At 64.4% G+C, this 56,137-nt stretch carries 52 protein-coding genes and 1 tRNA gene (2 of these 53 cut by a window edge); 25 read left to right on the top strand and 28 right to left on the bottom strand.

Annotated features, from left to right (window positions below):
* The 4 genes from AC3G7M_RS16990 to AC3G7M_RS16975 all read left to right on the top strand — a co-directional run.
* Positions 1-2,337, top strand: partial view of a glycosyltransferase gene (locus AC3G7M_RS16990; protein WP_489213310.1) — the 3' portion only. 1,431 nt of this gene lie to the left of the window's left edge; only the last 2,337 of its 3,768 coding nucleotides appear in the window; its start codon lies off the left edge, out of view; the stop codon is at positions 2,335-2,337.
* A 33-nt stretch (positions 2,338-2,370) separates the two neighbouring features.
* Positions 2,371-3,570, top strand: a complete 1,200-nt coding sequence (locus tag AC3G7M_RS16985) for a low temperature requirement protein A (protein ID WP_489213309.1) — start codon at positions 2,371-2,373, stop codon at positions 3,568-3,570.
* Between the two features lie 78 nt (positions 3,571-3,648).
* Positions 3,649-4,371 carry a glucosamine-6-phosphate deaminase gene (locus AC3G7M_RS16980; RefSeq protein ID WP_489213308.1) on the top strand — a complete coding sequence of 241 codons (723 nt, stop codon included), beginning with the start codon at positions 3,649-3,651 and terminating at the stop codon, positions 4,369-4,371.
* Complete coding sequence (locus tag AC3G7M_RS16975) at positions 4,368-4,823, top strand: hypothetical protein (RefSeq protein WP_489213307.1); 456 nt, start codon at positions 4,368-4,370, stop codon at positions 4,821-4,823. Before AC3G7M_RS16980 ends, AC3G7M_RS16975 begins: the two co-directional genes overlap by 4 nt.
* A 16-nt stretch (positions 4,824-4,839) precedes the next feature.
* On the opposite strand, the gene AC3G7M_RS16970 is transcribed toward AC3G7M_RS16975, so the two are convergent.
* Positions 4,840-5,286, bottom strand: coding sequence for a hypothetical protein (locus tag AC3G7M_RS16970; RefSeq protein ID WP_489213306.1), 447 nt, complete (start codon positions 5,284-5,286; stop codon positions 4,840-4,842).
* Positions 5,287-5,416: 130 nt separating this feature from the next.
* Between AC3G7M_RS16970 and AC3G7M_RS16965 the strand changes: the two genes are divergently transcribed.
* The gene (locus tag AC3G7M_RS16965; protein ID WP_489213305.1) at positions 5,417-7,174 is read left to right on the top strand and encodes a GGDEF domain-containing protein; all 1,758 of its coding nucleotides are present in this window, start codon (positions 5,417-5,419) and stop codon (positions 7,172-7,174) included.
* A gap of 12 nt (positions 7,175-7,186) precedes the next feature.
* Here AC3G7M_RS16965 and AC3G7M_RS16960 read toward each other — a convergent pair whose 3' ends face one another.
* From AC3G7M_RS16960 to AC3G7M_RS16945, 4 genes are read right to left on the bottom strand one after another with little or no spacing between them, the layout of a single operon-like run.
* Entirely contained in the window at positions 7,187-8,395 is a 1,209-nt protein-coding gene (locus AC3G7M_RS16960; protein WP_489213304.1) for a histidine phosphatase family protein, read from the bottom strand.
* Between the two features lie 41 nt (positions 8,396-8,436).
* Positions 8,437-9,855 carry a (R)-1-hydroxy-2-aminoethylphosphonate ammonia-lyase gene (gene pbfA / locus AC3G7M_RS16955; protein WP_489213303.1) on the bottom strand — a complete coding sequence of 473 codons (1,419 nt, stop codon included), beginning with the start codon at positions 9,853-9,855 and terminating at the stop codon, positions 8,437-8,439.
* Positions 9,842-10,648: a phosphonoacetaldehyde hydrolase gene (gene phnX, locus AC3G7M_RS16950; RefSeq protein WP_489213302.1), complete on the bottom strand. Its 807-nt coding sequence runs from the start codon at positions 10,646-10,648 to the stop codon at positions 9,842-9,844. The genes pbfA and phnX overlap by 14 nt, the downstream gene beginning before the upstream one ends.
* A complete protein-coding gene (locus tag AC3G7M_RS16945; RefSeq protein ID WP_489213301.1) occupies positions 10,645-11,763 on the bottom strand; it encodes a TIGR03364 family FAD-dependent oxidoreductase in 1,119 nt (372 codons plus the stop codon). Before AC3G7M_RS16945 ends, phnX begins: the two co-directional genes overlap by 4 nt.
* A gap of 204 nt (positions 11,764-11,967) precedes the next feature.
* Between AC3G7M_RS16945 and AC3G7M_RS16940 the strand changes: the two genes are divergently transcribed.
* A complete protein-coding gene (locus AC3G7M_RS16940; protein WP_489213300.1) occupies positions 11,968-12,321 on the top strand; it encodes a hypothetical protein in 354 nt (117 codons plus the stop codon).
* Between the two features lie 48 nt (positions 12,322-12,369).
* Here AC3G7M_RS16940 and AC3G7M_RS16935 read toward each other — a convergent pair whose 3' ends face one another.
* A complete protein-coding gene (locus AC3G7M_RS16935) occupies positions 12,370-13,593 on the bottom strand; it encodes an acyl-CoA dehydrogenase family protein (protein WP_489213299.1) in 1,224 nt (407 codons plus the stop codon).
* Positions 13,594-13,727: 134 nt separating this feature from the next.
* On the opposite strand from AC3G7M_RS16935, the gene AC3G7M_RS16930 reads away from it, so the two are divergent.
* Both AC3G7M_RS16930 and AC3G7M_RS16925 read left to right on the top strand, forming a co-directional pair.
* Positions 13,728-15,086 (top strand): LLM class flavin-dependent oxidoreductase, encoded by a 1,359-nt coding sequence (locus AC3G7M_RS16930; RefSeq protein WP_489213298.1) that lies wholly within the window; start codon positions 13,728-13,730, stop codon positions 15,084-15,086.
* 30 nt (positions 15,087-15,116) lie between these two features.
* Positions 15,117-16,460 (top strand): O-acetylhomoserine aminocarboxypropyltransferase/cysteine synthase family protein, encoded by a 1,344-nt coding sequence (locus AC3G7M_RS16925; RefSeq protein ID WP_489213297.1) that lies wholly within the window; start codon positions 15,117-15,119, stop codon positions 16,458-16,460.
* A 64-nt stretch (positions 16,461-16,524) separates the two neighbouring features.
* Here the strand turns inward: AC3G7M_RS16925 and AC3G7M_RS16920 are convergent, their stop codons facing one another.
* The 3 genes from AC3G7M_RS16920 to AC3G7M_RS16910 all read right to left on the bottom strand — a co-directional run bounded on the left by AC3G7M_RS16920 (position 16,525) and on the right by AC3G7M_RS16910 (position 18,624).
* Positions 16,525-17,268, bottom strand: coding sequence for an SOS response-associated peptidase (locus tag AC3G7M_RS16920; protein ID WP_489213296.1), 744 nt, complete (start codon positions 17,266-17,268; stop codon positions 16,525-16,527).
* A 41-nt stretch (positions 17,269-17,309) separates the two neighbouring features.
* Complete coding sequence (locus AC3G7M_RS16915) at positions 17,310-18,305, bottom strand: ferritin-like domain-containing protein (RefSeq protein ID WP_489213295.1); 996 nt, start codon at positions 18,303-18,305, stop codon at positions 17,310-17,312.
* Positions 18,306-18,537: 232 nt separating this feature from the next.
* Positions 18,538-18,624: transfer RNA gene (locus tag AC3G7M_RS16910), tRNA-Leu, on the bottom strand.
* A gap of 154 nt (positions 18,625-18,778) precedes the next feature.
* Between AC3G7M_RS16910 and AC3G7M_RS16905 the strand changes: the two genes are divergently transcribed.
* From AC3G7M_RS16905 to AC3G7M_RS16895, 3 genes are all read left to right on the top strand, one after another.
* Positions 18,779-19,720 (top strand): complex I NDUFA9 subunit family protein, encoded by a 942-nt coding sequence (locus AC3G7M_RS16905; protein ID WP_489213294.1) that lies wholly within the window; start codon positions 18,779-18,781, stop codon positions 19,718-19,720.
* A 141-nt stretch (positions 19,721-19,861) separates the two neighbouring features.
* Entirely contained in the window at positions 19,862-20,089 is a 228-nt protein-coding gene (locus tag AC3G7M_RS16900) for a YMGG-like glycine zipper-containing protein (RefSeq protein WP_489213293.1), read from the top strand.
* A 123-nt stretch (positions 20,090-20,212) separates the two neighbouring features.
* Positions 20,213-21,406, top strand: a complete 1,194-nt coding sequence (locus AC3G7M_RS16895) for a multidrug effflux MFS transporter (protein WP_489213292.1) — start codon at positions 20,213-20,215, stop codon at positions 21,404-21,406.
* Positions 21,407-21,423: 17 nt separating this feature from the next.
* Here the strand turns inward: AC3G7M_RS16895 and AC3G7M_RS16890 are convergent, their stop codons facing one another.
* Positions 21,424-22,179: an SDR family NAD(P)-dependent oxidoreductase gene (locus AC3G7M_RS16890; RefSeq protein ID WP_489213291.1), complete on the bottom strand. Its 756-nt coding sequence runs from the start codon at positions 22,177-22,179 to the stop codon at positions 21,424-21,426.
* Between the two features lie 150 nt (positions 22,180-22,329).
* Between AC3G7M_RS16890 and AC3G7M_RS16885 the strand changes: the two genes are divergently transcribed.
* Together AC3G7M_RS16885 and AC3G7M_RS16880 are read left to right on the top strand one after the other, a co-directional pair.
* Positions 22,330-23,220 carry an AraC family transcriptional regulator gene (locus tag AC3G7M_RS16885; RefSeq protein WP_489213290.1) on the top strand — a complete coding sequence of 297 codons (891 nt, stop codon included), beginning with the start codon at positions 22,330-22,332 and terminating at the stop codon, positions 23,218-23,220.
* Positions 23,221-23,230: 10 nt separating this feature from the next.
* Positions 23,231-23,635 (top strand): GFA family protein, encoded by a 405-nt coding sequence (locus AC3G7M_RS16880; RefSeq protein ID WP_489213289.1) that lies wholly within the window; start codon positions 23,231-23,233, stop codon positions 23,633-23,635.
* Positions 23,636-23,654: 19 nt separating this feature from the next.
* Here AC3G7M_RS16880 and AC3G7M_RS16875 read toward each other — a convergent pair whose 3' ends face one another.
* The 4 genes from AC3G7M_RS16875 to AC3G7M_RS16860 all read right to left on the bottom strand — a co-directional run bounded on the left by AC3G7M_RS16875 (position 23,655) and on the right by AC3G7M_RS16860 (position 28,887).
* On the bottom strand, positions 23,655-25,976 hold the full coding sequence (locus tag AC3G7M_RS16875) for an NHL repeat-containing protein (RefSeq protein WP_489213288.1): 2,322 nt from the start codon (positions 25,974-25,976) through the stop codon (positions 23,655-23,657).
* A 215-nt stretch (positions 25,977-26,191) separates the two neighbouring features.
* Positions 26,192-26,476, bottom strand: a complete 285-nt coding sequence (locus tag AC3G7M_RS16870; protein WP_489213287.1) for a hypothetical protein — start codon at positions 26,474-26,476, stop codon at positions 26,192-26,194.
* 52 nt (positions 26,477-26,528) lie between these two features.
* Complete coding sequence (gene prfC / locus AC3G7M_RS16865; RefSeq protein ID WP_489213286.1) at positions 26,529-28,070, bottom strand: peptide chain release factor 3; 1,542 nt, start codon at positions 28,068-28,070, stop codon at positions 26,529-26,531.
* Between the two features lie 82 nt (positions 28,071-28,152).
* Positions 28,153-28,887: a hypothetical protein gene (locus AC3G7M_RS16860; RefSeq protein ID WP_489213285.1), complete on the bottom strand. Its 735-nt coding sequence runs from the start codon at positions 28,885-28,887 to the stop codon at positions 28,153-28,155.
* A 117-nt stretch (positions 28,888-29,004) separates the two neighbouring features.
* Between AC3G7M_RS16860 and AC3G7M_RS16855 the strand changes: the two genes are divergently transcribed.
* Positions 29,005-29,745 (top strand): dienelactone hydrolase family protein, encoded by a 741-nt coding sequence (locus AC3G7M_RS16855; protein ID WP_489213284.1) that lies wholly within the window; start codon positions 29,005-29,007, stop codon positions 29,743-29,745.
* A complete protein-coding gene (locus AC3G7M_RS16850; protein WP_489213283.1) occupies positions 29,745-30,632 on the top strand; it encodes an MBL fold metallo-hydrolase in 888 nt (295 codons plus the stop codon). Before AC3G7M_RS16855 ends, AC3G7M_RS16850 begins: the two co-directional genes overlap by 1 nt.
* A gap of 42 nt (positions 30,633-30,674) precedes the next feature.
* Here the strand turns inward: AC3G7M_RS16850 and AC3G7M_RS16845 are convergent, their stop codons facing one another.
* The 4 genes from AC3G7M_RS16845 to AC3G7M_RS16830 form a co-directional block, all read right to left on the bottom strand.
* Positions 30,675-31,412, bottom strand: a complete 738-nt coding sequence (locus AC3G7M_RS16845) for an SDR family NAD(P)-dependent oxidoreductase (RefSeq protein WP_489213282.1) — start codon at positions 31,410-31,412, stop codon at positions 30,675-30,677.
* Positions 31,413-31,524: 112 nt separating this feature from the next.
* Positions 31,525-31,818, bottom strand: a complete 294-nt coding sequence (locus AC3G7M_RS16840; protein WP_489213281.1) for an ArsR/SmtB family transcription factor — start codon at positions 31,816-31,818, stop codon at positions 31,525-31,527.
* 54 nt (positions 31,819-31,872) lie between these two features.
* Complete coding sequence (metH, locus tag AC3G7M_RS16835) at positions 31,873-35,367, bottom strand: methionine synthase (protein ID WP_489213280.1); 3,495 nt, start codon at positions 35,365-35,367, stop codon at positions 31,873-31,875.
* Positions 35,364-36,380 (bottom strand): ArsR/SmtB family transcription factor, encoded by a 1,017-nt coding sequence (locus AC3G7M_RS16830; RefSeq protein WP_489213279.1) that lies wholly within the window; start codon positions 36,378-36,380, stop codon positions 35,364-35,366. Before AC3G7M_RS16830 ends, metH begins: the two co-directional genes overlap by 4 nt.
* Before the next feature lie 23 nt (positions 36,381-36,403).
* Here AC3G7M_RS16830 and AC3G7M_RS16825 point away from each other — a divergent pair, with 23 nt between their 5' ends.
* Together AC3G7M_RS16825 and AC3G7M_RS16820 are read left to right on the top strand one after the other, a co-directional pair.
* Entirely contained in the window at positions 36,404-36,736 is a 333-nt protein-coding gene (locus tag AC3G7M_RS16825) for a hypothetical protein (protein ID WP_489213278.1), read from the top strand.
* A gap of 268 nt (positions 36,737-37,004) precedes the next feature.
* Entirely contained in the window at positions 37,005-38,048 is a 1,044-nt protein-coding gene (locus tag AC3G7M_RS16820; protein WP_489213277.1) for a glycosyltransferase family 8 protein, read from the top strand.
* On the opposite strand, the gene AC3G7M_RS16815 is transcribed toward AC3G7M_RS16820, so the two are convergent.
* From AC3G7M_RS16815 to AC3G7M_RS16780, 8 genes are all read right to left on the bottom strand, one after another.
* The gene (locus AC3G7M_RS16815; RefSeq protein WP_489213276.1) at positions 38,029-38,625 is read right to left on the bottom strand and encodes a helix-turn-helix domain-containing protein; all 597 of its coding nucleotides are present in this window, start codon (positions 38,623-38,625) and stop codon (positions 38,029-38,031) included. The genes AC3G7M_RS16820 and AC3G7M_RS16815 overlap by 20 nt on opposite strands.
* Positions 38,618-39,556, bottom strand: a complete 939-nt coding sequence (locus AC3G7M_RS16810) for a nitrilase-related carbon-nitrogen hydrolase (RefSeq protein ID WP_489213275.1) — start codon at positions 39,554-39,556, stop codon at positions 38,618-38,620. Before AC3G7M_RS16810 ends, AC3G7M_RS16815 begins: the two co-directional genes overlap by 8 nt.
* Positions 39,557-39,558: 2 nt before the next feature.
* Complete coding sequence (locus tag AC3G7M_RS16805; protein WP_489213274.1) at positions 39,559-40,995, bottom strand: glutamine synthetase family protein; 1,437 nt, start codon at positions 40,993-40,995, stop codon at positions 39,559-39,561.
* 129 nt (positions 40,996-41,124) lie between these two features.
* Positions 41,125-42,153, bottom strand: a complete 1,029-nt coding sequence (locus AC3G7M_RS16800) for an L-idonate 5-dehydrogenase (protein WP_489213273.1) — start codon at positions 42,151-42,153, stop codon at positions 41,125-41,127.
* A 10-nt stretch (positions 42,154-42,163) separates the two neighbouring features.
* On the bottom strand, positions 42,164-43,126 hold the full coding sequence (locus AC3G7M_RS16795) for a 2-hydroxyacid dehydrogenase (RefSeq protein ID WP_489213272.1): 963 nt from the start codon (positions 43,124-43,126) through the stop codon (positions 42,164-42,166).
* Positions 43,127-43,213: 87 nt separating this feature from the next.
* A complete protein-coding gene (locus tag AC3G7M_RS16790; RefSeq protein WP_489213271.1) occupies positions 43,214-44,257 on the bottom strand; it encodes an LLM class flavin-dependent oxidoreductase in 1,044 nt (347 codons plus the stop codon).
* Positions 44,258-44,270: 13 nt separating this feature from the next.
* Positions 44,271-45,137, bottom strand: coding sequence for an N-formylglutamate amidohydrolase (locus AC3G7M_RS16785; protein WP_489213270.1), 867 nt, complete (start codon positions 45,135-45,137; stop codon positions 44,271-44,273).
* A 43-nt stretch (positions 45,138-45,180) separates the two neighbouring features.
* Complete coding sequence (locus AC3G7M_RS16780) at positions 45,181-46,149, bottom strand: pseudouridine-5'-phosphate glycosidase (protein ID WP_489213269.1); 969 nt, start codon at positions 46,147-46,149, stop codon at positions 45,181-45,183.
* A gap of 135 nt (positions 46,150-46,284) precedes the next feature.
* Here AC3G7M_RS16780 and AC3G7M_RS16775 point away from each other — a divergent pair, with 135 nt between their 5' ends.
* The 3 genes from AC3G7M_RS16775 (at position 46,285) to AC3G7M_RS16765 (ending at position 49,590) form a co-directional block, all read left to right on the top strand.
* A complete protein-coding gene (locus AC3G7M_RS16775; RefSeq protein ID WP_489213268.1) occupies positions 46,285-47,697 on the top strand; it encodes an NAD(P)H-dependent flavin oxidoreductase in 1,413 nt (470 codons plus the stop codon).
* Between the two features lie 130 nt (positions 47,698-47,827).
* Entirely contained in the window at positions 47,828-48,529 is a 702-nt protein-coding gene (locus AC3G7M_RS16770) for a M48 family metallopeptidase (RefSeq protein ID WP_489213267.1), read from the top strand.
* A 35-nt stretch (positions 48,530-48,564) separates the two neighbouring features.
* Positions 48,565-49,590 (top strand): asparaginase, encoded by a 1,026-nt coding sequence (locus AC3G7M_RS16765; RefSeq protein WP_489213266.1) that lies wholly within the window; start codon positions 48,565-48,567, stop codon positions 49,588-49,590.
* A gap of 39 nt (positions 49,591-49,629) precedes the next feature.
* On the opposite strand, the gene AC3G7M_RS16760 is transcribed toward AC3G7M_RS16765, so the two are convergent.
* Together AC3G7M_RS16760 and AC3G7M_RS16755 are read right to left on the bottom strand one after the other, a co-directional pair.
* Complete coding sequence (locus tag AC3G7M_RS16760) at positions 49,630-51,147, bottom strand: amidase (protein WP_489213265.1); 1,518 nt, start codon at positions 51,145-51,147, stop codon at positions 49,630-49,632.
* Positions 51,148-51,181: 34 nt separating this feature from the next.
* Complete coding sequence (locus tag AC3G7M_RS16755) at positions 51,182-51,496, bottom strand: cupin domain-containing protein (RefSeq protein ID WP_489213264.1); 315 nt, start codon at positions 51,494-51,496, stop codon at positions 51,182-51,184.
* 330 nt (positions 51,497-51,826) lie between these two features.
* On the opposite strand from AC3G7M_RS16755, the gene AC3G7M_RS16750 reads away from it, so the two are divergent.
* From AC3G7M_RS16750 to AC3G7M_RS16730, 5 genes are all read left to right on the top strand, one after another.
* A complete protein-coding gene (locus tag AC3G7M_RS16750) occupies positions 51,827-53,074 on the top strand; it encodes an urea ABC transporter substrate-binding protein (RefSeq protein ID WP_489213263.1) in 1,248 nt (415 codons plus the stop codon).
* Positions 53,075-53,164: 90 nt separating this feature from the next.
* On the top strand, positions 53,165-54,031 hold the full coding sequence (locus AC3G7M_RS16745; protein WP_489213262.1) for a branched-chain amino acid ABC transporter permease: 867 nt from the start codon (positions 53,165-53,167) through the stop codon (positions 54,029-54,031).
* A 10-nt stretch (positions 54,032-54,041) separates the two neighbouring features.
* Positions 54,042-55,109, top strand: coding sequence for a branched-chain amino acid ABC transporter permease (locus AC3G7M_RS16740; RefSeq protein ID WP_489213261.1), 1,068 nt, complete (start codon positions 54,042-54,044; stop codon positions 55,107-55,109).
* Positions 55,106-55,825: an ATP-binding cassette domain-containing protein gene (locus AC3G7M_RS16735; RefSeq protein ID WP_489213260.1), complete on the top strand. Its 720-nt coding sequence runs from the start codon at positions 55,106-55,108 to the stop codon at positions 55,823-55,825. The genes AC3G7M_RS16740 and AC3G7M_RS16735 overlap by 4 nt, the downstream gene beginning before the upstream one ends.
* Positions 55,826-55,952: 127 nt before the next feature.
* Positions 55,953-56,137, top strand: the 5' portion of a protein-coding gene (locus tag AC3G7M_RS16730) for an ABC transporter ATP-binding protein (protein ID WP_489213259.1). 517 nt of this gene lie beyond the right edge of the window; 185 of the gene's 702 nt are visible here — the first part of the coding sequence; its start codon is at positions 55,953-55,955; the stop codon falls past the right edge of the window.

Below are 56,137 nucleotides of genomic sequence, written 5' to 3'. Positions count from 1 at the left end.
CAGAACGACATCACCGATCCTGATCTCGCTGACCGTGCTGCGCAGGCCGCCCTGCTGGCTGATCTTCTGTCCTTGTTGCGGCCGCTGCGCATTGCCCGCGTTCATGTGCAGCAATGGATCAATCTCAAACTGGACCTGCGCGCTTTGATCCGGGCGCTGGACGTGCCCTTCGACGTCACGGTGCATGACTGGCTCGGCATCTGCCCGCGCATCAATCTGCTGCCGGTGGCGGACGGGCCGAGCTGCGGCGAGCCGGCGGCGGCCATCTGCGACCGCTGCATCCAGGCGCGGGACGATACCGCGGCCCACGACATCACCGGCTGGCGGGCCGAACATGCCTGGCTGTTTCGTCTGGCCGATCGCGTTCTATGCGCGACCGAGGACAGTATCGCGCGGCTAGCCCGCTACGGCCTCGCGTCCCGCGCCGTGCTGGCCCCGCTGGAAGCGATGCCGGCGCTGGTGCCGCCTTGTCCGCCGCCGAGACCCGCCCCCGCACCCCTGCGCGGGCGCCGATCCCAGCGGCCTTTGCGCGTTGCCGTGCTCGGCGTGCTCGCGGATCACAAGGGCGCGCGCAGCGTCATGGCCTTGGCCGAACTGGCGAACGCCGAACGCCTGGCTGTGACCCTGATCGGCAAGTCCGAGCGCGGCATTCCGCAGGCTGCCCGCGCGACGCTGAGCGAAACCGGCGCCTATGAGCCCGAGGAACTGGCGGCGCTGATCGACCGCGTCGATCCCGAGGTCATCTGGTTCCCGGCGACCTGGCCCGAGACCTGGAGCTATACGCTGACCCAGGCGATCCTGTCCGGGCGGCCGATTCTGGCCTCCGATACGGGGGCCTTTCGCCTGCGTCTGGCTGGCCATCCGCGGGCCAGGCTGATCCCGCCCGATAGCGCGCCAGACGCGGTGATGGCGGCGCTCTCAACCCTCGGCCGAACGGCAGCGGCGGCGCTGGGGCGTCAGGTGGTCCGCCGGGCTGACCCCGCGCCGACGCTACCCGGCTATTACGATAGCGCCTATCAGGCGGCGCTCGCGGCCCCGGCGCTGCGCCGGGCGAAAGCCGCCGCCCCCGTCGATCTGCGGCAGGACGGGACATTGTCTGTCGTGCTGGTGCCGGAGCGGCTGGATATCGGCGTGCTGAGCGGTTGCACCTATATTCGCGGCCTTTTGCCGCTGTCCCACCCGGCTGCCGGGCGGGAGGTGCAGGTGACGCTGGCCTCAGCCGAGGAGGCGCTCGGCCTGAAGGCCGATCTTCTGGTCGCGCAGCGCTACGCCGTTTCGGGTCAGAGTGCTGCGCGCACCCTGCTGGCCCATGCGCGCAGCACCGGCATGCCGCTGCTCTATGATCTCGACGACGATCTTGTCGGTCTGCCGGAGGACCATCCCGAAGCGGCCCGGCTGCGCCCGCGCGTCGCCGGCATCACCGCTTTGCTGGCGGGGGCCAGCCGGGTCCATGTATCGACTGCGCAACTCGCCGATCAGGTGGCGCCACTGGTGCCGGGCGGCCTTGCCGCCATCGACATCGTCCCCAACGGCCTGGATGAGGGACTTTGGTCCCTGTCCGGCGACGATGGCGCGCGCGGGCAGGCGGCAGCTTTGGCCACGGCCGGCGTGCAGGCCGGCCCGGTGCGTGTGCTTTATATGGGCACTGCGACCCATGGCGCCGATCTGGACCACATTCTGCCGGCACTCAGCCGCCTGCATGAAAGCTTCGGTGAGCGGATATCCATCGAGCTTGTCGGCATCGTCGGGCCCGGTGAACTGCCGTCCTTCATCAAGCGCGTGGATGTGCCGCGCCGGGCGGGCCTGTCCTATCCGGCCTTCGTCGCCTGGCTCACCGATCGCCAGCGCCGGGACCCTTGGTCGATCGGCCTGGCGCCGCTGGTCGATACGCCCTTCAACCGCTGCAAATCGCCGATCAAGATGCTGGATTACGCGGCGCTGGGCCTGGCGACGGTGGCGTCCGACATGGCGGCCTATAATTCAGAAGCCACCGCGCTTGCGCAGCCGCTCAGCCTGGATGGGGTTGAGGCCGGTGGCTTTCTGGCGGCTGACGAGGCGCAGTGGTTCAACGCCATAGCCCGGCTGATCCGCCGCCCGGATCTGCGTCTGGCGATGGCAGAACGGGGACGCCAGACCTTGCTGCAGGGCGGAACGCTCGCCGCCCAGGCCATGTCGCGACGGTCGGCTTTGGCGGCGATGGTGGCCCATCAGACGAGACCGTCCGCGCGGGTAGCGCGCCAGACTGTGGCGCCGAAGGCTGAACCGCATCAGGCAGAGCCCGCGCGTGCGCGCAAGTCTATTGCCAAGAAGCGTGTGCTTTCCTCTGACCGCGCCTAAGCTCGATCCGGTTCATGCGCCGGAGAATGCGTCTTGCTGCGATTTCTGACAGTGCGGCGCCTTCTGCCGCGGACGGATCTGTGCCGCGACCGGGATGATCCAGCCGGGCAGCGGGTCACCACCATCGAGCTGTTCTTCGACCTTGTCTTCGTCTTTGCCGTGACGCAGCTGTCGCACAGCCTCCTGCCGGAGCCCACGGCCGCGAAGGCCATTCACACGCTGCTGCTGTTCGGCGCGATCTGGTGGATCTGGATCGATACCAGCTGGGTCACCAATTGGCTTGATCCCGATCGGGCCCCCGTGCGCCTGATGCTGCTCGCGCTGATGCTGGGCGGGCTTGTTCTGGCGGCAAGCATTCCGGCGGCCTTCGGTGATCGCGGCCTCGTCTTCGCCATCTGTTACGCCGTCATGCAGGTCGGGCGCTCGCTTTTCATGCTGTGGGCGCTGTATGGCCGCAGCCGCACCAATTTCCGCAATTTCCTGCGCATTACCATCTGGATGACGGCCACGGCGGTTCTGTGGATCGCCGGTGGCCTGGCAGAGGAGGAGGTGCGCTTTACCCTGTGGCTGCTGGCACTGGCGCTCGACCTCGCTTCGGCCTGGGCCGGGTTCTGGGTGCCGTATCTCGGCCGCTCGATGACGGCCGACTGGGATGTTGATGGCGGGCATCTGGCGGAGCGCTGCGGCGGTTTCGTGCTCATCGCGCTGGGCGAATCGATCACCGTCACAGGTGCGACCTTCTTTGAGGCCGCCTGGTCCTCTGCCGTGCTGGGCAGCTTCCTCGCGGCCTTTCTCGGCACGGCCGCGATGTGGTGGATCTATTTCGATACCGGAGCCGAGCGTGGCAGCCGGCATATTACGGCGGCGGCCGATCCGGGGCGCATCGCCCGCGTGCTCTATACCTATGTTCACGCCATCATCATCGCCGCCGTTATTCTGGGCGCGGTCGGCGATGACATGACGCTGGCCGCGGCGACCATGCCGGCCGGCCCGGTGGCTCTGCTGGTGCTGCTGGGTGCGCCCATCCTGTTTTTAATGGGCAATGTCGCCTTCAAACAGGCGATCAGCGGACGCCTGCCGCTATCGCATCTGGTCGGTCTGGCCTTGATGATCGGGGTGTCTCTGTGGTCCTCGGGGCAGAGCCTGCTGGCCGTCAACCTGGCCACCAGCGGCGTGCTCATCGTCGTCGCGATCTGGGAAAGCACCTCCTACCGCCGGCCAGCCTCCCGCTAAAAGGGGGCGGCGCGATTTGATGAGGCGGCGCCGCATCGCTAGAAGAGGTCCGTCATCAGGCTTTTTGGATAGGTTCGCATGCAGATCGAATGGACAGCGGGACGCCAGGCCTTTGCGGCGCGTGCCGCAGCCCAGGTAGCGGCAGTTCTGGCAGAAACACCCGAGCCGGCGATCGCACTGCCCACCGGCATGACGCCGGTAGGACTCTACCGGCAGCTTCTGGCGGAGCAGGACGCGGGCCGCGTCGCGCTGGGCCACGGCCATTACTTCAATCTGGACGAATATGTGGGCGTCGGCCAAAGCGACAGCCATAGTTTCGCGGCCTTTCTGGACCGGCATTTTCTGGGCGCGGCGCAGATTCCGGCTGCGCATATCCGTCTGCTGCATGGCGACGCACCCGATATCGTGGCGGAAGCGCAAGCCCATGACGCGGCGGTCGCCGCGCGGGGCGGGTTGGACCTGGCAATCCTCGGCCTCGGCGGCAATGGCCATATTGCCTTCAATGAGCCGGGGGCCGACTGGTCGGCCGGCACGCATATCGTGCCGCTCACGGACGAGACGCGAGCCGCGAATGCAGCCTATTTTAACGACGGATTCACGGTGCCGAGCCATGGCGTGACCATGGGCATCGGCATGCTGCGGGCCGCGCGCCGCATTCTGCTGATGGTCTCGGGCACCGCCAAGGCGGAGGCCCTGGCCATTCTGCTGGACGGCAAGCCCGACCCGGCCTGGCCGGTGACGGCGCTCTGCGGCCATCCTGATCTGATCCTGGTGGCGGATGAGGCGCTCCGCCCGGCGTGAAAACGGTCCTCGCAGCCCTCGGGCTTCTTCTTGCCAGCAGCATCCCGGTACTGGCCGCCGATACAGCGCTGTGCCGGCCGGCGGAGACCGATCTTGCGCCGAAACCGCTGCCGCTCAATCTGGTCACGGCCGCGCGGACAAGCTTCGGCTATCGCGCGATGCCGGCGGATGTGGTGCGCCGGCTGACGGTCTTCCGCTGTGCTGCAGGACAGCCCTTGATGTGCAGCTTTGGCGCCAATCTGCCCTGTGGCAAGGCCAATCGGGCGCCGAGCCTGCCCGCCGTGTCCAGCTGGTGCCTGATCCATCCGCAATCAGATGTCGTGCCGGCCTACGTGACCGGCCATGACAGCCTGTTCCAATGGCATTGCGCCGGTGGCCAGGCCGTGGCGAGCCACCCCGCGGCGATCGACGCCCAGGGCTATTTCGCCAGCTACTGGAAACCGGTGCCGTAAGGGGCTGGTGCGCCGATCACTCGGCCGGCGGCGTCATCGGGCCGCAGAGCTTCGCGAGTTCCGCTTCCGCATCATAATTGTAGGGCGCCTTGGTGCCCTTGGCATAATGCGCTGTCCATTCCACGAAGAAGGGGCGCCAACCGCTCAGGGTGTTTTCCTTGGTGCGGTAGGTGACGAAACCGCAAAGCGCCGTGCTCTTGCCGATGGACTCGAACTCGCCGGCGAATTTGGCGCTGCTCGGATGGGCCACCGAACTTGCGATATAGGCCTCACCCAGATCCTGCACCTTGCCATGCGGCGGCGCGACGAGCGTGCGCGTCTTGAAGACGGCCTGATTCTCAGGCGTCACCAGGGTCATGCCGGTCTTGCCGATATAGGGCTGGGGATAAACCTGGCCGCCGCCGGCGCAGGCAGCGAGTGGTGCGGCAAGCACAGAGAGCATGGCGAGCGTGCGGCATTTCATGGCGAGTGTCCCCAATGGATCGATTGAATGCTGCATAAGGGATTGCAGCGCCTGACCCAAGCCGTCGCTTTCCCGTTTCTGTTTTGCGCTATTCGGCTATAGGTGACGTCGTCCTGAGTGAGTAAGCGCGGTGCCAGATACGGGCCAGAAGTATTTTCGTCATCTGCCGACGCCTTCCGCTGTCACCGCGGCAGGTCTTCGCTTCATGCGGCATCATCTGGCCAGTGTCATCATTGCCCTGATCGCGCTGATGGGGGCCTCCACGCTGGTGGCTTACTTCGTCAGCCGGAGCGATCAGCTCCAGCTGCGCGACTATATCTGGACGAGCCGCGACATTCGGATGATTCAATTCGCGCTGCTCGATGCGCAGAGTGGCGTGCGGGGCGTCGTTCTGTCCGGTCAGCCGAACGATTTTGCCGCCTTCATGCGCGGCATGAGCAAGCTGAACAACGCTGATCCGGCGGTTCTTCATACCATTGATCTCCACGCCTTCGACGGCGCCAAGGGCAGCAGCCCGAATGTGGTGACGGACCATATCGCCCGCTTGCGGGATGCCTGGTCGGCCGCCGTGATGCTCGGCATGGACCATCAGCAGGCCGCGGCTGAGGCCGTGCTGGACAAGGCCCAGACCGCGCAGATGATGACGCAGCTGGAATCGATTATTGGCGGCTATCTGAGCTTTCGGACTCTCAAGGTCGATAGCTATTGGGATCAGTTTGCCGCCGAGCAGCGTCTGGTTCTGTTGATCAACCTTCTGGGCGCGCTGATTGCGATCGCCGCCACCTCATACGCTTTCGCCTCCAGCCGGCGTGAGGCGCGGGGGCGCGAGACTGCGATCCGCGCGAGCCTGACGGCCCGGCATGAGGTCGAGACGCTGTTTGGCATGACCGAGATTTTGCAGAGTGCTGCGACCCGAGACGATGTCAATGCCGTGCTGCGCGCGACCGCAAGCCAACTTCTGCCCGATCTCGGCGGCACGCTGTACGTCTTCAACAATTCCCGCGACCGGCTGGATTTCGCCACCGAATGGGGCGTGCCAAGCGGCGCGCCGGTCCATATCGTGCCCGACAGCTGCTGGGCGCTGAAGCGTGGCAAGCCGCATCTGAATACCAATGATGCGGAGGCCTTGCGCTGCGCGCACAGCGATTTGGGCGTTGCAAGCTTTGAAATTCCGATCGTCGCGCGCGGCGAGGTTCATGGGCTTCTGGTTCTGCGCGGGATGCCGCTGACGGATGCCGAGACCCGCAAGCGCATCCAGCCCGTCGTGATTGCGCTGGCCGATGCCATGTCGCTCGCCCTGTCCAATATCGCGCTCAGCGAACGGCTGCGCAACCAGGCCCTGCGCGACCCTTTGACCAGTCTCTACAATCGCCGCTTCCTGGAAGAAATGCTCGAGCGGTTGACGACGGATGCCGAACGGCGCCGGGCGCCGGTCGCGGCCATCATGATGGATCTCGACCACTTCAAGAATCTCAACGACCATTACGGCCATGCGGCCGGGGATCTGGCGCTGCGCGATACCGCGAGCGCGGTTCTGGCCTGCCTGCGCCCGGCCGATATCGGCTGCCGCTATGGCGGCGAGGAACTGGCGATTCTGCTGCCCGATACCACCCTGGCGGACGCCGTGACACGGGCCGAACAGATCCGGGCCCGCATCAGCGCCACGACCGCAAGCAATATTGCCGTCACGGCATCCTTCGGCGTGGCCTCGATGCCGGAGAATTGCAGCCGCGCGAGCGAGTTGCTGCCGATGGCGGATAAGGCGCTCTACCTCGCCAAGGATCAGGGCCGCAATCGCGTGGTCGCAGCGCCGATGCGTCCGTCCGCCGAGATGCTGCAACTGACCCATGCGGGATGGAACCTGGCCGATAAGCGGGCCGGAGATTGAGGCAGCGTGGGTTCAGCCCGGATTGGGCACCAGGGCGATAAAGTGGTCGAGCGGGCAGGCGTGGGCGTCCACGCTTTGGCCGCAGCCGGGAATCGCAATGGCCGTTACGGGCGGGGGCGCGGCTGCGCTCAGAAGTGACAGCGTACGCATCTGGTCCAGTGTCTGGGCGAGGTAGCGGACGGTGACATAACGGGCGCCGCTGGCAGGGTCGCGCAGCAGGGTGAAGATGAGGCCCCCGCCGGGTGCGGGCTCATCTGGTGGGTAATTGGCAAGCTGCCAGTGCAAATCCCAAAGGCCACCGAGGGCCGCGATATTGGTATCATGCCCGACGAGGATGGTAACGGGCGGGCTATTGCCGTCGGTCAGCGCCGCCGCGATGCGGCGCGCGAGCGGGCCGCCCGCGAAGCGCGCGATGGGCAGCGGGCGCAGCGTGACCGCGAATTCTTCGACATGGAAGGCCAGGAGTTGCAGCACGAGGTCGCGGTCGGCGCGGCCCCAGGCCACGTCATCCATCGGCATGCCTTCGGCATATTCCATGCCGAACGCGATGGCCGCCGAGCGGGCGGCTGGGATCTGACCGCGAAGAGTTGGCAGCATGGCGGGCGCATGCGGCATGATCGCGTTCGGCAGGTCGAGGAAGGCGTGCGTGGCCGGTGCGAGCGTCGCCTGCATGGCGAGAAAAAGGGCGGGCCTGCGATCCATCGGCGTGTCCAGGCTGCCGCCGGCCGCGCGGATCATGGCCGCTGTGGCCGTGGCGGGATCGAAGCCTGGCCAGGGGCCGCGGCTGCTGAAGAGCGGATCGGGCGCATGGGCCGCGTGGCCGATCGGCGGTGGGCATCCCGGTGAGAGCCCAGCGGCCAAAGCGGCGCCGGTTGCTTCCGTCCGCTCGTCGGTATCCACATAGAGCGTAACGGCATGGGGCGCGAGGCAGCCGCCGGCCGGCCAGAGGCCGAAGCCCGCGAAAAGCTGTCGCTCATACATGCCGAGCAGGGTGATGGCCGCCGCGCCATGGGGGGTCAGATCACCGTCGGGCACCGGCCAGACCGGCCAGGGCTGCGGCGCAAGCGCGAGCGGCATCGGTGGCGATTCGATCGGCGGCCGAATGCCGTGCCGCATGACGACGACGATGCGGTCGACCACCAGACGATGATCGGCGGTGGCCAGTGCGACGGGCTGCGGGAGCAGCAGTGCGGCGAGCACAAAAAAGATTCGAATACGCATCGGGTAACGCTAAGCGCAAACGGCCGCCTGAGCCAGGGTGGCTAGGCGGGTTCTTCAGCAGCGATGCAGTCCTCCAGAATATCCAGAGCCTGCATCATCTGATGCTCGGTTGTGATCAGCGGCGGCGTCAAGGTCAGCACATTGCCCATGGTCGTCTTGAAGCTGAGGCCACGATCCATCGCGCGATAGAGGATGGCTTCGGCGGCATCGCTTGCGGCGGTCTTGGCCGCGCGGTCGGTGACGAGTTCAACACCCAGCAGCAGGCCGCGCCCGCGGACATCGCCGATGAGGGGGTGGCGATCCTTCATGCTGTGAAGGCGATCAAGCGCGAGCGCGCCGACGCGGCGGGCATTCTCCACCAGATCCTCGTCCTCGATGATCTGCAGGGTCGTCAGCGCGGCGCGGGCTGTCACCGGATTCTTTTCATGGGTGTAATGGCCGAAGGCATAGGCGCCCGCGACGTCGAGACCGGCACGGCAGAGCACGGCCGCGATGGGCAGAATGCCGCCACCCAAAGCCTTGCCGAGGACCAGGATATCGGGTGTCACGCCATCATGATCGCAGGCGAACATGCGGCCGGTCTTGCCAAGTCCCGTCGGGATTTCATCGAAGATCAGCAGCGTGCCATGGGCGCGGCAGGCGTCCTGCACCGCGCGCCAATAGCCGGGCGGTGGCAGATAGGGCACGGCGCGGGCGGGCTCGGCGATAACGGCGGCGACATCGCCTTCGCGTTCCAGCACGTAGCGCAGATAGTTGGCACAGGCCATGTGGCAGAGGTCGAGGTCCGGCACGCCGTTCGGCGCCGGATGACCGTAAGGGCAGCGATAGCAGGCAAAGGGGGCCACATGTTCGGTGCCTGGCAGCAGCGGTCCGATGGGGCCGGAGCGGAACATCGCCTCACCACCCACGCTCGCGGCAGCAAAGCCCGCGCCATGAAAGGCGTCCCAGAAGGAGATGGTCTTGAAGCGGCCGGTGGCGGCGCGCGCGACTTTCAGCGCGACCTCCACCGCATCCGAGCCACCGGTGGTGAACAACACCTTTGACAGGTCACCCGGCGCGATGGCGGCGAGCTTTTCGGCGAGGGCGACAGCGGGTTCGCAGGTAAAGCGGCGCGGCGCGAAGGGCAGGGAGTCCATCTGTGCGGCGATCGCCGCCTTCAGCCGCGGGTGGCCGTAACCGATATGATGGACGTTGTTGCCGTGGAAATCCATGAAGCGGCGGCCGGCGACATCCTCAATCCAGATGCCGTCCGCCCGCGCGATGGCATTGAGGCACGGGGAGGAGACCGATTGATGCAGAAAGGCGCGCGCGTCGCGCGCTATGAGGTCGCGGCTCGCCCCCTGGATATTGCGCGCGGCCCAGTCACGCCGCCGCGGTGAGTGGTTGACGTCGCCTTCACCGGCACGCACCTCACCGGGAGAGACCGTGACCGTCACGCTGCCAGGCTCAAGGCGTCTCACCCCGCGCCATGCGCAGTTCGATCTCATCGAGCACGTGAAGAAGGTCGGCGATACTGTCGATAACGAAATGGGCGCCGACGCCGAGCAGCGTTTCCTCGGCACCTGCGCGAAGCGACGCCTGCTCCTCTGGCGGGGTTGCCTGCCATTCCTCCTGGCTGAGGCCGACGCAATTGCCGGAAATGCTAACGCCGACCGTCCAGGTGCCGGCGGCGAGGCCTTCCAGAATGCCGGGCTCGGTGTCGTCGATCTTGACGACGGCGGCGGGCGGATAGACTCCGAGATCGGCAAAGCAGCGATACATCATGAGCGGGGTAGGGCGGCCGTCTGCCAAGTCTCCGGCACAGACGAGATTGTCTGGCGCATAGCCCTGCGCCGCCGCCAGCGGCAGCACGCGTTCCATGATCGGGCGGACATAGCCGGTGGTGGAGCCGAGCCTCAGGCCCCGCGATCGCACAGCCTCGGCCATCGCGGCGGCCCCCGGAATGAGGGTGCAGAAGTCGCTCACGACCTCGGTATTCAAAGGCACGAAGACAGCATAGAGCGCGTCGATCTCAGCCTCGCCGGGCGGCGCGCCATGCACCTCCGCCCAGCGCGCCGCAATCGCCGGATCGGCCATCAGCGCCGCGATATGGGCGCGTTTCGGCAGGCCCATGGGCTTGCGCGCTTCCGCGACTGTCACCGCCACGTCGAAGCGCTGATAGGCTTCGACGAAAGCGCCCATCGGCGCCCGTGAGCCGAAATCGATAACCGTGCCGGCCCAGTCGAAGATCGCGGCTTTGAGACGATAGGTCATGCGCAGAGTTCCTGAATGACCTCTTCGCCGATGGCGAAGGCGGTGGAGGCGCCGGTGCCGCTGGTGACGACGGTCAGCCGCACGTCATCCATCGGCGTGTCGAGCAGGGCAAGGCGGTCGGGGGCCGAGGCATAGGTGCCGATCCAGCGCTCGGTGATATCATAGGCGACATCGGGGAAGACGGCGTGGAATTCATCCAGAACCAGCTCGTCGAGCGCGGCATCGGCGAAGGGGTCCATGGTGTCGCCGTAGACATGGGTATCACCGACCACCAGGCTGCCATCGGCCGATTGCACGGCGATGAGATGGACGCCACCGGCCAGATGCGCGGGCTGCTCCTGCTTCAATCGTGCCAGGAGCGGTGCAGCCTCAGGCAGTTCCGAATAGCCGAGATAGCGGACGAGCGAGAGGTCGGTCATCACCGCGCAGCCGAGCGGCAGCGGCGCGCGGGGTTTAAGGCGCATCATCTGGAGCTTGGACCGCGTGACCTGGAATGCCGCCAACCGGTCGGCGAAGAGCGTTGCTAGATCATCGCCTGGGCAGACGGCGATTTTGGTGGCTTCGATGACGCCGTCGCTGGTTACGACGCGGCCGCGCTCGACGCCATGCACGGCAACGCCGCGCAGGAAGGTGACACCACGCGCTTCCGCCAGCCACTGATTGAGTTTGGGAATGGCGTCGCGGGATTCGACCCGACGGTCATGCGGGGAATAGAGCACGGCTTCGGCCTCGCCCGTCATCCAGGGAAAGCGCGACCGGCCTTCGTCGGGGCTCAGCAACGCGCAACCGACGCCCATCTCTGCGTGGTCGCGGAAGGCTTCCAGCACTGCCGCCGCTTCCGGGCGGCGGGCGACGACGGCCAGGCCCTGATGCAGGATCGGAATGCCGGCCTGGGGGGCCACCTCTTCCCAAATGTCGCGCGACCGCATGGCGCGGCGCCAGCATTCGCCCTGCTGCTGGCCGGTGACGGTGACGAAGCCGAAATTGCGGATAGAGGCGCCGACCGATCGCTGGTCGCGGTCGATGACGATCACCCGTAGGCCAAGGCGGCTGGCCGCCAGGGCGTGGGCAATGCCGACGATGCCGGCGCCGACAATGGCAATGTCATAGGTCATGGGCGGACTCGCGCAGAGGCTTGCCTCATAGCGAGCCGCGCGGGTGCGGAGCAATCAGTGCCACCCGGTTGGCCAGCCGCTTCATGAGACTGTCACACTAGGACTGACACAATGACGGCCGGCGGGAAAGTCCGTAAATGCACTATTTAAAAAGGTGTAAAATACGGAATATTTATTATTTTACACTTTTAATCGCACAACGATTTGGCTATCCTGATTTCAGCGATAGAAAAGGTGAAATATGCCGTGGTTCCGAATGCCAGGTTCGTGTCGGTGATCAAGCGCAAGCTTGCGGTCATTCTTCGTATCCTCACGCCACGGACAGATTTGCTCATGAACCCTTATTTCGTGCCGGTATTGGCGCAGCTTCTGATGGAGGGGGTGGCGCGCCGCGCCCTCTCGCAGACATCGCACGGCTCCCCTCAGTCGCTCACCCCGGTTTTCCTGCCGGTATCGATCGCGGATGAGTCCGCGCGGCGGCGCGTCCGTGCCGAAGATCAGGCCCGGACAGGCTTTCGCGGCGGACGCAACTTCGGCAGCCCCGGCTCATTTCAATAACATAGCCCCTGCCGCCGCGCGTCTGTTGCGCGGCGGCAGGGTTAAATCTCAGCTCACTCCGCCGACCATCCAGAATTTCGGCGGCTCCGTACCGTTGACCGCATAGTCGCCCACGATGCGCTGCTTGTAGATCAGCGGATTGTGCGAGGAGAGGGTACGGGCATTGCGCCAATGCCGATCCAGCGCTGTGGCGCGAATGGTGGCGGAGGCGCCCAGCGCATCGAACAGCGTCTCGGTCGCCTCCAGCGTCAGTTTGGCCACGACCGGCTGCGCCTGATCGACGCTGATTTCGCTGATCACCGCGGCGCTATCAGCCTCCTCCGGCCGGTCAGCGATGGAATGCTCGTAGACGGCCTGGGCAGCTTGCGCTGCCTGCAGGGTGGTGGCTGCGGCCGCATAGGCGAGGCTGCGGACATGGCCCACCACCTGCAGCACCTGCGGATCGGTCTGCACAGTACCGGCTGCACCATGGCTATAGGCGCGGCGGCGGCTAGCCACCTGCTCGGTCAGATCGCGCGCGGCGGCCCGGCCGATGCCCGAAAGCGTCGCCAGATGCACCAGCTGGTAGAAGGCGGTCCGATATTTAGACCGGGCGGTGAAGGGGAAGACATCGGCGGGATCGACCGCTGTATTCTCGAAGACCGTAGTGCCGCTGCCGGTCAGCGTTTGGCCGAAGCCGGCCCAGTCATCATGGCGCGTGACCCCCGGCGCCGTGGTCGAGACCAGGCCGCTGACCACCTCGCCATCCAGTTCGGCGGCGAAATTGATCCAATCGGCATAGAGCGTGCCCGTACTGTAGAATTTGGTCCCGGACAGACGCAGGATATCGCCATCGGCCTGCAGGCGAGTCTCGAAGGAACCGAGCGTATTGCCGGATGCTTCGCTGAGCGCGCTGCCGACCAATTCGCCGCGCAGGAAGCGCGGAATCCAGCGAGCGCGGCGGGCAGGGGTGCCGGCCGCAATGATATCTTCGACGGCGCCAAAATGCGCGCGCAGCGCCTGTGCTACATTGGAATCCGCGGCGGCGAGTTCGATGAGAAGCCCGAAAAGCTCGGGCAGGGTCGCACCCAAGCCGCCCTCGGCGACGGGGATGCGCAGCGTGCCGAAGCCGGCGTCTTTCAGCCAGGCAATCGGTTCATGCGGCAGGATGCGTTCCGCGTCCCGCTGGACGGCACCGGTCGCGATACGCTGGAATATGGGCCGGAACTGTGCGGCCAGGGCCGCATAACGCGCAGAAGCCGGAGAGGGCCAAGCGGTTTCGGTTTGAGTCATTGGCACCTCAATAATAGCGATAAAGATTAGGTATATCAAAAAGACGCAATATATATGCGTAATATGTACGTGAAATATCCTATCGCACAGCTCAATCTGCGTCTATGCCTGGGCTTGAGATGAGGAGAGTTGCTATGGGCGGCGCCGCACGACAGATCCATCTTGCCGGTTTTCTGATCGCGGGACCCGTGGTCCACAGCCATGCCGTGTGGCGCCACCCCCGCACGACACGGCGCTTCACCGACCCGCTTCTCTATACCGAGGTGGCCCAGATCCTGGAGCAGGGGCTGTTCGACTTCCTGTTCTTTGCCGACCGCCTGGCGGTTTCTGACCAGGCCGATGGCAGCCGCGAGATCGCCTTCCGCTACGGCAGCCAGGATGCCGCCCGGCTGGACCCGCTGCCGATCGTCTCCTACCTCGCGGCCACTACGCGCCATATTGGCCTCGGAGTTACCCGCTCCACTACCTATTACCAGCCGAACCATATCGTCCGCAGCTTCACGACGCTGGATCATTTAAGCGGCGGACGCGGGGCCTGGAACGTCGTCACCTCGATGAATGACAGCGAGGGCCGCATCTTCGGCCATGACCGTCATATGGAGCATGACCTGCGCTATGATCGCGCGGACGAGTTCCTGGAGGTCGCTTTCAAACTCTGGCGCAGCTGGGAGCCGGATGCGCTGGTGCATGACAAGGAAGCCGGCTTCTTCGTCGATCCTGCGAAAATCCACCCGGTCGCGCATCGCGGCGAGTTCTTTGCGGTCGAAGGCCCGATGAATATGCCGCCGGGACCCGCCGGCCATCCCGTCATCATCCAGGCCGGCGCTTCGGGGCGCGGCCGCCGCTTCGGCGCGCGCTGGGCGGAGGCGATTTTTGCGATCAACCGCAGCATCGATGAGGGGATCGCCTTCCGGGCCGATGTCAGCCGGCTGGCGGTAGCGCAGGGGCGTGCTGCCGATAGCGTCCGCATTCTGACCGCCGTCATGCCCTTCATCGGCCGCACCGAGGCCGAGGCGCGCCGCCTGCGGGACGAGCATAATGCGCTGGCCCGGCCGGAGCTTGGCATCGTCACGCTGTCCAGCCAGCTGAATTTCGACTTCGCGAAATATGACCTGGCAACCCCTGTTGCGGAGCTGGTGGCCGATCACGCTCTGCCCCCAGCAGTCCGGGAGAAGCTTCTGTCTCTGGGCGGGGAGGGGGCGACGCTTGACAGTCTCGGCCGGTCCTGGGCGGCCAGCATCAGGGTGCCTCAGATAGCGGGCACCGGAGTCCAGATCGCGCAAACCCTGGCCTCCTGGTTCGAGGCCGGGGCCTGCGACGGCTTCGTCATCAGCCCAGCCTATCTGCCGGGCAGTTTTGCCGAGTTTCGCGACGAGGTGGTCCCCGAATTGCAGCGTCTTGGCCTCTATCGCCGGCGCTACACCGGCTCAACCTTGCGTCATCACCTGCGGGAGGATGACCAGGCGGCTGAGACCGTTCGAGCCTCTGCCTGACTGCGTTCAATCAAAAAACGGGGAAGAATTATGCCGGACACACAGAGCGTCAGCCCAGCCAACTCGGACGCGGAACGCCGGGCGCGCTGGCGGCCGGAGACGGTGGCGTTGCATGGCGGCAGCTACCGGGCCGATCCCACGACCGGGGCGGTCGCGGTGCCGATCTATCAGACGACTTCGTACCAGTTTCAGGATAGCGGCCACGCTGCGCGGCTGTTCGCGCTGGAGGAGCTGGGAAACATCTATACCCGTATCGGAAACCCAACCCAGGACGCGCTGGAGCAGCGCCTGGCAGCGCTGGAAGGTGGCGTCGCGGCCCTGGCCTTGTCCTCGGGCCAGTCAGCCTCGGCCTTTTCGATTCTCAACATTGCCGAAGCCGGCGACAATATCGTCAGTTCGACCGATCTGTATGGCGGCACCTGGGCGCTGTTTGCCAACACTCTGCGGCGGCTGGGGATTGAGGTGCGGTTCGTAGATCCCGCCGACCCCGAGGCTTTTGCTCGCGCAACGGACAGCCGGACGCGTGCCTACTATGCCGAGACCTTGCCCAATCCGAAGCTGGAAGTCTTCCCGATTGCGGAAGTCGCGGCCATCGGCAGGCAGTTCGGCATTCCGCTGATCGTTGACAATACTGCGGCCCCGCTGACGGTGCGGCCGTTCGATCATGGCGCCGCTATCGTTGTCTATTCCACCACAAAATATATCGGTGGCCATGGCACGTCCATCGGCGGCGCCATCATCGATGGTGGCAACTTCCCATGGGAACAGCACAAGAGCCGCTTCCCGCTGCTGTCTGAGCCCGACCCCGGTTATCATGGTGCGGTCTGGATTGAAGCCGCAAAGCCGCTGGGCCCCATCGCCTATGTGCTGCGCGCGCGCGTGGTGCTGCTGCGGGACCTGGGTGCCGCCGTGTCCCCCTTCAATGCCTTTCAGTTCATCCAGGGGATCGAGACGCTGCCGCTGCGCATTCGCCAGCATAACAGTTCTGCGAAGATCGTTGCTGAGTTTCTCAAGCATCATGACAAGGTCAAGCACGTCATCCATCCCAGCCAGCAGGCGGGCGAGGCACGCCGGCGGGCCGAACGCTATTTGCGGCCGGAATTCGGCGAAGGGGCTCTGGTCGGCTTTGAACTGTCAGGTGGCGCCGAGGCCGGGAAGCGCTTTATAGACGCGCTTCAGCTTTTCTACCACGTGGCCAATATCGGCGATGCGCGCAGCCTTGCGATCCATCCGGCGACGACCACGCATTCGCAATTGACCGCTGAGGAACAGGCGAAGACCGGCGTGACGCCTGGCTATATCCGTCTGTCAATTGGATTGGAGCATCCCGAGGATATTCTGGACGATCTTCGCCAGGCTTTGACGCAAGCCTGAAGCGATCAGGCGGCTGCCAGTGTGCGGCAGGCAGCCGCCGTTCGGTGATCGACGCTGCGGCAGGTCAGGAAAACAGGGGCAGGCTTGGACCCTGGTCTGGCCTGCGCGGGCCAGCGGCCGGCGCTGGAGAGGGGGCGTCGGGCGTGACAGGATCGGCGAGCGCCGCATCATTTTGGTTCGCGCTGTTCACGCGCAGGGATACTGGCCATGCCCGCAGCGTGCCAGCCGGCGTTGGCCGTAACAGTGTCGCTGGATCGCGGTCTTCCTCTCCCAGCCAAAGCGGCCAGTCGGCTGGTTCCAGTACCAGCGGCATGCGTTCGTGCAGGCTCGCGATATCGGCGCTGGCCGGTGTCGTGACGATCACGAAACTTCGGATGATGGTACCGTCCGCGCCGCGCCAGCCTTCCCATAAACCGCCAAAGACGAGCGGCGCATCATCGGCGCGCGCCACCGCATAGGGCTGCTTCCCGTTGGTCCCGGTATGCCATTCGTAGAATAGCGTGGCAGGGACCAGACAGCGGCGCCCGCCCCGATAGGTGCGGCCGAAGAGCGGCGAAGTGGCAAGGGTTTCGGATCGCGCATTGATCGGCCGGGGTGCGCCCCGCAACTCTCTGGCGAAATGGGGAAGAAATCCCCAGTTTAAGGCATCGGCGCGGCGCGCCCCGGTCTCTGGATGGCGGCGGACGATCAGCGCATCCTGGCGCGGGGTGACGTTCCAGGATGGCGCCAAACCGGGAAGGCCGCCCAGCACGGCAAAGAGCGCTTCGATCTGCTCAGGCGGCAGGGTGGAGGCGAAACGGCCGCACATCTGGCTAGTATGACGCGGCGTGAGGCCGGCACGCAGGCATTTTACCGCTTCTTGCGCTTGAAGAGTTTGATGATGCGGATGCCAAAGCGCGTCAGCGCCGGCATTGTCGTCGGCCGCACCAGCCGCGCGTCATAGCCCGAAAAGCGGCGGTCATTCTCGGCCAGACAGACCTCCATCAGGTCGACCAGCTCGATATCGACATCGCTGACCGCCTTGGCGCCATTGACGGTGAAATTATTGTCCTGCGCGCGTTCCTTACCGTCACCATCCATGCTGCGGGCAAGGCCGATGCGCTCATAGCCAAGGAACACCCAGACCGCCCAGACGCGCAGTTCAAACCAGATGCGCTTGTACCAGGGCAGGCGCGCCCGGTGCCAGGCCAGCCAATTCGCAAATAGCAGAATATGCCGGCACTCTTCCTGAATCACCGGCTCGAAGGTCTCGATCAATTCCGGCGGGAAAAAGCCGGACCGCTTGGCCGTCTCGAACAGCCCAAAGGCGAAGAAACTGTCGACGCATTCGCTGAAGCCGGTGACGAGATAGGCCCATTCCGTATCGCGGGGCTTGATATAGGCCGGCTCGACCGCGAGCGGAATGTCATAGGCCGCCACGAGCTTCGACAGCACCTCTTTATGGCGGTTCTCTTCCCAGGCGTTGAGAGCCAAGGCCATCCGCATGTCCGGGTCGCGCAGATCACCCGCATAGGCGGCCATGCGCAGGCGGGCCTTGCCTTCAGTCTCCACCGCGATGTCCCAGATGGGCAGGGAGGTGATGCGGTGCAGCGTCTCGGGGTCCAGCTTCGGCCAGGGAATGACCGAGGGGCGATAGGGATTGAAGGTCTCCGCGAACATGCGGTGGACCTCAGCCTTATGTTCGTCCGATCCGGGGCGGAGCGGACCCTGATGCCGGCTGGTCCAGTGGCGGGAGATGCGGTCGGCCCTGTCCATCGCGTCCTGCGGGCGTTCGGTCGGCAGCACAGGTGGCACGAATCCCGGCACATGAGATTCGGTGAAAAAATCATCCACGACAGCGCTCATCGTCCCTGACCTCTTGCATGCAGACCCGCCGCTGACCGTTGGGTCAGCGACACTATAGCCGCGTGCGGCGGCGGCGCCAACGCAGTGCGTCGGGGCATGACACGGCAATAAAACGCCGCGCGGGCCATGCTGCAGGATCAGCATAGCCGCGAAACGTTCTTGTGATTTTAGGAGAACCGCCTGATAGTCAGCCTGTCCGAGATTTCGCAAAGACGAAATCATCGGAAGCCGTTGGTGCCCAGAAGAAGACTCGAACTTCCACGACCTTGCGGCCACAGGTACCTGAAACCTGCGCGTCTACCAATTCCGCCATCTGGGCAATCCTGCGGTGACGCGGGGTGTAACCATCCTGTCGCTTCGCGTCAACAGGCCCCGATCACGAGACCGCGTTCAAAGCCGTGCTTGATCTTGAGGGCTGCTCTGCTGACCCGTAATGCTGTCATAACTCAACGATAGGCACAGGGAAAAACGCGATGCAGGTCGAAGGACGCAGGATTGCGACTGTTTTTGGAGGCGCGGGTTTCATTGGCCGCTACCTGGTGCCGCATTTGCTGCGTCAGGGATTTACGGTGCGGATCGCGGGGCGCGACACGGAAAAGGCATCGCGTCTCAAGCTCATGGGCAATCCGGGTGAGGTCGTGCCGCTGTATGCCCCGCTGTCGGATGCGAGCGCCGTCGCCCGCGCCATTCAGGGGGCGGAGGTCGTGGTCAATCTCGTCGGTATCCTGGCGGAGCAGAGATCGGGCGATTTCGTCCGTGCCCATGGCACCGGTCCGCGCATCATTGCGGACGAAGCCTCCCGCGCCGGGGTGAAGCATCTGGTTCATATCTCGGCCATCGGTGCCTCCGGCACCAGCAAAAGCGGCTACGGCCGCAGCAAGGCGGCCGGCGAGGCCGCGGTCTCCGCCGGCTTCCCGGATGCGGTGATTCTGCGCCCTTCGATCGTCTTCGGGGCCGAGGATCAGTTCTTCAACCGCTTCGGTGCCATGGCCCGCATCTCGCCTTTTCTGCCCGTGATCTCAGGGCGGACGCGGTTTCAGCCCGTCTATGTGGGCGATGTCGCTGACGCCATCATGGCGGCACTTGCCCTGCCGCCTGAGGCGCCGCGTCTATATGAGCTTGGCGGACCCCAGGTCCTGAGTTTCCGGGAGATTCTGGCGTATATCGTGAAAGAGACGGGGCTCAAGCGGCCGCTTGTTACCATCCCACCCGCTGTCGCGCGTATCCAGGCGGCGGTTCTGGAGCGGCTGCCCGGCAAGCTGTTCACCACGGATCAGCTGGAGATGCTGGCGACCGATAATGTGGTGAGCGGATTGGTGCCGGGCTTGCCAGCGCTCGGCATCACGCCGCGCCCGATCGATCTTGTGGTGCCGGCCTACCTCTCCCGCTATGGCGGCTTGCGCCCAAATTCGTGAACGGAAATGCCAGGGCGCCCCGCTCGCAAGCGGCGGCGTCTCCGCTTGCGAAAGCGCGGCGCGGCACAACATTCCCGCCCAGCTGATTATCTCGGCGAGGTTCCGCTTCCCGTTACCTCGCCATTCATTTGGGAGGTTGCCGTGAAGGTTATTTCGCTTCGTGCCGTCGTCCTCAGTCTGGCGTTCGGGTCGACCGCTCTCTCTCTCTCGGCCTGCGGTCATTCACCGCTGACCCGCGCCCTCACGGGCGGCGCTATCGGTGCCGGTGCCGGTGCGGCCGTGGGTGCCGCGACCGGCGGTAATGCCGGCACCGGCGCGCTGGTCGGCGGCGGTATCGGCGCGGCGGGCGGCGCGTTGACCGCACCCTAAGCCCTGTTGCGTATCCCTGTTGTGCGCGGCACGGCTTCTGATCGCGCACAACACGGGATGCGGCAGGTCTGATCTCGGCTTTTCAAGCGTCCATCACGGCGGCCGCTATGCCAGAGAAGGACAATGTCTGTTCCCGTCTGGCTTCCCGCCCTTCTCGGTTTTCTGACCGCCGTCGGGTCGATTTCAATCGACATGTATCTGCCCGCCTTTCCGCAGATTGCACGGGAACTGGGCGGCGTGCGCGGTGGCGCGCAAATCACGCTTGCGACCTTCTTCGTGGGCCTGGCGCTCGGTCAGCTGATCCTGGGGCCGCTGGCCGACCGGGTCGGCCGCAAGGCGCCGCTTGTGGTCGGCATGTCGATCTATACGCTGGCGACCATCGGTTGTGCGCTCTCCACCAGCCTCGTCACCTTTTCCATATTCCGTTTTTTGGCGGCGCTCGGCGGCGCGTCGAGCATGGTGGTGCCGCGCGCCGTGGTGCGTGATCTGTCCAATGGACCGAGCGCGGCGCGGATGATGGCGCAGCTCATGCTCGTCATGGGCGTCTCTCCCATATTGGCACCCGCACTGGGCGGCTTCGTGCTGAACTGGGCTGGCTGGCGCGCCATTTTCTGGGTCCAGGCGGTCTATGGCATCATCAATCTCTCGCTTGTCGTCTTCCTCCTGCCGGATACGCTGCCGCCTGAGATGCGGGTCCGGCACGGTCTGATCAGCGTCTTCCAGCGCTATGTGCAGGTGGCGCGTGACCGCAACTTTTTGCCGGCGGCACTCGTCGTCGCCTTCGCGAGCGCCACGCTCTTCTCCTATCTCGGCGGTTCGCCGCTGGTGTTTGAGAGTGGCTTTCACGTCAGCCCGGTGGTCTATGGCTGCATTTTCGGCCTGAACGGCTTCGGTCTGATCATGGCCAGCCAGTTCAACGGACGGCTCTTCGCCACCCGCTTTGGCATCGACCGCACCTTGTCCTTGGCCGTCCTGATCATGCTGGGCGGCACGGTTTATCTCACCATCATCTCCCTGCTGGGTCTGGCCGGGCTGGTGCCTACGCTGATCGGGCTATTCGTCTGCATCGCCTCGCTGGGCTGCATCTTTCCCAATGGCACGGTCGCGGTGATGTCGCGGCAGCACCAGAATGCCGGCGTCGCTTCGGCGCTGACCGGCACGCTGCAATTCTCGATCGGTGCGGTCAGCGGCATGATCGTGGGTGAGCTAAGCGATTCCTCGCCCCGCGCCATGGCGCTGTGCATGCTGGCGGGCGCGATCTGCATGGTGGGCTTCAACCGCCTGCGGCCGAAGGCCGCGGCGGGCGCCAAGACCTGAAGCGCCCGCCGTACCGGTCAGAGAAAGATACCGCCCGAAACCTCAATCCGCTGGCCATTGATCCAGCGATTATCCTCCGAGAGCAGCGAGGCGATCATCGGCCCGATATCGTCCGGCAGTCCGGCGCGGCCCAGCGCGGTGCCCTGGGCAACCATCCGGTTGTAATCGGGATTGTCGCGCACCGCGCCGCCGCCGAAATCGGTTTCGATGGCGCCGGGGGCCACCGTATTGACGGCAATGCCGCGCGCGCCCAGCTCCTTCGCGAGATAGCGGGTCAGAACCTCGATGCCGCCCTTCATCATGGCATAGGCGGAATAGCCCGGCAGGCTGAAGCGGGCGAGGCCGCTGGAAAGGTTCACAATGCGCCCGCCATCGGCGATCAGTGGCAGCAGCTTCTGCGTGAGAAAGAAGACGCCTTTGAGGTGGATATTGGCGAGCTGGTCGAACTCCGCCTCGGTCACCTCGGCGAAGGGGCGATGGATACCGATGCCCGCGTTGTTGACCAGGAATTGGAAGCGATCGGTATTCCAGGTGTCACGCAGAGTCTGTGACAGACGCTCGGCGAAGGCGCCGAAAGTGCCGGCAGCACCGGTATCGAGCTGCAGGGCCACGGCGCGGCGGCCAAGCGCCTCGATCTGCCGCACCGCGCTGTCCGCCTCATCGGCGCGGGAATGATAGGTGAGGATGACATCCACGCCGCGGCGGGCGAGATGAAGCGCGGTATTGCGGCCGAGGCCGCGGCTGCCGCCGGTAATGAGGGCGATTTGGGTCATGACACGTCTCCTGAACAAGGGGTGAGGATGATGTAGCCCAGCGCGGCCGGTCCCGGTTGCCTGAAGGACCCGATTTCTTGCCTAATCCTCCGAACGTCCTGACGGCAGAGGTTGTGATGTGCTAGAGGATTGTGGGCAGGAGAGTATCTTATGAGCGATGCCGTCAGATGTGCCATCATGCGATATGCCCAGATATATGCTGATGCGGAGGGTCTGGCGCAGACCCCCATCGCCGGGCTCTCGCTGATGCGGCAGGACGCACCCGGCCGGATAACCCATGATGTCTACCGGCCGTTGATTTGCATTGTTCTCCAGGGTGCCAAGCAGGTCATGGCCGGCGACCGGGTGGCGGATTTCGCCGCCGGTCAATCTCTTCTGGTCAATATCGATATCCCGGCGATCGGGCGCATTACCCAGGCGACCCGGCTGGCGCCCTATCTGGCCATCGCCTTTGAGCTGGATATGGCGGTGATCCGAAGTCTGCTGGAGGAAACGGGGTCCCAGCCAGCGGCCGAGCCCGCACAGCAGGCCCCGCTTTTTGTGCAGGAAACGGATGACGGCGTGCTGGACTGCGTGACGCGCCTGGTGCGGCTGGTAGACCTGCCTTCGGCCGCCGCCGTGCTGAGGGATGCGACCGTGCGTGAGCTGCATTATTGGCTGCTGATGGGCCAGCACGGTGACGTGTTGCGTCGCCTTGCCCCCGCCGATAGCCACGCCCAGCGCATCGCGCGCGCCATCGCTGTGCTGCGCGCGGAGTTCAATCAGCCCTTGCGGGTGGAACGGCTGGCCGAAGCCGCGGGCATGAGCCTTTCATCCTTCCATCAGCATTTCAAGACGCTGACCGCCATCTCGCCCCTGCAGTTCCAGAAGCAGATCCGCCTTCTGGAGGCGCGTCGTCTGATGCGCGCGGAGGCCAAAACGGCAGCGCAGGCGGCCTTCGACGTCGGGTATGAGAGCGCATCCCAGTTCACCCGCGAGTATGGGCGCATGTTCGGCGCGTCGCCCAGGCGGGATGTTTTGGAACGGCGCGCGGCGGCATAAGGAGGGTTGGATGAGGGCGATGATAGGCGGCTGCCTTTGCGGTGCCATTCGCTATAAGCTGACGGAGCCACCCTCTAGCAGCGGCTTGTGTCATTGCGAGACCTGCCGCAGGACAGCCTCGGCGCCGTCCTTGCCCTATGCCGGCGTTTCTTTCGCAGCCTTCGCCGTGACCAAGGGCGACCCTGTCAGCTACCGCTCCTCGTCCCGTGTTGTGCGCACTTTCTGCGGTACCTGCGGCTCGCCGCTGACCTATTTCAACGAGGACAAGCCGGGGGCGATCGACATCATGACCGTCAGCCTGGACGATCCGCAGGCTTTTCCCCCGACCGAACATGTCTGGGTCTCCGAGAAGATCAGCTGGGAGGTTCTGGGCGACGGGCTGCCGGCTTACCCGACGGGGGAGCGGGAGGGGTAAGCGCTGCCACCCCTCCGCGTCAGCCGTGGTGATGGTGCGGCCTCCGGTTGATGCCCGCAACATGCCCATAGACGAAAGTCTGGCCGCCGATCAGCCGCGCCTCTCCCCCGATGGTGTCGAAGACCTTGGCACGAATGGCATAATTCGTGGCCTCGGGCGCCGCATAGGCAATATGGAAGAGGAGTGTTTCGTGGGCGGCGAGCGGCAGATCGGCGATGCCGATGCGGTGGTCCGGCAAGGCGTGCCAAGATTCATGCGGCCGCGCCGGGTCAGGACGGTGCAGCGGCCCCAGCGCGCTGCGCTCCAGCGTCTCCAGGGCTTTGCCGCGCGCCAAGATCACCAGCGGGCCTTGGAGCTCACGCAAGGGCTGGGCGGCCTCATCCAAAATCTCAAAGCTGATATTGAGGTGCAAGGGTGCCCGGCCGCGATTGGTGAGCGACACGCCAGGGGGCAGGCGAATGGCGGGGCCACCCGTGCCGCCGCCGCCAGGCTCGGTCGCGATGATATGGATATTGCGCCAGGCGATGCGCGCATTGTTGACGACATTGATGTTCAGATCAGAGGCTTCGGGAAAGCTCTGGCCCGCGAAGGCGAGGAGCGAGGAATCCGCGGGTGACGCGGAATCCGATGGTGTGTTCTCCGCATAATTGGCGTTGGGTGTCACCAGGCGGGCGAGCAGGCAGAAATGCCCATCCTGCACGCTGTATTGCGTCGGGTCAGGCGTCGTCCAAGGGACCGGGCCGATGATGACATGGCCGAAGCCAGGGATGGAGGGCACGGTTTGCAGCGCTGCTGGCACCGCAATGATATGCCCGACCGGCAGGCCGGCTTGCGGATCGGGCGGCGCATTGCCGTCCCAGGGCTGCGGCCAGTTCAGCGTGGCACTCGCCTTACCCCAGTAGAGGTGCAGCTGCTCCAGTCCCGCGGTTGCGCGCGGGCCGAAATTGTTCACCTGCACGTAGATGTAGCGCTCAATCCCGCCGAGCACGGTATCCGTGCCATCGGCGCCGAGGCCGATCTGCGGATCGGCATAGGGTACCGGCAAGACTGTCAGCCCCGGCGTATTTTCGATCGTCGCGACGATATTGGGGCTTTCCCAGGGGACATTGGGCGGGGTCGTGGCGGAAGGATCGGGTTCCAGCGCCGCCGTCGTGTCAGCCGCCGTGTCGCCGATATAGGCGCCCAGGCCGATCAGGGCGATGCCGCCATTGCCGCTCTGGCTTGTCACTGCATTGGAGAGGAGTTCGCTGCTGGTATCCGTGGGATCATTGGTGATCGCGGCCAGGGTGGCAAGGCTATAGGTGCGCACCCAGCCATTGCCCGGGTCGTTCGTCTCGTCATTCACATAGAGCAATCCAGCTGCTTTATCGATTTGCAGCCCCCCCAATTGCGGTCGCTGGGTGGAGCCGGCGGCGCTGGGATAATTCGGCAGCTGATAGATGAAATAATCGGTATTGGCAGTGAAGCTGTCGATGGACACCGAGGAATTGGGTTGTGTCGCCAGCAGCCCCTGAAGCTTCGCGATCAAGCTTCCGGTGATCTGCACCAGCGTCGTATTCGGTGTCGCAATCTGCTGCGCATTGTAGCCATCGTTATTATTGGCCACCCAGAGATTGGCCGCGGCGCTGTAACCGTCAAAATCCAGCCCCTCGGGGGAGGCGAAGAGCGCACTGACGGAGGCCGGAAAGCCGGCGGCGGTATTGGCGACGGCGAGGGGTGTGGCACCATTGGTCAAAGCGAGCCAGGTTGCGGGACCGGCGCCGGTCAGGCTGGCGGCCGCGAAGACAACCAGGCGGTTGTTGAGGTAATCATTCGCCCAAAGATTGCCCGCAGCATCGAAGACCAGGTTGGCGAAATAGGAGGTCTGGCCGGCAGTGCCGAGATTGATACCGGTGACGGCGCCGGTCGCGCTGCCGGCGTTTGGATAGCGATAGAGGCTGTTGTTCGGGTAGTTCGGTCCGACGGCAGCGTAAAGGTCCGTGCCGGAAACATCCAGCACAAGGCCCACGTAATCGTTCGCATTCGCATCGATAGCATGCTGATCAATCACAACGGCATGGCTTTTTGCCGTGCCTGGATCGCCGAGATAATTTGGAAGCTTGACGATGCCAGCGGCGTCGCCGGAGACCGCGACATAAAGGTCAGCCCCGTTAAGCGCGACGACATTGGGTGAGCCAGCTGCGTTATTGAAGAGGGGCGAGAGAACCGTCTGGTCGACGGTGAAGTTCGGGTTCAGCACGGGCTGGCCGAGCGGCGATGTCTGCGTGCCAGGCGTGTAGAAGACCACGTCCTGACTGTCCCAGCGCGGCACGATCAGCGGCTTGGTCAAGTTCGCGGCCATGACACTGTCTTTCTGAGTTTCTTATTCTCTGAGGCGATGGGTGAGGCGCGTTTTTATCTTCGGCGCGCAAATCTGCCTGCGCCGAGCGCGGAGATCGATTCCACGAATATAAGGAAATTGCAACGAATTCTTTGCGGAAGATAATGCATAAAAATATCGTGGGCAAATCATTATATTGATGATTCAACGCTATGGGTTGTGCGCCTGGTGCCGGATCAGCCGCGCTCTCTCTTCCGCAGCGGTCGGCCGCGCATGAAGGTGATCGACAGATAGGCGCCGATCCACGAGCCAGCGGCCGCAAACAGAACGTATATCCAGTTCTGGGTGTAGCTGATCACGGCGAAGGCCGAGAGCAGATACCAGAGGCTGCTCCAGGTCGCCGCCGGCACCCGCTTGCGATCGGCGACGGCGGCGGTGAAACGGACATAAACCGCGTCCGTCCCGGCCGTTGCCACCAGCACGCCGAGCGCCGTCAGGGGATCGACATGCAGATGAAACATGTCGCAAGTTTCCGTTCTTTTTTGGAAAAAAGAACTAAAAAACTTCCAGCCATCAGGCCGCCTGGGGGCGGATGTCCTTGATGTCGCGGAAGATCAGCGTCTCGTAATTCTCAATCGCGCGCTTCAGCATGAAGGCGGAGGAGGCGAGGAAGACCGGATCGCCGTCCACGTCATCGGCCATCGATGTGCGCTGGGTGGCGATGAACTTCTCGAGCGTCAGCTTGTCGCCGGATACCCAGCGCGCGAGCGAATAGGGGACGCCCTCGAAGGTGATCGGGGTGCCGTATTCGCCGGCGAGGCGCGCCTGCAGCACGTCCAGCTGCAGGGTGCCGACGACGCCGACGATGGGCGGCGAGCCGTCCTGCGGGCGGAAGAGCTGCACCACGCCTTCCTCCGCCAGTTCCTGCAGCGCCGTGCGCAGCTTCTTGGCCTTCATGGCATCCGACAGATGCACGCGGCGCAGGATTTCCGGGGCGAAATAGGGGACGCCGGTGAAGTTCAGCATCTCATCCGAGGTGAGCGTATCGCCGATGCGCAGCGTACCGTGGTTGGGGATGCCGACCACGTCGCCGGCGAAAGCCTCTTCCGCGAGCTGGCGGTCGCGGGCGAAGAAGAATTGCGGCGCATGCATGGGGATGATCTTGCCGGTGCGCACCTGCTTGACGCGCATGCCGCGCGTGAGGCGCCCCGAACAGACGCGGGCGAAGGCGATGCGATCCCGATGGTTGGGGTCCATATTCGCCTGGATCTTGAAGACCAGCGCTGTCAGATCCGGCTCGGCGGCATCGACGATGCGCGTATCGGCGGGCTGGGCCCGCGGTTTGGGTCCGAAATCGGCCAGCGCGTCGAGCAGATCGGTGACGCCGATATCCTTGATCGCCGAGCCGAAGAAGGTCGGGGTCAGGTGGCCCGCCATGAAGCTTTCGACATCGAATTCCGGCAGGGCGGCACGCACCAGGTCCAGTTCCTCGCCGACCTGGATCATGCGCGGGTCAGACTGGGACAGCTCGGATGTCAGCCGGTACTCGCGGCGGCGAAGATCGTACGTGCCGGCGAATTCCGAGGCGCGGCCCACGGGCCAGGTGACGGGCGCGGTATCGAGCGCCAGCGCATTCCCGACCTCATCCAGCAGGGCGAAGGGGTCCTGCGCCTCACGGTCCATCTTGTTGATGAAGGTGATGATGGGGATGTCGCGCAGGCGGCAGATCTCAAACAGCTTGCGCGTGCGGTCCTCGATACCCTTGGCGGCGTCGATCACCATCACGGCGGAATCGACCGCCGTCAGTGTGCGATAGGTGTCTTCCGAGAAGTCTTCATGGCCCGGCGTGTCGAGCAGATTGAAGATGCAGCCGCCATATTCAAAGGTCATGACCGAGGTCACGACCGAAATGCCGCGGTCGCGTTCGATGCCCATCCAGTCCGAGCGCGTGCGCCGCCGCTCACCCTTGGCGCGGACATTGCCGGCCATCTGAATGGCGCCGCCCGCACGCAGCAGGCGTTCGGTCAGGGTGGTCTTACCCGCATCAGGGTGAGAGATGATGGCGAAGGTCCGCCGCCGGGCGATCTCGCCGGCAATGTCTACCGTCTGGCTCATGCGCGGCCTCTAGCAAGAACTGGGGGTGCGGGGAACTGGCAGTCGCGGACGGGCAGCGATGAACCGGGCTCAGTATAGGCGCTCAGCGCACCGGCAGCTGAAGCCCGATTTTCCGGCAACCGGCATCATCACCCACCGGCTCAGCCGTGCCCCAGTCGTTCTGGGGCAGATTGTCATAGTGGGCGGTGAAGGTCTCCTTGACCATGCGAAACCCGGTCGGGATGTCGGAATCGGGGTTCGCGAAGTCGATCACCCAGAGATAGTCATAGGTCTGGCTTGGCCAGTCACGCGGTGCATTGGCCAGGCGGTTAAGGTGGAAGAGTTCCCGCAGCGTGACCTGCTGCGCACCCTCCGGGGCTTCCAGGCGGCGGCGGGCGATGTGGTTGTGTTCCCAGACCATCATGACGGGTTTGCCCGTATAGGCAGGGTCGCCCATCACCATCTCCGCCGCGTGGCGCGTGGCCGTGTTCAGCTCCGCCTCGAAGATTGCCTTGCTGGACGTGGGCAGCACGGAATAGGTCGTCACCGGCAGTCTCCAGCTTGCCGCGACGGGGGAGGCCAGTTCCAGACTGTGCAGGGTGATGGCGATGATAGCGGCCGGCTTTACCCCTGGCGGAAAGAGGGATTGCGAGGCACCGCGGCCGAGAAACTGATGGGCGAGTGCTTCGGCCCTTTCCTGGCCCAAAGGGCAGAGTTGGAACTGATCGATCTTCTCCGGGTGGCGCAGGATGATGATCTGAGACGGATGCGCCTGGGCCTGTGGGACGGCCGCGCAGAGGCCCAGCAGCATCGCGAGGCTGCGGAAGGAAAGACGCATCGTTAACCCCGTGATCGAAGGTGGCGGACCTTGCCTGGGGTCCGCCCGCCCGGCAAGGCTGGTCCAAGATGGCCGGCGAATGGTAACCGGTGGATTGACTGAAGTAGGGACACCGCCATGCGCCTGGACGCCGATAGTTTTACCGATCTGCCGATGGGACAGGGCGTCATGCGCGTGCATGTGTTGCGGCCGCAGGGTGACGGCCGCTATCCCGCCATCATCCTCTATTCGGAAATCTATCAGGTGACGGCGCCGATCCGCCGCACCGCCGCCTATCTCGCGAGCCACGGCTTCGTGGTTGGAATCCCCGAGGTTTATCACGAATATGAGGCGGCCGGGACGGTGCTCGCCTATGACAAGCCCGGCACCGATCGTGGCAACGAGCTGAAATTCGCCAAGCCCGTGCCGGGTTACGATGCCGATTGCCGGGCGACGCTGAATTTCCTCAAATCCCATCCGAACAGTAATGGCGCTCTCGGCGCCTTTGGCGTCTGTCTGGGCGGGCATCTGGCCTTCCGCGCGGCCTTGCAGCCGGATGTGAAGGCGACCGCCTGTTTCTATGCGACGGACCTGCACACCCACACGCTGGGGGCGGGGGCAAATGACGGCAGCCTGGACCGTGCGGCCGAGATCCAGGGCGCGCTGCTGATGGTCTTTGGCCGGCAGGACCCGCATGTGCTGCTCGAGGGCCGCAACCTGATCCGCAGCCGGCTGGAAGAGGCGGGCGTCCAATACGAATGGCATGAGGTCAATGCGGCGCATGCCTTCATGCGTGACGAAGGCCCGCGCTACGACGCCGAACTCGCCCGCTTCGGCTACGATACCGCCTTGCGACTGTTCCGGGAGGCGCTGCGCTGATGGATTGGTTTGAACTCCGTCAGGTCACGCGCGATCTGTGGATGATCGCGGAGCCCGGCCATGTGGTGAGCTGGCTATATCTGGGAACGGACCGTGCGGCGCTGATCGACAGCGGCACCGGGATCGTGCCGATCAGGCCCCTCGTGGATGGGCTTACCGATCTGCCGGTCACGGTCATCAACACGCATTATCACTTCGACCATGTCGGCGGAAACGCGGCTTTTGCCGAGCGGCTGGCCGGGGCGAAGGGGGAAACCCTGCTGCTGCGGCATGCACCGCGCGACCTGTTAAAGCGCTATGTCGCGGGTTTTGAGCCGGTCATCGCGAAGGCCGAAGCTGACCGTGCGGTGGACCCGGATGCCTATGCCCGCGCGCCCGAGCAGGCAGTGCGCCCCTTTCCCGTGGGTTTCGACCTTGAGGCCTGGCGCCCAGGTGGCGTGGCCGCAACCGGCTTACTGCGTGATGGCGATGCGATCGACCTCGGCGACAGGCAGCTTCAGGTCATCGAGACGCCTGGCCACAGCCCGGACGGCATTTCCCTGTTCGATCCAGACGCCGGTATTCTATTCGTGGGCGATACGCTGATCGAAGGGCCGCTCTACGCGCATTACGACGAATCATCGATTGCCGATCTCGCGGGCTCGGTCGGCAAACTCGCGCGGCTCGAAGCGCCGGTTCATGTCATCGGCGCGGGCCACGTGCCGCGTGCAATTGCGGAAGTGTCGCTCATCACTGAGACCGAACGGGCTTTGCAGCGCGTGCTGGACGGTGCGCCCTATCGCCGGACCCAGGATATGTTCGGCTATGGCGTGCGTGAGACCCGGAGCGGCCGGGTTTGGATCTATCATAGCGATGGGGAGGCCAGTTCCTTCCCGCTGCATGATTGAGGGACCGGCGGCGCGGGAGTTGCCCGCGCCGCCGGTTTTGGCTTAGCGCGCGCCGCCGCCGGCGTAGAGGCTCTCGCCCGTCACCCAATGGGAGTCGTCGGAGGCGAGGAAGACCGCGACCGGCGCGATGTCGTCCGGCTGGCCGATACGGCCGAGCGGCGTCTGCGCTATCACCGTTGCCGCGAAATCGCCCTCAGCGAAGGCGGCGGAGCCTTCGGTGAGGACCAGGCCGGGGCTCACGGAATTGACGCGGATGCCGCGCGGCCCAAGTTCCTTCGACAGGACGACGGTAATGGCATCAACCGCCCCCTTGGTGCCCGCATAAACGGCGGTACCCACCGGATGCACGCGCGTGACGAGAGAGCTGACGTTGATGACGCTGCCGCCCGTCTCCGGGAAGTGCTTCACCGCAGCCTGTGTGGTCAGCAGCAGGCCGAGTACGTTGGTATTGTACTGGCGGTGGAACTCCTCGGCCTTGATTTCGCCCAGCGGCGCAAAGTTGTAGACGCCCGCATTGTTGACCAGCACGTCGATATGGCCGAAGGCCGCGACCGTCTCGGCCACGATCCGCTCGGCGGCGTCGGCGACCGAACCCTGCACGGCGACCGCCCGCCCGCCTGCGGCTTCGATGGCGGCGACGGTCTTATCCGCGCCTGCCTTGTCGGAGGAATAATTGACCGCAACCGCGGCCCCTTCGGCGGCAAGAGCCGTCGCGATCGCCGTGCCGATCCCTTTGGACGCGCCGGTGACCAGCGCGACTTTGCCTTCAAGCTTGCTCATGAGAGTCCCCTTGGTTCAGATTTCTTCGATGATTAGATAAGTGTCGAAGTATCTGCGCCAGGGGTACAGACGCAGAGCAGAGGTCTGATTTTCGCCTAGATTTTGAAGCCGGTCAGATTTCGGACAGGCGCCGCAGATAGGCGGCCAGAACGTCGCGCTGCAGGATGAGATTGGCGAATTTACCCTCGCGCGTAATCTCAATCAGCCCCGCAGTCTCCAGCTCCTTCATATGGTGGGAGATGGTGGCAGCGGTCACGTCATGCGCCTGGGACAGGCAGCTGCAGCGCATCGCGCCCTCGGCCTGCCCCAGCTCTTTCAGGATCTGGTAGCGCCGCGGCTCGGCCAGGGCGCGCGCGATCAGCGAGAACTGGCGGTCGGTCAGAAGGGGAAGCGTTACATCGGCCATGCTGTGTTTTCGTTCCGTCTAGGGCGGCATGGGGAGCCTGTACTCCCCATGCCCTTATACGGAGAAATACTTCGCGTGCGGGTTCAATACCACCAGCGCACTGGTGGATTGCTCAGGATGCAACTGCCATTCGTCCGAGAGCGAGATGCCGACCCGCTCGGCCTCCAGCAACTGCAGGATCGGCGCCTGATCCTCCAGCTTCGGGCAGGCCGGATAGCCGAAGGAATAGCGGCTGCCGCGATAGCCCTGGCCGAGCATCTTTTCCATGTCGCGATCGTCCTCGCCGGCGAAGCCAAGCTCGGCGCGGATGCGCTTATGGGTATATTCGGCCATGGCCTCCGCCATCTCCACCGACAGGCCGTGAAGATAGAGGTAATCCTGATAGCGGTTGCTCTCGAACCACTCGCGGGCGAGATCCGAGGGCTTCTGGCCGACGGTCACCACCTGGAGTCCGATGACGCCGCGCTCGGCGTCATCCACGTCCGGCACGAAGTCCGCGATGCAGTCGCCATCCTCGCGCGGCTGCCGGGGCAGCGAGAAGCGGGTCAGTTCGGTCTGCCCGTCCTCGGCGAACAGGATGATGTCATTGCCCTGTCCCGCGGCCTTCCAATAACCGTAGATCGCCTGCGGGCGGAGGATGTCTTGCTCCTCACACAGCGTCAGCATGCGCCGCATGATGGGCCGCAGCTCCTGCTTGGCCCAGCCGAGGAAATCATCGAGTGACCGGCCCTGCTTCCGAAAACCCCATTGGAACTGATAGAGGCTGCGTTCGTTAAGGAAGGGGACGATGGCCTTGGGCGTTGCCTCCACAACCCGGGCACCCCAGAAGGGCGGGACGATCGCGGGCTGGTCCTGTGTCAGACGGCGGCGGCGCGCCTGGGTCGCCAGAATATCGACAGGCTGGAAGGCCTTCGCATCGGCCTGACCCAGCGTGCGGCTCGTATTGCGCGCCTTGCCTGCCCGCTTGGTTTGAATGGCGGTTGTATAGTCGTCGAAGGCGCTGCTGGTGACCTTCTCCATCAGCGACAATCCGTCGAAGGCATCCCGCGCATAGGCGACGCGCCCTGACGCATAGGCGCGGACGCAATCATCCTCGACGAAGTTGCGCGTGAGTGCCGCGCCACCCAGCAGGATGGGCACATCCAGCCCCTGCCGCGTCAGCTCTTCCAGATTGTCCTTCATGACGACGGTCGATTTCACCAGCAGGCCGGACATGCCGATGGCATGCGCGCGATTTTCGCGCACCGCCGCCACCATGTCGGCCAGCGGCACCTTGATGCCCAGATTGATGACGCGATAACCGTTATTGGTGAGGATGATATCGACCAGGTTTTTGCCGATGTCATGCACGTCGCCCTTCACGGTCGCGAGCACGATGGTGCCTTTCTCCTGCCCCTCGATCTTTTCCATATGCGGCTCGAGATAGGCGACGGCCGCCTTCATGGTCTCGGCACTTTGCAGCACGAAAGGCAGCTGCATCTTGCCGGCGCCGAACAGCTCTCCCACCACCTTCATGCCGTCGAGCAGAATGCCGTTGATGATGTCGAGCGGCGGATGCGTCTGCATCGCTTCCGCCAGATCCTCGTCCAGCCCCTTGCGGTCGCCATCGACGATGCGGTCCTTGAGGCGCCCTTCGATCGTGTCGGCGCGCACCTTGGCGCCGACATCGGCGAGTTTCCGCTCGGCAAAGATTTCGAGCATCTTCTGCAGCGGATCGTAGCCTTCGCGGCGACGGTCGAAGATCAGATCTTCAGCGACGGTGACTTCTTCGGCCGGGATGAGATGCAGCGGCTTGATCTTGCTGACATGCACGATCGCGCCCGTCATGCCGGCCTTCAGCGCATGGTCGAGAAACACCGAATTCAGCACGGCGCGGGCGGCAGGGTTGAGGCCAAAACTGATATTGGACAGGCCGAGGACGATCTGGATATCGGGAAAAGCCTCGCGGATGGCCTTGATGCCTTCCAGCGTCCACTGCCCCAGCTTGCGGTCATCCTCATTGCCGGTGGCGATGGTGAAGGTAAGGGGATCGATCAGGAGATCCGATTGCGGCAGGCCATGCTTGTCGCAGGCGAACGCTACCAGCCGCCGCGCGATGCGCAGCTTGTCCTCCGCCGTTTTCGCCATGCCGGCTTCGTCGATGGTGAGCGCCACCATGGCGGCGCCGAACTTCTTGGCCAGAATCATCCGATCCTCAGCCGGCTTCTCGCCATCCTCGAAATTGATGGAATTGATGATCGGCTTGCCGCCATGCAGCTTCAGCGCCGATTCCAGGACCACGCGCTCAGTACTGTCGATGACCAGCGGCGCATTGACGCTGCTGGTGAAGCGACGGATGACCTCATCCATCTCCGCCACTTCATCGCGACCGACGAAGGCGGTGCAGATATCGAGCGCATTGGAGCCTTCGCCCATCTGCTCACGGCCCATGGAGACGCAGCCGTCCCAATCCTGCGCTTCCTGCAGCTGGCGCCATTTCTTCGAGCCATTGGCATTGCAGCGCTCGCCGATGGAGAAATAGCTGTTTTCCTGGCGCAGGCTGGTCTGGCCGTAAAGCCCGGCGACGGAGGGAATCCAGACCGGCTTGCGGATCACGGGCGCCGGGCGGATCAGGCTGCCCGCGCGACGGCGCAGCATGGCGTCCAGCGCCGCGATATGCGGCGTCGAGGTGCCGCAACAGCCGCCGATCAGGTTGAGCCCATCTTCGGCGATATAGCGCTCGACCCAGCTCGCCATTTCCTCCGCACCCAGCGGATAATGCGTCTGGCCATTGACGAGTTCGGGCAGGCCGGCATTGGGCTGGACCGAGATGAAGCCGCGCCAGTTGGTGGCAAGCCAGCGGATATGCTCGGCCATTTCCTGGGGGCCGGTGGCGCAGTTCAGGCCCATCAGCGGCACGTCCAGCGCGTCGATCACGGTCGCGGCGGCGGCGATATCGGGGCCGACGAGCAGCGTGCCGGTGGTTTCCACCGTGACCTGCACGAAGATCGGCGTGGATGTGCCGGCCTCGGCGCGGGCGATCTTGGCAGCGTTGACGGCAGCCTTGATCTGCAGCGTGTCCTGGCAGGTCTCGATCAGAATGGCATCGACCCCGCCCGCGATCAGCCCGCGCGCCTGTACGGCGAGGCCGGCTTCCAGCGGGTCATAGGCGATATTGCCGAGGCTGGGCAGTTTAGTGCCAGGCCCGACCGAGCCCAGGACATAGCGATGGCGTCCGTCCGAAAAGCTTTCGGCCGCTTCGCGCGCGAGTTCGGCGGCGATCTTGTTGATCTCGAAGGCGCGCTCTTCCAGCTCGAATTCGGCGAGGGTGATCGGGCTGCCGCCGAAGGTATTGGTTTCCACCATATCGGCGCCGGCCTCGAAATAGCCGCGATGGATTTCGCGCACCATGTCGGGGCGGGAGAGGTTGAGCACTTCCGTGCAATTCTCCCGGTTCCAGAAGTCCTTTTCAATGTCGAGGGTCAGCGCCTGGACGCGGCTGCCCATGCCGCCGTCACACAGCAGAACCTGGTCGCGAAGCGCGTCGAGAAGATGCGGGCGGCTGCTCATGGATGGGCCTCTTGGTGGTCGGACAGGCTTGTGGACAGTAACGGCGCAGCCTGGGGGCGGTGAATAACAGCGCCGCTCCAGATTTCGGTGGTGATTGGACCGGGTATGGTGACCGTTCCGTGAAGAGCAAGCCCCGCGTCCATCAGCATGCTGCGCATGCGGGGCGCCAGGAAGCCCCGGTGACGGTGGGCCAGCGTCTCCGCCAGATCATGCGCCGTATGGGCGGCGAGTTCGACGATGATGATGCGCCCACCGCTGCGCGTCACACGGACGGCTTCCCGCAGCACGGCCGCAGGGTCTTCGGCATGGTGCAGCACCATCTGCAGCACGGTGACATCGAAGCCTGTGCCATCGCCCCCGTCAGGCAGCGGCAGGCGGTACATATCGGCTTGGCGCAGGTTGCATTGCGACAGTCCCGCCTGGGCCAGACGGGTGCGGGCGAGTTTGAGCATCTGCGGGCTGGCATCGATCCCGAGCCCGCCCTCGGCGCGCGGGCCCAGCAGTTCCAGCACCCGGCCGGTGCCGGTGCCGATATCGAGCACCTGGCCCAGCCGGCCCTGTCCGGCGACGCTCGCGACGGCCGCTTCAACCTCGGCCTTCGGCAGGCCCATGGCCGTCATCTCATCCCAATCCGCCCCCGCGCGGCGAAAGCCGTCGGAGGCGACGCGGGCGCGTTCGGACAGCGTCTGCGCCGCCAACCGGCGGTCGGTGGCCAGAACGGAATCATCCTCGGGCAGGCGACTGATCAGGCTGCGGGCGAGTGCGCCTTCGGCGCTGGCCGGATCGGCGAGCGCGAACCAGGAGAAGACACCTTCCTGCTGACGCCGCAGCAGGCCAGCTTCGACCAGAAGGCGCAGATGGCGGGACAGGCTGGGCTGGGACTGGCCGAGGATGGTCACCAATTCGCTGACGCAGAAGGCACCGCGCGCGCAGAGGGCGAGGATACGCATGCGCGTCGGTTCGGCGGCTGCCCGCAAAGAGCTGAGGAAATCCTCCATGCCTTGAATATACATAAAGATATGTTTATGTCTATCGCATGACCCGTATCGATGCACGCATACCTGTCTTCATCGCGCCGGTAACCGATATCGCGGCGGCCGATACACTGTGGCTGGTGGAAAATCCCGCGGACGAGCCCTGGGACAAAAGCGCGGACGGGCATGGTCTCGGCTGCGCCTGCTGTGTGTCGCGCAGCCCGGTGGCCGAAACCCTGGGGCGGCTGTTTCGGGCGCGGGCCGTGGGCGAGGTGCCGTTCTTCGCGCGCCTGGGCGTGGTGCCGGCAGGCCCCGCTGGGGAGGCCGCTTTGCGGCAGGCGCTGGAGACGGACGGAATGGCGTCCGCCTGTTACCGGCTGGAGACGGCAGCGTAATACCGGTCGCACGCGTCATACCCCTTTCGACGGGCCTGCCGGCGGCCCGTGCGAGCGGGATCAGCAATAAGAGTGAGAGCGTTCAGGCACTCGGTTGATGGCGGGTCAATCATTCTGCGAGCTTTCGCAAGATCTTGGCTTTCCTTAGCTTCCACCCTGCCTCTTCATCGGCATGTTGGCTGTTTTGCTGGCGGTGTCACGGAGACAGTCAACCCATGTGGCTCGGACTTTCCGGGCCTGCATGCCTCGGGGAAAGAAGCGCATCGCGATGAAAACCTGCTTTGTCTATGTGACCGACAGCAGAGGATTTGACCTCGCGACCTTATCGGCGCTGTCCCTTGGCCTATCGCAGCCGCGCCCCTGCCATATACGGATATTCTGCTATCAGTTTACCCCGGTTGTGAGCGACGCGTTATCGGCGGCCATTGCCAGGCTCGGCATTGAGCTGGGCTTTAGCGATATCGAGGATGCGGCGGCCGAGCAGCACCAGACGCATGGTCATGTCACCACGCCCACGCTCCTCAAGCTCCGCGCGGTCGAGCATCTGATTTCAGACTATGATCGCGTTATCTTTCTGGATAACGACATCCTTGTTTTTGACGACCTCAAGATTGAGTCGCTCGCGTTCGGCACCATGCCGATTGCCGCCGTCGCAGACATGGATCTGTCTGATTCCGGCGCGCTGCGGGGTTTTGACTGGAGCAGTGCGCCTAGCCGGATTGCGGGGATCGCCAGCTACTTCAATGCCGGATTCATGGTGTTTGAGTCGAACAACTGGCGCCAGGATTTTCTGGGCGCCTATGAGCGCGAACTGGATCACCACGACATCGGATGTTCGTATAAGGTCAATTGCACGTCGATTGATCAATGCGCGCTCAATACGGTGTTTTCTGGCAATTGGCTGAACCTGCCAGCCTCCTACAATATGCAGGCCAGTGCGAAATTCACCCGAAGCTGGCAGACGGCCGCCGCCCGTCACTACTGCGGACCGCGCAAATACGTGCCGCTGTCCCTGCTCCGCAGCGACCGCAGGGATGTGCGCTACCTCAACACCATCAACAGCCTGCTGGGGCGCCCGCGGTCCCGGCTGGCACTGGTCTATGAGGCATTCTTTCGTTTGAATGCCATGAGAAACGCCCGCAATGCGCGGCCGATGAGACGGTTTCTGCGCGCCTTGCAGCAAGACGGGTCTGTGGCCGGCCGCGCCCCCGCTCAGCGGCTGGACAATGACAATTTCTCCCCGCCGCAGAGCGCGATGCCCGCGCCGGTCAGGGCTGGGGGTTCAGGCAACTTCAGTGCGTCTCGTCCTTGAAGGGGACAATCGACAGGCAGATGGAAAGGACAACCGCTTCGCCGCCGATCGCGACATAGGCGTGGCGCATGGTGCTGTCGAAATAGCAGCTGTCGCCCTGGGCCAGCTGCACCGGGGCGTAGTGTTCCATATGCAGGGCGACCTCGCCCGCGACCACGAAGGCGTATTCCTCGCCGTCATGCACGCTCCAATCGCCCCGGGGCGGTAGGTCGTGGTTTTTGATGCGCATCAGCAGCGGCACCATGGTTTTATTGGCAAGTTCCGTCGCATGGGCCGCGTATAGGTAATGCTCGCTGTCATAGACGGGCGCCTCTGCCCCGCGGGTGACAACACGGCGCGCCATCTTCACGGGCGCGGGTTCCGGCGGCTCCAGCATATGCACGAAATTGATATGCAGGGCGCGGGAGATTTTCAGCACGGTCTCGAAGCCGGGCTTCTGCTGCTGGTTCTCGATCTTGGAAATGGTTGAGATCGAGACGCCGCTGGTCCGCGCCAGATCATCCAACGTCAGGTCCTTGGACCGGCGGATGGACTTCAGCTTCTGGCAGAAGGCGGTGATAAGGGCGGCTTCATCCATGATCGCCGAGCCTGCGCCGCTGGACCCGCAGGTCGAAAATATCGGGCCGCGCGTAATGGCCGCTTTGGTCAAACCCCTGCCGCGCGCCGTAGAGGCTTGCCATGTCAATGACGGTGGAGGCGATGCCGGACGCACCGGGTTCGATCCGTGCCCGGCATGTCTGCGTCGGGTCATAGATGCCCGAGCCGCCGGCAAAGATGACATCGACGCCATCGGCCGCCAGATCCTTGTAGAATTCAAAATCCTGCGGCACGTCTGAGAGGGACAGCAGGCCGCAGACGCTGGCGCACCACATCCGCCCTTCCTGGGCGGCGAAAAGCGGCAGGCCTTTGGTTACCGCCTCATTGCCTGGCCAGACCGAGATATGGATGTCCTCGCCATCCTCATAGAGGGCGGCGCGCGCATGGCCCATCCAGTTTTCCCAGCAATTCAGCCCACCAACCCGAAAGCGGCCGAAGGCGTGGCAGCGCAGATCCTGGGCATCGCCGATGCCCCAGACGAGCCGCTCGTCATGCGTCGGCATCAGCTTGCGATGGGCGCCCAGAATGCCGCGCTCGGCGTCGACGGTGACCAGCGTACACCAGACCGTCCCGCGCCCGGCACGGCTGCCGCGCTCATTGACGCCGAGATAGAGCGAGACGCCATGGTCGCGCGCAGCCTCTGTAACGAGGGCAAGTTCGGGTCCGCCGAGTTCGACGGATGACTCGACAAACTGCGTGTAGGCGCGCGCCTGACGCGCATCATCGAAGGCGGCGCCATTGGTGCGGCAGACCCAGAATGGGTAGCCGCTGAGAAAGGTTTCCGAAAAGGCGAGGATTTCGATGTCCCGTGCCGCAGCTTCGGCGACAGCGGTGGTGATGATATCAACGGTGCGGCTTTTGTCGCCCCAGGCGGGACGAAGCTGGGCGATGCCCAGATGCAAATGGCTCATGCTCAGAACATCTCAAAATATTCTTGGTGTTCCCAGTCCGTGACGGCGCTGAGAAAGCGGTTCCATTCGAATTGCTTGAGGCTATGGAAATAGTGATGGAAGGACTGCCCAAGCTCCGCTTTCAGCACCGCGCTGCCGGCAAAGGCGGCCAGCGCTTCGCCCAGGCTGCCGGGCAGCACGGCGCGATCCGAGAGATAGGCGGCAGCGACGGGCTTGCCCGGATCGGCCTTGGCGGCCATGCCCGCGCGGCCGGCGATGATTTGCGACGCGATATAAAGATAGGGATTGGCGGCCGGGTCGCCGATGCGGTTTTCGATGCGGGATGCGCCATCTCCGCCTTCACCGATCACGCGCAGCATCGCCCCCCGGTTTTCCTGCGCCCAGGCCGCCTTATAGGGCGCAAAACCATCCGGGCGCTGGCGCTTGTAGCCGTTGACGGTGGGGGTGGTGAGAAGGGCGGTAGCCGGAGCATGATCCAGCAAGCCGCCGAGATAGGCCATGCCGAGGGCCGACAGCGGTCCTGCCTCGCCCTCTCCGGCCGCGAAGAGATTGGCGCCGTCGCGCGTCAGGGATTGATGCATGTGCCAGCCGCTGGGGAAGCTGTTCGCGATCTTGGGCACTGCCATGAAGCTCGCGTGATAGCCGTGGCGGCGGCATAGCTGTTTCACAGCGGTGCGAAAGAGCAGCGCGCGGTCGGCGGCTTCCAGAGCGGGCAGGGGCGAGAAGGTGAGTTCGCATTGCCCCGGTCCCCATTCGTCTTCCAGCGACGCGAGGGGCAGGCCCAGCGCCTCCAGATTCGTCTGCAGCAGGGCGTAGAGGGGTTCGATCTCGTCGCCCCGCGTTTCGGTCAGATACTGGTAGCCATGGCCGATGTTCTCGACCTCCGGCGGACTGGGCGGATAGCCGCTATCCGCCGGGCTCAGTTTCGGATCGAGCAGCTTGTAGACATAGAATTCAAATTCCAGGCCGATGGTCAGGCCCAGCCCGTCCGCGGCAAGCTTGCCAAGCTGATCGCGCAGGATCTGCCGCGTCGACAGCGGACACGGCTTGCCATTGCGGAAATAGGCGTCGGCCAGAATCCAGCCGGTATGGGGCACCCAGGGCAGGACATGGAAGGTCGCGGGGTCCGGCACCAGCACGCCATCGGGCAGGCCGATCATTTCCGGGATGCCGAGATGATTCTCGGCCCCGAAGGGCGGGACGATGGGATGGTTGGTCGTGTCGAAAATGGCAGTGACCAGCTGGAAATCCTTGCCCGAGGCGAGGGCGGAGAGGAATTCCCCTGCGGTCACGGTCTTGCCACGGACGATGCCGTGCTGGTCGCCCCAGCCAATGCGGATATTGCGGATGCCGTCCGCTTTGATGCGGGCGGCCAATTCCGCTGCCTGGGCCGCCTGATCACCCGACCATAGACCGTGTCGCTCGATAAACCCTGCCATGCCGCCTCTCCTGAACCTGCCAGTAGAGCGTAGACAAGAAAATTTTTCGTTCAAAAAAAATTTTGAGCGTGACGGTGTCGGTCGGTGCGGACGGCTAGAAGGCGCGGGCCTGGACCCGCCGGATGCGGTCTAGAAGGCCAGCTGCACCTTCATCGCTGATTTGCGGTCATTGGCCTTTTCAAAGGCGGCGACGGCCTCTTCGATCGGATAGCTACCGGTCAGAAGCGGTGTCAGATCAACCCGTCCGCTGTCGATGAGGGCGACGGCGAGCGGAAACTCCTCATGAAAGCGGAAGGACCCGGTGATGAGCAGTTCCTTCGCCACCACCATATTCTGCGGCACGGACATATCGCCGCCGAGGCCGAGCTGCACGATGACACCCCGCGGACGGACCACCTCCATGCCGGCACGCAAGGCCCGCTCATTGCCCGAGCATTCGATCATGACGTCGATCTGCCCCTTCTCGGCCGCATAAGGTGCCAGCGCCTCGGGGTTTTTCGCCGTATTGAAGGCATGGGTCGCGCCGAGGGTTTGGGCGATAGCCAGCGGCTCATCGACGATGTCGGTCACGATGATCTCAGCCGCGCCATGGAAGCGCGCGGCGGCGACGACCAATGCGCCGATCGGCCCGCAGCCCGTCACCAGCACGCGGGCACCGAGCAGCGAGCCCGCGCGGCTGAGGCCATGCAGCACGACGGAGAAGGGTTCGGCCATCGCGAGTTCAGCCACGCTGGCGCGGGTCGCCGTCACGCATTGGATCGCATCGCAGACCAATACCTCGCGGAATCCGCCCTGAATATGCGGCCAGGGCATGGCGCTGCCGTAGAAGCGCATGTTGAGGCATTGATTGGGCAGGCCCTTCAGACAAAAGCGGCAGGCGCGACAGGGGCGGCTGGGGTTAACCGCCACGCGGTCGCCCACCGTCACCGCGGTCACGTCAGGCGCGACCTCGGCCACCGCGCCGGCAATTTCATGGCCGAGAATCATCGGTTCGCGCACGCGCACCGCGCCGAAGCCGCCATGATTGTAATAATGCAGGTCCGAGCCGCAGATGCCGCCCGCCTGGATGCGCACCGCGACCTGGCCGGGACCCAGAGGCTCGACCTCCCGCTCTTCGATCCGCAAATCTTTCGCAGCGTGAATAACGACCGTGCGCATGGCGAAATCCTTATTCGACCGGAGTAAGCAGCGGCTGGCCGGCGAAATGGGCGGCCAGATTATCCCGCACCAGCTGTCCCATCGCGCGGCGCGTCTCGTTCGTCGCACTGCCCGCATGCGGCATCAGCACGGTATTGGGCAGGCTCGCGAAGCGCGGGTCGATAGAGGGCTCATTCAGGAAGACATCGAGGCCCGCGCCGGCGATCGCGTCCGTTTGCAGCGCTTCGATCAGCGCTTCCTCATCGACCGTCGATCCGCGTGAGACATTCACGAGATAGCCCTGGGACCCAAGGGCCTTGATGGCAGCGCGGTCCATGATGGCGCGCGTCCCGGCGCCGCCCGCCAGCGTTACGATCACCACATCTGCCCAGTCAGCCAGGGCCTGGACCGTCTCGAAAGCCTGATAGGGCAGGCCAGCTTTCGGCGTGCGGTTGAAATAGCCGATCTCGCAGCCGAAGCCCGTAGCGCGTTCGGCAGTCGCGACGCCGATGCGTCCCATTCCCAGAATGCCCAGCTTGCAGCCGAAGAAGCGCCGCCCGAGCGGCATGGCGCCGTCTCTCCAGGCACCGGTCCGCACATAAGCATCGCCGCGCGGGATGGACCGCATCGTGGCGATGGCGAGCGCGATGGCGAGGTCTGCCACATCGCCGCTCAGCACATCGGGCGTGTTGGTGACCGGCAGGCCGCGGGCGCGGGTCGCCGCGAAATCGACTCCATCGACGCCGACGCCGAAGCAGGCAACGATTTCGACGGCCGGCAGAGCCGCGATCAGCGCCGCATCGGCACCGATATGGCCGACGGTGAGGATGGCGCGGACGTTTTGGCATTCTGCGAGAAGCGCTGCCTTGTTGGATGCCTCCCAGTAACGGTGGATTCGATAGGCCGCTTCCAGGGGTTCCATGTCCCACTGATGGAAAGGGGTCATCATGAGAACTTCGGGCCGTGTATCTTCGGCCTTGCCTGGTAGCGTCATCGTTTTGCCCCCCTGAGTGGCGGTCTTCTTGGCTGTGTTATCGCTATCATCATTAGGCTACGGAGCAGCGCCATCGTCAAGTCCGGCTCAAGAGCCGCGGCGCGCGACCTCGGCCCGGACGATGGGGGCGACACGGTTGCCGAACAGCTCGATCGCCTTCATTACTTTCGCATGGGGCATCGGCCCGACCGAGACCTGCAGCAGAAACCGCTGGTGGCGGAAGACCGTGTGCTGGAAGAGGATTTTCTCGGCGACTGCCTCCGGGCTGCCGATCAGCAGGGCACCCTGGGGACCGCGCTGCTGCTCATACTGGGCGCGGGTCATCGGCGCCCAGCCGCGCTCGGCGCCCAGGCGATCCATGACGGATTTGAGGGGCAGAAAGCCTTCTTCTGCTGCCTCCTCCGTCGTCTCCGCGACGAAGCCATGACTGTTGATGCTGATAGGCAGCGTCTTCGGGTCTCGTCCCGCACGAATCGCCTGGTCCCGGTAGTAGTCCAGCAGCGGCGCAAACCGCACCGGCTCTCCGCCGATAATGGCGACCGCCATGGGCAGGCCGAGCCGTGCGGCGCGCGCGGCGGAGGCCGGTGTGCCGCCGATCGCGACCCAGATCGGCAGCTTGTCCTGGAAGGGCCGCGGATAGACGGGCTGATTGTCGAGCGCCGGGCGGTGCCGTCCGGCCCAGGTGATGCGCGCCTCGTCCCGCAGCTTCAGAAGCAGTTCCAGCTTCTCCTGAAAGAGCGTCTCGTAATCATCGAGATCATAGCCGAAGAGGGGGAAGGATTCGATGAAGGAGCCGCGCCCGGCGGTAATCTCGGCCCGTCCCCCGGAAATCTGGTCGAGCGTCGCAAAATCCTGAAAGACGCGGACGGGATCATCCGAACTCAGCACCGTCACTGCCGTCGTCAGCCGGATGCGCTTGGTGCGGCCGGCGGCCGCGGCGAGCACAATGGCGGGGGAGGAGACGGCATAATCCGGCCGGTGATGTTCGCCGACGCCGAAGACATCGAGACCCACGGCATCCGCAAGTTCGATTTCCTCCACCAGGTCGCGCAGGCGCTGGCCGGCATCCGGTGCCTGGCCCGTGGCCGGGTCCACGGTGGTTTCGCCGAAACTATAGATGCCAAGTTGCATAAGGCTGGTTCATTCAGAGACGGAGGGGAGATGGGGCAGCGGACGTGACGCCGTCGATCGCCAGGAAGGCAATCAAATCGGTCAGATTGCGTTGCAGCCGGGTGAAGCCGCTATGCCGCTCGATCCGCCGCTCGTCCATATAGAGCCCGCGCGAGACTTCGATCTGCAGCGCATGCACGCCGTCGCGCGGGCGACCATAATGCCGCGTGACATAGCCGCCGGCATAAGGGTCGTTGCGGCGGACGGTATAGCCCAGCCTGCGCAGGCAGATTTCCACCCGGCTGATCAGAAGACTGTCGCAGGACGTACCATAGGCGTCCCCCAGCACGAAATCGGGCGTCGATTGGCCCATGGTCGAGGGCATGGAGTGGCAGTCGATTAGGAAGCAGATGCCGAAGCGCTGCACGGTCTGTTCGATCAGGCCGCGCAGTGTCGCGTGGTATGGCTCCCAGTAGCGGCGAATGCGCTCCTCCGCTTCGGCAAAGCGCAGCTTCTGGTCGTAGATGGTCTCGCCTGAGGCGACCACCCGCGGAATAGTGCCCAGGCCTGCGCCGACGCGGGCGCTGGTGGTATTCACCCAGGCCGGCAGCGGGTCCTCGAACATCTGTGGATCGAGTTCCCAGGGCTCCCGATTGGCATCGCAAAAGGCGCGAGGGAAATGCGCGGCCAGCAGGGGGGCGCCATAATCGGGGGCGGCGGCGAACAGCCGGTCGACGCAGAAATCTTCGCTCCGCCGCAGGGTGCGCGGCTCCAGACGGCTATCGGCGAGAAAATGCGGATCGTAGTCGGTGCCAGAATGGGCCGAGGAGAAGACGAGCGGGACCGTTTGCACGTCCGGCTCGATCACAGTGAGGGGCGATGCGACGGCTGTATAGTTCATGCGCCCAATTGAAGCGCCCCGCCGGGCGCCTGTCATCAGGCAATCAGGTCGGACTGGCTTTCTTTTCCGCGAGTGCGCAGGCGATGGCCGCACCAAGGCGCACATTATTGCGTACGAGGGCGATATTGGCCGTGAGGCTGCGCCCGTCGCTTAGTGTCAGCAGGCGGGAGAGCAGGAAGGGTGTCACCGCCTTGCCTTCCACACGCTGCAGCTTGGCATCCTGCAGCGCATCCTCGACCAGAACCGCCATCGCCTCATAGGGGATTTCGTCGGCGGCTGGAATCGGATTGGTGACCAGCAGGCCGCCACCCAGGCCAAGCCGCTCGCGGGCCAGCATGGTCGCGGCGATCTGGTCCGGCGTATCGACGCGCATCGGCACCCGCCAGGGGCTCTCCCGGCTCCAGAAGGCAGGCAGGCGGTCGGTCTGATAGCCCAGCACGGGAACGCCACGGGTTTCCAGGTATTCGAGCGTGCGCGGCAGATCGAGAATCGCCTTGGCGCCGGCACAGACCACGGTGACGGGTGTGCGGCCCAGCTCATCCAGATCGGCCGAAATATCGAGACTGTCCTGCCCCTCGCGATGCACGCCGCCAATGCCGCCCGTCGCGAAAACCGCGATTCCGGCCAGCGCTGCGCAAATCATGGTGGCAGAGACCGTGGTGCCTCCCGATCGGCCCATGGCAACGGCGAATCCGAGATCGGCCCGGCTGAGCTTCATCGGCTCCGGCGCATGGGCCAGCCGCTCGAGCTGCTCGGCCGACATCCCCACCAGAATTTCACCTTCCAGCAAGGCGATGGTGGCCGGCACGGCATTGCCGGCGCGGCAGTCGGCCTCTACCTGACGGGCCATCTCCAAATTTTGGGGAAAGGGCATGCCATGGGTGATGATCGTCGATTCCAGGGCAACGACGGGCTTGTGAGATCGTAACGCTTCCGCCACATCCCGAGATACAGTAATGGGAGGGGCCAAGGTTGCGGCTTTGTTGGCAAGGCTGGGCGAAGAGCCGTTCATGCGTTACAGCACCATTTCGCGGTTAAGCAGATGAGCGTCTGGGTTGAAGCCCTGGCCCGCATCTGTAAGGCAGATCGCCCGTAGGGCAAAGATAGGGACCAGCGCGGCCATGCCGTGCGCATCGGAATTGAGATTATGAAGGCGCTGAATGCGATCCGCATGGGGGGGGCAGAAGTTCTGCCCATCGTCGAAGGTGGAAAGGGCGTGGCCGTCAGCGACGGCAACAGCTGTGGCCACTGGGCGGCCGGAGGTGGGGTCGGCACGTTCAGCGCCGTCAATGCCGATAGCTACGACGCCGATGGCAATCCCATCCCCCAGCTCTATCACGGCCGCACCCGTCGCGACCGGCATGAGGAACTGATCGACTACGCCATCAAGGGCGGCATCGCCCAGGCCCAGCGCGCGCATGAGATCAATGGCGGCCGCGGCCGCATCAACGCCAATATCCTGTGGGAGATGGGCGGCGCCGAGCGTGTGATCACCGGCGTGCTGGAAGGTGCCAAAGGGCTGATAAACGGCCTTACCTGCGGCGCCGGCATGCCCTATCGCCTCTCCGACATCGCGATGAAATTCGGGGTGCATTACTACCCGATCGTCTCGTCGGCCCGCGCCTTCAGCGCGCTGTGGAAGCGCGCCTATCACAAGGCGTCCAGCCTGCTGGGCGGCGTCGTCTATGAAGACCCCTGGCTCGCCGGCGGCCATAACGGTCTGTCCAACAGCGAAGACCCGACCCGGCCGGAAGATCCCTTTCCGCGCGTGCTGGCGCTGCGCCGCCAGATGCGCGAATTCGGCCTGGGCGACACGCCGATCATCATGGCGGGGGGTGTCTGGTGGCTGGAGGAATGGGAGGACTGGATCGACAATCCCGAACTCGGCCCGATCGCCTTCCAGTTCGGCACGCGGCCGCTGCTGACTCAGGAGAGCCCCATCGGTGACAGCTGGAAGCAGAAGCTGCTGACCCTGAAGAAGGGCGATATCTTCCTCAACCGCTTCAGCCCGACCGGATTCTATTCCAGCGCCGTCAATAACGAGTTCATGCAGGAACTGCGTGGCCGCAGCGAGCGGCAGGTCGCCTATTCCACCGAAGTGGTGGGCGAGCATGCGGCGGAATTCGGCGTCGGTCCGCGCAAGCGCATCGTTTATCTGACCAAGCCCGATCTGCTGCGGGTGCGGCAATGGGTCGCCCAGGGCTTTACCGAGGCGCTGCGCACGCCGGACACGACGCTGATCTTCGTGACGCCCGAGAGTGCCGCACAGATCTACCAGGATCAGGTCGATTGCATGGGCTGCCTCAGCCAGTGCCGCTTCTCGAACTGGGGTCAGGACGCGCCGGATTACACCAACGGCAAGAAGGCCGATCCGCGCAGCTTTTGCATTCAGAAGACGTTGCAGACCATCGGTCACGGGGCGCAGGACGAATTCACCGCCGAGCACAACCTCATGTTCAGCGGCCATAACGGCTTCCGCTTTGCGCTGGACCCCTTCTATTCCAATGGCTTTATCCCGACTGTGCGGCAGCTGATCGACCGGATTAAAACCGGCCGCTGAGAACGTGAGGGGGACCTGTGCGTCCCCCTTCACGTGGCCCTTTGGCCTTGCCCGCAGCGCTGCCGCCGAATGCGCTTGAGCCGGTGGCGGCGGCTGGGGCAGATTGACCCCATCATGCATATCCTTTTCCATGGCTGAGCTGAGCCGCGAGACGCTGGCTTTGCCGGGCGGCGCGGCTCAGGTGATCTGGCGGCGGAGCGAGCGGGCACGGCGCATCAGTCTGCGGATCGACGCCCGCAATGCGGCCGTGGTCGTGACCTTGCCGCCGCGCTCCTCGCGGCGTGCGGGCATGGCGCTGCTTCTGGAGAACGGCGCCTGGGTGTCCGATCGGCTGGCGGCCTTGCCGAGCGGCATTATTTTTGCGGATGGTGCGACGGTGCCGGTCGGCGGCATTGCGCATCAGATACGGCACTGGCCGGAGGCGCGGGGCGGGGCCTGGATTTCGGATGGCGCCCTGCACGTGACCGGGGACAGCGGTTTTCTGCGTCGGCGTGTGGCCGATTGCCTAAGGCAGGAGGCGCGGCACCGGCTGTCCGCCCTGGCCTGGGACCATGCCGCCCGGCTTGGCCTCAAGCCCCGGCGCATCCTGATCAAGGATATGCACAGCCGCTGGGGCAGTTGCGCGCCAGACGGCTCACTTGCCTTCAGCTGGCGGCTGGTGATGGCGCCCCCCTTTGTGCAGGACTATGTCGCGGCGCATGAAGTGGCGCATCTGCGCCATCTCAACCATGGTCCCGCTTTCTGGGCCCTGGTGGCCGAGCTTTGCCCGGGCTGGGAGCGCGCATCCGACTGGCTGCGGGCCGATGGCCTCAGCCTGATGCGGATCGGCTGACCCGCCAGTACCCGCCAATCACAGGAGTTGCTGTCTTGCCTGCCAATCCAGAGACGAAGGGCGCGGTCGTCCTTCTGACGACCGGGGGAACCATCGCCTCCCGCCATGACGCCGCCTCCGATTCCTTCGTCGCGGCCATTGGTGCCGATGACATGGCGGCGCTGGTGCAGGGCAGGCCGGACGGCGTTACCTTGCGCACGGAGGCTTTCTGCAACGTCAACAGCTTCCGCATGGACCTGCCGACGGCTTTCGCGCTGGCGCAGCGGATCGCCGCCCTGCTGGCCGAGCCCGATGTGCTGGGTGCGGTGGTGACCCATGGCACCGATACGATGGAGGAAAGCGCCTTTCTCGTGGGACTCACGGTGCCGTCCGAGAAACCTGTGGTCTTCACCGGTGCGCAGCGCAATGCCGATGAGGCGGATACTGACGGCCCGCGCAATCTGAGCGCCGCGGTGCAACTGGCCGCCTCGCCGCGCGCCAGGGGCATTGGCACAGTGATCCTGTTCGACGGTGTCTTTCACGCCGCGCGCGACGTGCGCAAGACCCATACCTCACGGCCCGGAACCTTCACCTCTGCCGATCACGGCATGCTGGGCGTCGTCGATGAAGGGGTGGTGCGGCTGTACCGCCGTCCGGCGGGGCTGATCCATCACCCGGTGCTGCGCGTGGAGCCAGAGGTGGCACTGATCAAGATGGCCATGGGCACGGACGATCGCTTCATGCGCTGGGCGATGGCGAATGGCACGCGCGGCTTCGTGCTCGAAGGATTCGGCCGCGGCAATTGCCCGCCCGTCTTTGTGGAGGCGACCCGCCAGGCGGTGGCTGCCGGCATTCCGGTGCTGATCACCTCGCGCTGCGGCGAAGGCCGGGTCAAGCCTGTCTACGGCAATGGCGGCGGTGTTGACCTGGCAGCGGCCGGCGCGATTTTCGCGGGCGACCTGACAGGGCAAAAGGCGCGCATTCTGCTGTCTGTTCTGCTCGGCGCCGAGGGCATCTTTCCGCTCGACAGCGCGGCGAAGCGCGGGGCATTCGCGGCGGCTGTCATGGGTGTCGCTGATTGATGGGGGTGTAGGACGGCGTAGGGTGGGCTTAAGCCCACCCTACATCCCCTTCCAGGAGCCGTATTCGCCCTCGAAGGCGGCCGCGGCCGCGTAGATCGTGCTTTCGTCCCAATGTTTCGCCGTCAGCATCATGCCGACGGGCAGGCCGTCGATGCCGCCGCAGGGAATGGACATGGAGGGATGGCCGGTCACGTCGAAGGGCGCGGTATTGGCGATCATCTCAAAAGCCCGCGTGGTATAGGTGATGAGATCGGCATCGCGCTCGGGAATTTCGCTCGCCACGATCGGCAGTGTCGGCATCAGCAGCAGATCGTATTGGGAGAGCGCCTGATCATAGGCGGCGCGGAGGCGGCGGGCGATGTTCTGCGCCTTGGCATAGTAGCGGCCGCGATAGTGGCGGGTGAAATATTCGCCGATGAACATCGAGATTTTGAGCGTGTCGGACAGGTCATTGGCGCGGTCGCGCCAGGATGCATGCGCATCCATCAGCCCGACATTGTAATGACCTTTCCAATTAAAGCCCATGCCATTGCCGTGCATCATCTGCGCCGTCAGGCCTTCATTGCCGATCGGCGTCCAGATATCCTTGCCGATGCGGTGCATGGGAATCGAGACCTCCTCGACCACGGCGCCGAGCGATACGAACTTCGCGGCCGCGGCACGGACCTTTGCATCCACCGCTTCCTGCGAATTGGCCCAGCCGAAACCTTCCGTGACGATGCCGATACGCAGCCCCTTGAAGCCGCGGCCGAGCGCTTCGGTGTATGGCGCCGTCGTGCAGCCGGCCTGGCGCGGGTCAAGCCCGTCCGGCCCCGCCAGCACTTCCAGCATCCGCGCATTGTCCGCGACCGTTGCCGTCATCGGGCCGGTATGGTCGATCGTGCTTTCGATTGGCATGACGCCGGTATAGGGCACCAGGCCCCAGGTCGGCTTCATGCCATAGATGCCGCAGAAGGAGGCCGGGATGCGGATCGAGCCACCCTGGTCGCCGCCGATCGCCAAGTCTGCCGCGCCAGAGGCTACCAGTGCCGCGGAGCCCGAGGAGGAGCCGCCCGCCGAATAGCCAAACTTATGCGGATTATGCACAGGGCCGAGCGCACCGGTATGGCTGCCGCCGGAGAGGCAGAAGCACTCGCAATGCGCCTTGCCGAGGATGGTGGCGCCGGCATCGAGTAGCCTTGTCACCACCGTCGCATCCTGATCCGGCACATAGCCTTCCAGCGTGGCGGCGCCATTCATCATCGGCACGCCGGCGAGACAGACATTGTCCTTGAGGACGACGGTCTTGCCCGCGAGCGGACCGGTCTCCGCACCTTTCACGGTTGACTTCACATACCAGGCGTTCAGCGGATTCTCGGCCGCATCCGGCTGGTAGCCGGGCGTGCGCGGATAGGTGACGCGCGGCTTCTCATCCGGCATCTCGTCGATGATGCGATAGGAGGCGACGGCGCCATCCATCAGCGCATGAAATGTCTCCAGCCGCTCGGGCGATAATTCCATACCGAGATCGAAGACGATTTCCTCGAGCTGGTCCAGAGTCGGTTTCTCGATGCTCATCCGGCGTGTCCTTTGCGGAAGTCTCTTGATCTGGTCAGAAGGGAATGGCTTGCGGACGCTTGATCTCGATCTCGACGAAGGCGATCGGATGCGGCGATCCGTTCATCACGTCATGCTTGATGCCGGCGGGGCGGTTGTAGCTTTGCCCCTGCACCAACGAATTCTCTGTCACCGTCTCTCCGTCATGCACCGCCAAAATGCCGTCATGCAGCATGATGACGAAATAGGGCCAGCCGTGTTCGTGCCATCCGGTCGCAGCACCCGGTGCAAAATCCCAGCGCGTGATGCGGAGGTCCTCATCATCGCGCTGCAGGGTGGGAACGGCGGGTATTTCGCAAGAGAAGCTCATTGGCGCGGTGCCTCGGACGGCGGGGAAGGGCGGGGCTGCCGGAACGGTCTCACACGGCGGCGGAACGGTCAGAAGGATAGCATAGGCATGGCGCCTGTCATCCCGATCTGGCACATTTTTCAGCACTGAGTTCAAAATGTACATGAAACAGGCAGTCGACCTGCCAGCGGTGGCTGATTTGCACAAAACACGCCCGATGGTTGCGTGACCAGGTCCCGGGCGCGCAGCGCCGGGGCTGTGGCACGCGGTTTGCGTGAAACGCTTTTTGGCGGCCGAAGGGTCGATCTGCCGTTTTAAATTTCGCGCCTTATTTATCGCAGGAAGAAACGCATGAGCCAATCAACTGGCACCCGCCGTGGTTTTTTGAAGCTGGGCGCCGCCCTCGGCGGCACCGCGCTCAGCGCTCCCTTCATTGCGCGCCATGCGCTGGCGGCGGAGCCGATCAAGGTCGGTCTCCTGCTCGACCAGTCCGGCGCGCTTGGCCTCAGCGGCCAGCCCATGGTGCAGGCGACGCAATATGCGGTGAAGGTGATTAACGACCAGGGCGGCCTGCTCGGCCGGCCGGTGGAGCTGGTCAGCTACGACACCCAGTCCAGCATGCAGCTTTATACGCAGTATGCCCAGCAGCTGGCGCTGAAGGATAAGGTTGCGGTCGTGCAGGGTGGCATCACCTCCGCATCGCGCGAGGCGATCCGCCCGGTTTTCGACCGGTTCAAGACGCTTTATTTCTACAACACCCAGTATGAAGGCGGCGTCTGCGACCGCGATATCTTCTGCACCGGCACGACGCCCGCGCAGACGGTCAGCCACATCGTGCCTTATGGCCTGAAGAACTGGGGCAAGAAGGTCTATATCGTCGCCGCCGACTACAATTACGGCCACATCACTGCCAAGTGGATGACGAAATATACCCGCGAAGGCGGCGGTCAGGTTCTGGAAACCGACTTCTTCCCGCTGGACGTGACCGACTTCTCCTCGGCCATCAGCAAGATCCAGCAGGCGGCGCCCGATCTGGTGCTCTCGGCCATGGTGGGCGCCAATCATCTCGGCTTCTACCGCCAATGGGCGGCGGCCGGCATGAAGAGCAAGATCCCGATGGCTTCTTCCACCTTCGGTCTCGCCAATGAGCTGAACTCGATGGACCCCTCGGTCACCAACGGCATCGTCTCGGCCTATGGCTGGTTCCCGACCGTGCCGACGCCCGAAACCACCGCTTTCAGCGCCGGCATGACGGCGATGTTCGGCGACAAGCTGCCCATGCTGAGCGAACTGGACTCGGCGTCCTATGAAGGCATGATGTTCTGGGCCGCCGGCGTGAAGAAGGCAGGCTCGATCGAGCGCCTGGCGGTGATCAAGGCGCTGGAGACCGGCATCAGCATCGACGGCCCCTCGGGCAAGGCTTTGATGGACCCGGCGACGCATCACGTCGTCCACAACACCTTCCTGGCCGAAGCCAAGGATCGCAAATGGGATATCATCAACAGCTTCCCGGCCTCGCCGCCGGCGGATACCGCGGCAGTCTGCGATCTGCTCAAGAACCCGCGAATGGATAAGCAGTTCATCGTCAACGTGGACTGATTGCCCGAAAGGGGCGCGCGCTGCGGTTTGCCTGGTGCAGCGCGCGCCTGTTCTCGGATTGCCCCGCCTATTGGCTTTAGGAGACACGTCATGGACCTGTTTGGCCTTGTTGGCTTCAACGTCCTGGTCGGCATCGGCACAATCGCCCTGATCACCGTCGGCCTCGGCGTGATCTACGGCATGATGAAGATCATCAACCTGGCCCATGGCGAATTCATGATGCTGGGCGCCTATGCGACCTATGTCGCGACGTCGCATGGCATCAATATCTGGATTGCGATGCTCATCATCGCCCCGGTTTTCGTGGGCCTGGTCGGGCTGGTGATCGAGCGTTGCCTGATCCGCTTCCTGTATGGCCGCATGATCGACACCATGCTCGCGACCTGGGGGCTGAGCCTTGGCCTGATCGGTCTCATGACCAGCATCTTCGGGAATGATCCGCGTGGCGTCTCAACCCCCGTCGGCAGCTTTTCCATCGGCCATTATGCCGCAAGCCTTTACGGCTTCGTTATCATTGTGGTGGCGATCGCATCGCTCGCTGCTTTCTATGCCATGCTGAGCATGACGCGGTACGGCCTCATCGTGCGCGCCACGATGCAGAATCCGAATATGGCAGCGGCCCTCGGCGTGTCTCCGCCGATGATCTATATGGCGACCTTCGCGCTGGGTGCCGCCTTTGCGGGGCTGGCCGGTGGCGTGCTGGCGCCGATCTCGGGCGTCTCGCCCGTGATGGGCGGCGCCTTCATCGCCAAGGCCTTCATCACCGTGCTGGGCGGCGGTGCGGCGATCGTCACCGGCACCTCGCTCGCGTCCATCCTGTTCGGTTTCATCAATACGATCGTGTCCTTCAAGTCGACGCCGGTGATCGGCGAGGTGGCGCTGCTGCTGACCGCTGTCGTCATGATCCGCATCCTGCCGCAAGGCATCACCGGCCGCTTCCTGCGGCGCAGCCTGTGAGGCGCCTGAGATGATTTTCAAGAAACTGAAGCGCGCGGAAGCCTCGCGCGGCATCGGCGGCCCTATCGCGGTGGTGCTCGCGGGTCTGGTGCTGCTGGTCGGCGCGCCCATGGTCACCGGCACGTTCGGCCTGCTGCAGCTGACGGTTTTTGCCGCGCTCGCCATTTTCGCGCTGGCCCAGGGTTTCATCTGGGGTTTCGGTGGCATCCTGTGCTTCGGCCAGTCTGCCTTCCTCGGCCTTGGCGGCTATGCCTATGCCGTGGGCGCCCTGAACATGACGGATACGACCGGTGCTGTGGTGCTTGCCATCATCGTCCCGATGCTGTTTGCCGCGGCCCTTGGCTATTTCATGTTCTACGGCCGCATTTCGGACGCCTATATCGGCGTCATCACGCTGACCGTCAGCATCATTCTGTTCAATCTCATCAACTCAACCTCGGGCGATATCTACCATATCGGCCAGGCGCCGCTGGGCGGATTCAACGGCATCCCGTCGGTGCCGCCGCTCAACATTCCGGGCAATCCCGACGCGCAGCTCGATACGACGGGCCTGTGGTATGCGGCGATGGGCGCGCTTATTCTGTGCTACGTCCTGCTGAAATGGGTGCTGGCGACGCGCTTCGGCCGCGTGGTGGTGGCGATCCGCGAGAATGAGACGCGGGCCCAGCTGCTGGGTTACGACCCGCGCCTGTTCAAGCTGCTGACCTTCGTCATCGGCGCCGGTATTTCCGGTGTGGCAGGCTGCCTCTACACCAATTGGGGCGCCTTCATCAGCCCGACGGTCTTCAGCCTGACGATGTCCGCGCAGGTCATCATCTACGTCCTCGTCGGCGGCCTCGGCACGCTGATCGGCCCGATCCTGGGCGCGGTCGGCATTCAGTATCTGATCAATATCGCCGGCGGCCAGCATGTGATCGACCCCAATCTGCTGCTCGGGATTGTGCTCGTCGCCTTCGTGCTGCTGGTGCCGCAGGGCCTGGTGCCGGTGGTGCGTAACGGCTTTCGCCGGCTGCTGCCCGCGAAAGCGCCGAGCGTGCCGCTCGCCCAATCCGAATTGTCGCGGGAGGCGGGCCAATGAGTGTCCCTCTGCTGGAAGCCGAAAACGTCACCATGCGGTTCGGCGGTGTCGCGGCCGTGCAGGACGTCAATCTCAAGCTGAACGAGGTCGAACTGCGCTGCCTGATCGGCCCCAATGGCGCCGGCAAAAGCACCTTCTTCAAGATCCTCACGGGCCAGCTGCGGCCGACCGAAGGCGTGGTGCGGTTTCGCGGCCAGGATATTACCGGCGCGCATCCGCATGTCATTGCGCGGCTCGGTGTGGGCATCAAAACCCAGGTGCCCAACGTCTTCAACGGCCTGACTGTGCGTGAGGGCATCGGCATTGCGGCGGGACGTAAAAAATCCCTCAGGCGTGCGCGGCAGATCGTGGAAGAGACGATGGAGCTGCTGCAATTGACGCCGATCGCCGATCGCATGGTGGGCCAGCTCGCCCATGGCCAGCGGCAATGGGTGGAGATTGCGACTGTGCTGGCGCAGGAGCCGGACCTCATCCTGCTCGATGAGCCGGCCGCCGGCATGACGCATGAGGAAGTGCTGCGCACGGCCGAGCTGATCCGCGAGATCAACAAGAAGCAGGCGCTGGTCGTGGTCGAACACGACATGCAGTTCATCCGCATGATCGCCAAGACGGTAACGGTCTTCAACCGCGGCAAGATCCTGATCGAGAATCAGGTCGAGGCGGTTCTGGCCGATCCGGGTGTGCGCGATGTCTATCTTGGAAAGCAGGCCCACTGATGCGGGCGCCTTCCTACCGGATCGTCATCCCCGGGCTTGTCCCGGGGATCTACCCGTTTGATACGGCGTCTGGGTGGCGCCCTTGGATGCACGGGACCGGCCCGTGCATGACGGAAGGAGAGTGTTCATGCTGACGGTCACGGATCTGCGCTCGGGCTACGGCCGCATTCCCATCCTGGCCGGTATCAATCTTTCCGTGCAGGACGGCGAATTCGTCGGCATCCTGGGCCATAACGGCATGGGCAAATCGACGCTGCTGCGTACCCTGATGGGCTATCTGCCGATGACCGGCGGCGACATCACCTTCGACGG

The organism is Acidisoma sibiricum (assembly GCF_057837225.1).
Note: the sequence above shows the minus strand (reverse complement) of the source record. Positions and strands in the feature narration are given on the sequence as shown.

Excerpts from the sequence above, each read along its gene's own strand:
- AC3G7M_RS16775 (WP_489213268.1), top strand. The coding sequence starts at position 46,285 with ATGAAGGCGCTGAATGCGATCCGCATGGGGGGGGCAGAAGTTCTGCCC.
- AC3G7M_RS16895 (WP_489213292.1), top strand. The coding sequence starts at position 20,213 with ATGTCTGTTCCCGTCTGGCTTCCCGCCCTTCTCGGTTTTCTGACCGCC.
- AC3G7M_RS16770 (WP_489213267.1), top strand. The coding sequence starts at position 47,828 with ATGGCTGAGCTGAGCCGCGAGACGCTGGCTTTGCCGGGCGGCGCGGCT.
- AC3G7M_RS16760 (WP_489213265.1), bottom strand. The coding sequence starts at position 51,147 with ATGAGCATCGAGAAACCGACTCTGGACCAGCTCGAGGAAATCGTCTTC.
- AC3G7M_RS16740 (WP_489213261.1), top strand. The coding sequence starts at position 54,042 with ATGATTTTCAAGAAACTGAAGCGCGCGGAAGCCTCGCGCGGCATCGGC.
- AC3G7M_RS16870 (WP_489213287.1), bottom strand. The coding sequence starts at position 26,476 with ATGTTTCATCTGCATGTCGATCCCCTGACGGCGCTCGGCGTGCTGGTG.
- AC3G7M_RS16880 (WP_489213289.1), top strand. The coding sequence starts at position 23,231 with ATGAGGGCGATGATAGGCGGCTGCCTTTGCGGTGCCATTCGCTATAAG.
- AC3G7M_RS16825 (WP_489213278.1), top strand. The coding sequence starts at position 36,404 with ATGACCCGTATCGATGCACGCATACCTGTCTTCATCGCGCCGGTAACC.
- AC3G7M_RS16745 (WP_489213262.1), top strand. The coding sequence starts at position 53,165 with ATGGACCTGTTTGGCCTTGTTGGCTTCAACGTCCTGGTCGGCATCGGC.
- AC3G7M_RS16755 (WP_489213264.1), bottom strand. The coding sequence starts at position 51,496 with ATGAGCTTCTCTTGCGAAATACCCGCCGTTCCCACCCTGCAGCGCGAT.
- AC3G7M_RS16780 (WP_489213269.1), bottom strand. The coding sequence starts at position 46,149 with ATGAACGGCTCTTCGCCCAGCCTTGCCAACAAAGCCGCAACCTTGGCC.
- AC3G7M_RS16945 (WP_489213301.1), bottom strand. The coding sequence starts at position 11,763 with ATGACCTATGACATTGCCATTGTCGGCGCCGGCATCGTCGGCATTGCC.
- AC3G7M_RS16915 (WP_489213295.1), bottom strand. The coding sequence starts at position 18,305 with ATGAGCGCTGTCGTGGATGATTTTTTCACCGAATCTCATGTGCCGGGA.
- AC3G7M_RS16785 (WP_489213270.1), bottom strand. The coding sequence starts at position 45,137 with ATGAACTATACAGCCGTCGCATCGCCCCTCACTGTGATCGAGCCGGAC.
- AC3G7M_RS16970 (WP_489213306.1), bottom strand. The coding sequence starts at position 5,286 with ATGAAATGCCGCACGCTCGCCATGCTCTCTGTGCTTGCCGCACCACTC.
- AC3G7M_RS16750 (WP_489213263.1), top strand. The coding sequence starts at position 51,827 with ATGAGCCAATCAACTGGCACCCGCCGTGGTTTTTTGAAGCTGGGCGCC.
- phnX (WP_489213302.1), bottom strand. The coding sequence starts at position 10,648 with ATGACCTATCGTCTCAAAGCCGCGATCTTCGACTGGGCCGGCACGGTT.
- AC3G7M_RS16790 (WP_489213271.1), bottom strand. The coding sequence starts at position 44,257 with ATGCAACTTGGCATCTATAGTTTCGGCGAAACCACCGTGGACCCGGCC.
- AC3G7M_RS16735 (WP_489213260.1), top strand. The coding sequence starts at position 55,106 with ATGAGTGTCCCTCTGCTGGAAGCCGAAAACGTCACCATGCGGTTCGGC.
- AC3G7M_RS16830 (WP_489213279.1), bottom strand. The coding sequence starts at position 36,380 with ATGTATATTCAAGGCATGGAGGATTTCCTCAGCTCTTTGCGGGCAGCC.
- AC3G7M_RS16800 (WP_489213273.1), bottom strand. The coding sequence starts at position 42,153 with ATGCGCACGGTCGTTATTCACGCTGCGAAAGATTTGCGGATCGAAGAG.
- AC3G7M_RS16980 (WP_489213308.1), top strand. The coding sequence starts at position 3,649 with ATGCAGATCGAATGGACAGCGGGACGCCAGGCCTTTGCGGCGCGTGCC.
- AC3G7M_RS16845 (WP_489213282.1), bottom strand. The coding sequence starts at position 31,412 with ATGAGCAAGCTTGAAGGCAAAGTCGCGCTGGTCACCGGCGCGTCCAAA.
- AC3G7M_RS16795 (WP_489213272.1), bottom strand. The coding sequence starts at position 43,126 with ATGACGCTACCAGGCAAGGCCGAAGATACACGGCCCGAAGTTCTCATG.
- AC3G7M_RS16860 (WP_489213285.1), bottom strand. The coding sequence starts at position 28,887 with ATGCGTCTTTCCTTCCGCAGCCTCGCGATGCTGCTGGGCCTCTGCGCG.
- metH (WP_489213280.1), bottom strand. The coding sequence starts at position 35,367 with ATGAGCAGCCGCCCGCATCTTCTCGACGCGCTTCGCGACCAGGTTCTG.
- AC3G7M_RS16810 (WP_489213275.1), bottom strand. The coding sequence starts at position 39,556 with ATGAGCCATTTGCATCTGGGCATCGCCCAGCTTCGTCCCGCCTGGGGC.
- AC3G7M_RS16805 (WP_489213274.1), bottom strand. The coding sequence starts at position 40,995 with ATGGCAGGGTTTATCGAGCGACACGGTCTATGGTCGGGTGATCAGGCG.
- AC3G7M_RS16925 (WP_489213297.1), top strand. The coding sequence starts at position 15,117 with ATGCCGGACACACAGAGCGTCAGCCCAGCCAACTCGGACGCGGAACGC.
- AC3G7M_RS16960 (WP_489213304.1), bottom strand. The coding sequence starts at position 8,395 with ATGCGTATTCGAATCTTTTTTGTGCTCGCCGCACTGCTGCTCCCGCAG.
- AC3G7M_RS16890 (WP_489213291.1), bottom strand. The coding sequence starts at position 22,179 with ATGACCCAAATCGCCCTCATTACCGGCGGCAGCCGCGGCCTCGGCCGC.
- AC3G7M_RS16930 (WP_489213298.1), top strand. The coding sequence starts at position 13,728 with ATGGGCGGCGCCGCACGACAGATCCATCTTGCCGGTTTTCTGATCGCG.
- AC3G7M_RS16815 (WP_489213276.1), bottom strand. The coding sequence starts at position 38,625 with ATGGATGAAGCCGCCCTTATCACCGCCTTCTGCCAGAAGCTGAAGTCC.
- AC3G7M_RS16875 (WP_489213288.1), bottom strand. The coding sequence starts at position 25,976 with ATGGCCGCGAACTTGACCAAGCCGCTGATCGTGCCGCGCTGGGACAGT.
- AC3G7M_RS16840 (WP_489213281.1), bottom strand. The coding sequence starts at position 31,818 with ATGGCCGATGTAACGCTTCCCCTTCTGACCGACCGCCAGTTCTCGCTG.
- AC3G7M_RS16820 (WP_489213277.1), top strand. The coding sequence starts at position 37,005 with ATGAAAACCTGCTTTGTCTATGTGACCGACAGCAGAGGATTTGACCTC.
- AC3G7M_RS16855 (WP_489213284.1), top strand. The coding sequence starts at position 29,005 with ATGCGCCTGGACGCCGATAGTTTTACCGATCTGCCGATGGGACAGGGC.
- prfC (WP_489213286.1), bottom strand. The coding sequence starts at position 28,070 with ATGAGCCAGACGGTAGACATTGCCGGCGAGATCGCCCGGCGGCGGACC.
- AC3G7M_RS16920 (WP_489213296.1), bottom strand. The coding sequence starts at position 17,268 with ATGTGCGGCCGTTTCGCCTCCACCCTGCCGCCTGAGCAGATCGAAGCG.
- AC3G7M_RS16905 (WP_489213294.1), top strand. The coding sequence starts at position 18,779 with ATGCAGGTCGAAGGACGCAGGATTGCGACTGTTTTTGGAGGCGCGGGT.
- AC3G7M_RS16885 (WP_489213290.1), top strand. The coding sequence starts at position 22,330 with ATGAGCGATGCCGTCAGATGTGCCATCATGCGATATGCCCAGATATAT.
- AC3G7M_RS16935 (WP_489213299.1), bottom strand. The coding sequence starts at position 13,593 with ATGACTCAAACCGAAACCGCTTGGCCCTCTCCGGCTTCTGCGCGTTAT.
- AC3G7M_RS16850 (WP_489213283.1), top strand. The coding sequence starts at position 29,745 with ATGGATTGGTTTGAACTCCGTCAGGTCACGCGCGATCTGTGGATGATC.